46 protein-coding genes (1 of these 46 running past the window's edge) are annotated in these 57,671 nt (G+C 50.8%); 26 read left to right on the forward strand and 20 right to left on the reverse strand.

The genetic code is table 11. The features are described 5' to 3' along the window. Positions 1 to 114 precede the first annotated feature (114 nt). The 6 genes from ACFSUS_RS09525 to ACFSUS_RS09550 all read right to left on the reverse strand — a co-directional run bounded on the left by ACFSUS_RS09525 (position 115) and on the right by ACFSUS_RS09550 (position 10,589). On the reverse strand, positions 115 to 1,365 hold the full coding sequence (locus ACFSUS_RS09525) for a calcineurin-like phosphoesterase C-terminal domain-containing protein (protein ID WP_381521919.1): 1,251 nt from the start codon (positions 1,363 to 1,365) through the stop codon (positions 115 to 117). 4 nt (positions 1,366 to 1,369) lie between these two features. Further along, positions 1,370 to 2,803 carry a SusD/RagB family nutrient-binding outer membrane lipoprotein gene (locus ACFSUS_RS09530; RefSeq protein WP_381521921.1) on the reverse strand — a complete coding sequence of 478 codons (1,434 nt, stop codon included), beginning with the start codon at positions 2,801 to 2,803 and terminating at the stop codon, positions 1,370 to 1,372. A gap of 17 nt (positions 2,804 to 2,820) precedes the next feature. Then, positions 2,821 to 6,282: a SusC/RagA family TonB-linked outer membrane protein gene (locus ACFSUS_RS09535; RefSeq protein ID WP_381521924.1), complete on the reverse strand. Its 3,462-nt coding sequence runs from the start codon at positions 6,280 to 6,282 to the stop codon at positions 2,821 to 2,823. 161 nt (positions 6,283 to 6,443) lie between these two features. Continuing rightward, positions 6,444 to 7,502, reverse strand: coding sequence for a FecR domain-containing protein (locus tag ACFSUS_RS09540; protein WP_381521926.1), 1,059 nt, complete (start codon positions 7,500 to 7,502; stop codon positions 6,444 to 6,446). A 105-nt stretch (positions 7,503 to 7,607) separates the two neighbouring features. Then, positions 7,608 to 8,198: an RNA polymerase sigma-70 factor gene (locus ACFSUS_RS09545; RefSeq protein ID WP_381521928.1), complete on the reverse strand. Its 591-nt coding sequence runs from the start codon at positions 8,196 to 8,198 to the stop codon at positions 7,608 to 7,610. 153 nt (positions 8,199 to 8,351) lie between these two features. Continuing rightward, positions 8,352 to 10,589 carry a S9 family peptidase gene (locus ACFSUS_RS09550; RefSeq protein ID WP_381521932.1) on the reverse strand — a complete coding sequence of 746 codons (2,238 nt, stop codon included), beginning with the start codon at positions 10,587 to 10,589 and terminating at the stop codon, positions 8,352 to 8,354. Between the two features lie 266 nt (positions 10,590 to 10,855). Here ACFSUS_RS09550 and ACFSUS_RS09555 point away from each other — a divergent pair, with 266 nt between their 5' ends. Both ACFSUS_RS09555 and ACFSUS_RS09560 read left to right on the forward strand, forming a co-directional pair. Continuing rightward, entirely contained in the window at positions 10,856 to 14,005 is a 3,150-nt protein-coding gene (locus tag ACFSUS_RS09555) for a SusC/RagA family TonB-linked outer membrane protein (RefSeq protein WP_381522521.1), read from the forward strand. A 52-nt stretch (positions 14,006 to 14,057) separates the two neighbouring features. Next, complete coding sequence (locus ACFSUS_RS09560) at positions 14,058 to 15,389, forward strand: RagB/SusD family nutrient uptake outer membrane protein (RefSeq protein ID WP_381521934.1); 1,332 nt, start codon at positions 14,058 to 14,060, stop codon at positions 15,387 to 15,389. Between the two features lie 68 nt (positions 15,390 to 15,457). Here ACFSUS_RS09560 and ACFSUS_RS09565 read toward each other — a convergent pair whose 3' ends face one another. The 4 genes from ACFSUS_RS09565 to ACFSUS_RS09580 form a co-directional block, all read right to left on the reverse strand. Then, positions 15,458 to 16,537, reverse strand: coding sequence for a Gfo/Idh/MocA family protein (locus tag ACFSUS_RS09565; protein ID WP_381521936.1), 1,080 nt, complete (start codon positions 16,535 to 16,537; stop codon positions 15,458 to 15,460). A 585-nt stretch (positions 16,538 to 17,122) separates the two neighbouring features. Further along, positions 17,123 to 18,193: an acyloxyacyl hydrolase gene (locus ACFSUS_RS09570; protein WP_381521938.1), complete on the reverse strand. Its 1,071-nt coding sequence runs from the start codon at positions 18,191 to 18,193 to the stop codon at positions 17,123 to 17,125. A gap of 41 nt (positions 18,194 to 18,234) precedes the next feature. Then, positions 18,235 to 19,266 carry a galactitol-1-phosphate 5-dehydrogenase gene (locus tag ACFSUS_RS09575; protein ID WP_381521940.1) on the reverse strand — a complete coding sequence of 344 codons (1,032 nt, stop codon included), beginning with the start codon at positions 19,264 to 19,266 and terminating at the stop codon, positions 18,235 to 18,237. 78 nt (positions 19,267 to 19,344) lie between these two features. Beyond that, entirely contained in the window at positions 19,345 to 20,925 is a 1,581-nt protein-coding gene (locus ACFSUS_RS09580; protein WP_381521942.1) for an McrB family protein, read from the reverse strand. 103 nt (positions 20,926 to 21,028) lie between these two features. Between ACFSUS_RS09580 and ACFSUS_RS09585 the strand changes: the two genes are divergently transcribed. After that, on the forward strand, positions 21,029 to 21,907 hold the full coding sequence (locus ACFSUS_RS09585; RefSeq protein WP_381521944.1) for a hypothetical protein: 879 nt from the start codon (positions 21,029 to 21,031) through the stop codon (positions 21,905 to 21,907). Positions 21,908 to 22,112: 205 nt separating this feature from the next. On the opposite strand, the gene thrA is transcribed toward ACFSUS_RS09585, so the two are convergent. The 4 genes from thrA to ACFSUS_RS09605 form a co-directional block, all read right to left on the reverse strand. Beyond that, a complete protein-coding gene (thrA, locus tag ACFSUS_RS09590; RefSeq protein WP_381521947.1) occupies positions 22,113 to 24,629 on the reverse strand; it encodes a bifunctional aspartate kinase/homoserine dehydrogenase I in 2,517 nt (838 codons plus the stop codon). Between the two features lie 131 nt (positions 24,630 to 24,760). Then, entirely contained in the window at positions 24,761 to 26,029 is a 1,269-nt protein-coding gene (locus tag ACFSUS_RS09595) for an MFS transporter (protein WP_381521950.1), read from the reverse strand. 110 nt (positions 26,030 to 26,139) lie between these two features. Next, on the reverse strand, positions 26,140 to 26,628 hold the full coding sequence (locus tag ACFSUS_RS09600) for a DUF4126 family protein (protein ID WP_381521952.1): 489 nt from the start codon (positions 26,626 to 26,628) through the stop codon (positions 26,140 to 26,142). Positions 26,629 to 26,681: 53 nt separating this feature from the next. Then, entirely contained in the window at positions 26,682 to 28,616 is a 1,935-nt protein-coding gene (locus ACFSUS_RS09605; protein WP_381521954.1) for a glycoside hydrolase family 97 protein, read from the reverse strand. Between the two features lie 251 nt (positions 28,617 to 28,867). Here ACFSUS_RS09605 and ACFSUS_RS09610 point away from each other — a divergent pair, with 251 nt between their 5' ends. The 4 genes from ACFSUS_RS09610 to ACFSUS_RS09625 all read left to right on the forward strand — a co-directional run bounded on the left by ACFSUS_RS09610 (position 28,868) and on the right by ACFSUS_RS09625 (position 32,352). Next, the gene (locus ACFSUS_RS09610; RefSeq protein WP_381521956.1) at positions 28,868 to 29,590 is read left to right on the forward strand and encodes a ferritin-like domain-containing protein; all 723 of its coding nucleotides are present in this window, start codon (positions 28,868 to 28,870) and stop codon (positions 29,588 to 29,590) included. Between the two features lie 14 nt (positions 29,591 to 29,604). After that, a complete protein-coding gene (locus ACFSUS_RS09615) occupies positions 29,605 to 30,339 on the forward strand; it encodes a ferritin-like domain-containing protein (RefSeq protein ID WP_381521958.1) in 735 nt (244 codons plus the stop codon). Positions 30,340 to 30,583: 244 nt separating this feature from the next. Then, positions 30,584 to 31,945 carry a neutral/alkaline non-lysosomal ceramidase N-terminal domain-containing protein gene (locus tag ACFSUS_RS09620; protein WP_381521960.1) on the forward strand — a complete coding sequence of 454 codons (1,362 nt, stop codon included), beginning with the start codon at positions 30,584 to 30,586 and terminating at the stop codon, positions 31,943 to 31,945. Between the two features lie 5 nt (positions 31,946 to 31,950). Next, positions 31,951 to 32,352 carry a VOC family protein gene (locus ACFSUS_RS09625; RefSeq protein ID WP_381521962.1) on the forward strand — a complete coding sequence of 134 codons (402 nt, stop codon included), beginning with the start codon at positions 31,951 to 31,953 and terminating at the stop codon, positions 32,350 to 32,352. Between the two features lie 3 nt (positions 32,353 to 32,355). On the opposite strand, the gene ACFSUS_RS09630 is transcribed toward ACFSUS_RS09625, so the two are convergent. The 3 genes from ACFSUS_RS09630 to ACFSUS_RS09640 all read right to left on the reverse strand — a co-directional run bounded on the left by ACFSUS_RS09630 (position 32,356) and on the right by ACFSUS_RS09640 (position 36,219). Next, entirely contained in the window at positions 32,356 to 33,567 is a 1,212-nt protein-coding gene (locus ACFSUS_RS09630; protein ID WP_381521964.1) for an ATP-grasp domain-containing protein, read from the reverse strand. A 73-nt stretch (positions 33,568 to 33,640) separates the two neighbouring features. Further along, positions 33,641 to 35,104: a leucyl aminopeptidase family protein gene (locus ACFSUS_RS09635; protein ID WP_381521966.1), complete on the reverse strand. Its 1,464-nt coding sequence runs from the start codon at positions 35,102 to 35,104 to the stop codon at positions 33,641 to 33,643. Next, complete coding sequence (locus ACFSUS_RS09640; RefSeq protein ID WP_381521967.1) at positions 35,101 to 36,219, reverse strand: alpha/beta hydrolase; 1,119 nt, start codon at positions 36,217 to 36,219, stop codon at positions 35,101 to 35,103. Before ACFSUS_RS09640 ends, ACFSUS_RS09635 begins: the two co-directional genes overlap by 4 nt. Positions 36,220 to 36,439: 220 nt before the next feature. Here ACFSUS_RS09640 and ACFSUS_RS09645 point away from each other — a divergent pair, with 220 nt between their 5' ends. From ACFSUS_RS09645 to ACFSUS_RS09680, 8 genes are all read left to right on the forward strand, one after another. Then, positions 36,440 to 39,712, forward strand: a complete 3,273-nt coding sequence (locus ACFSUS_RS09645; protein ID WP_381521969.1) for a S41 family peptidase — start codon at positions 36,440 to 36,442, stop codon at positions 39,710 to 39,712. Between the two features lie 283 nt (positions 39,713 to 39,995). Continuing rightward, positions 39,996 to 40,481, forward strand: coding sequence for a hypothetical protein (locus ACFSUS_RS09650; protein WP_381521970.1), 486 nt, complete (start codon positions 39,996 to 39,998; stop codon positions 40,479 to 40,481). A 287-nt stretch (positions 40,482 to 40,768) separates the two neighbouring features. Beyond that, entirely contained in the window at positions 40,769 to 41,263 is a 495-nt protein-coding gene (locus tag ACFSUS_RS09655; protein ID WP_381521971.1) for a molybdopterin-binding protein, read from the forward strand. A 51-nt stretch (positions 41,264 to 41,314) separates the two neighbouring features. Next, a complete protein-coding gene (gene modA, locus ACFSUS_RS09660; protein ID WP_381521972.1) occupies positions 41,315 to 42,061 on the forward strand; it encodes a molybdate ABC transporter substrate-binding protein in 747 nt (248 codons plus the stop codon). 11 nt (positions 42,062 to 42,072) lie between these two features. After that, positions 42,073 to 42,738 (forward strand): molybdate ABC transporter permease subunit, encoded by a 666-nt coding sequence (gene modB, locus ACFSUS_RS09665; RefSeq protein WP_381521973.1) that lies wholly within the window; start codon positions 42,073 to 42,075, stop codon positions 42,736 to 42,738. Beyond that, the gene (locus tag ACFSUS_RS09670) at positions 42,735 to 43,559 is read left to right on the forward strand and encodes a sulfate/molybdate ABC transporter ATP-binding protein (protein WP_381521975.1); all 825 of its coding nucleotides are present in this window, start codon (positions 42,735 to 42,737) and stop codon (positions 43,557 to 43,559) included. The genes modB and ACFSUS_RS09670 overlap by 4 nt, the downstream gene beginning before the upstream one ends. Before the next feature lie 154 nt (positions 43,560 to 43,713). Continuing rightward, complete coding sequence (locus ACFSUS_RS09675; RefSeq protein ID WP_381521977.1) at positions 43,714 to 43,944, forward strand: hypothetical protein; 231 nt, start codon at positions 43,714 to 43,716, stop codon at positions 43,942 to 43,944. Then, complete coding sequence (locus ACFSUS_RS09680) at positions 43,941 to 44,363, forward strand: PIN domain-containing protein (protein ID WP_381521979.1); 423 nt, start codon at positions 43,941 to 43,943, stop codon at positions 44,361 to 44,363. The genes ACFSUS_RS09675 and ACFSUS_RS09680 overlap by 4 nt, the downstream gene beginning before the upstream one ends. 11 nt (positions 44,364 to 44,374) lie before the next feature. On the opposite strand, the gene ACFSUS_RS09685 is transcribed toward ACFSUS_RS09680, so the two are convergent. Together ACFSUS_RS09685 and ACFSUS_RS09690 are read right to left on the reverse strand one after the other, a co-directional pair. Then, a complete protein-coding gene (locus ACFSUS_RS09685) occupies positions 44,375 to 46,156 on the reverse strand; it encodes an ABC transporter ATP-binding protein (protein WP_381521981.1) in 1,782 nt (593 codons plus the stop codon). A gap of 120 nt (positions 46,157 to 46,276) precedes the next feature. Continuing rightward, on the reverse strand, positions 46,277 to 46,978 hold the full coding sequence (locus ACFSUS_RS09690; RefSeq protein WP_381521983.1) for a DUF4190 domain-containing protein: 702 nt from the start codon (positions 46,976 to 46,978) through the stop codon (positions 46,277 to 46,279). A 156-nt stretch (positions 46,979 to 47,134) separates the two neighbouring features. On the opposite strand from ACFSUS_RS09690, the gene nusB reads away from it, so the two are divergent. The 8 genes from nusB to ACFSUS_RS09730 all read left to right on the forward strand — a co-directional run bounded on the left by nusB (position 47,135) and on the right by ACFSUS_RS09730 (position 53,397). Continuing rightward, positions 47,135 to 48,271, forward strand: a complete 1,137-nt coding sequence (gene nusB, locus ACFSUS_RS09695) for a transcription antitermination factor NusB (RefSeq protein WP_381521985.1) — start codon at positions 47,135 to 47,137, stop codon at positions 48,269 to 48,271. A 98-nt stretch (positions 48,272 to 48,369) separates the two neighbouring features. Further along, entirely contained in the window at positions 48,370 to 48,672 is a 303-nt protein-coding gene (locus ACFSUS_RS09700) for a YtxH domain-containing protein (protein ID WP_381521987.1), read from the forward strand. Positions 48,673 to 48,761: 89 nt separating this feature from the next. Beyond that, positions 48,762 to 49,214: a DUF1573 domain-containing protein gene (locus ACFSUS_RS09705; protein WP_381521989.1), complete on the forward strand. Its 453-nt coding sequence runs from the start codon at positions 48,762 to 48,764 to the stop codon at positions 49,212 to 49,214. Positions 49,215 to 49,224: 10 nt separating this feature from the next. Then, positions 49,225 to 49,542, forward strand: a complete 318-nt coding sequence (gene yajC / locus ACFSUS_RS09710) for a preprotein translocase subunit YajC (RefSeq protein WP_381521991.1) — start codon at positions 49,225 to 49,227, stop codon at positions 49,540 to 49,542. Positions 49,543 to 49,641: 99 nt separating this feature from the next. Next, positions 49,642 to 50,400, forward strand: coding sequence for a YbbR-like domain-containing protein (locus tag ACFSUS_RS09715; RefSeq protein ID WP_381521993.1), 759 nt, complete (start codon positions 49,642 to 49,644; stop codon positions 50,398 to 50,400). Next, the gene (gene coaE / locus ACFSUS_RS09720) at positions 50,397 to 51,017 is read left to right on the forward strand and encodes a dephospho-CoA kinase (RefSeq protein ID WP_381521995.1); all 621 of its coding nucleotides are present in this window, start codon (positions 50,397 to 50,399) and stop codon (positions 51,015 to 51,017) included. Before ACFSUS_RS09715 ends, coaE begins: the two co-directional genes overlap by 4 nt. Beyond that, positions 51,014 to 52,687, forward strand: a complete 1,674-nt coding sequence (locus ACFSUS_RS09725) for an amidase (RefSeq protein WP_381521997.1) — start codon at positions 51,014 to 51,016, stop codon at positions 52,685 to 52,687. Before coaE ends, ACFSUS_RS09725 begins: the two co-directional genes overlap by 4 nt. A gap of 137 nt (positions 52,688 to 52,824) precedes the next feature. After that, the gene (locus ACFSUS_RS09730; protein WP_381521999.1) at positions 52,825 to 53,397 is read left to right on the forward strand and encodes a DUF4136 domain-containing protein; all 573 of its coding nucleotides are present in this window, start codon (positions 52,825 to 52,827) and stop codon (positions 53,395 to 53,397) included. 79 nt (positions 53,398 to 53,476) lie between these two features. On the opposite strand, the gene ACFSUS_RS09735 is transcribed toward ACFSUS_RS09730, so the two are convergent. Beyond that, positions 53,477 to 54,373 (reverse strand): nucleotidyltransferase family protein, encoded by an 897-nt coding sequence (locus ACFSUS_RS09735; RefSeq protein WP_381522001.1) that lies wholly within the window; start codon positions 54,371 to 54,373, stop codon positions 53,477 to 53,479. A 349-nt stretch (positions 54,374 to 54,722) separates the two neighbouring features. Here ACFSUS_RS09735 and ACFSUS_RS09740 point away from each other — a divergent pair, with 349 nt between their 5' ends. The 3 genes from ACFSUS_RS09740 to phhA form a co-directional block, all read left to right on the forward strand. Then, positions 54,723 to 55,910, forward strand: a complete 1,188-nt coding sequence (locus ACFSUS_RS09740) for a homogentisate 1,2-dioxygenase (RefSeq protein WP_381522003.1) — start codon at positions 54,723 to 54,725, stop codon at positions 55,908 to 55,910. 63 nt (positions 55,911 to 55,973) lie between these two features. Continuing rightward, a complete protein-coding gene (gene hppD, locus ACFSUS_RS09745; protein ID WP_381522005.1) occupies positions 55,974 to 57,110 on the forward strand; it encodes a 4-hydroxyphenylpyruvate dioxygenase in 1,137 nt (378 codons plus the stop codon). A 38-nt stretch (positions 57,111 to 57,148) separates the two neighbouring features. Next, positions 57,149 to 57,671: the 5' portion of a phenylalanine 4-monooxygenase gene (phhA, locus tag ACFSUS_RS09750; protein WP_381522523.1), read on the forward strand. 248 nt of this gene lie beyond the right edge of the window; only the first 523 of its 771 coding nucleotides appear in the window; the start codon lies at positions 57,149 to 57,151; its stop codon lies beyond the right edge, outside the window.

Raw genomic sequence — 57,671 nt, forward strand, 5'->3', positions numbered from 1 at the left:
GTTTGCCTCCAACCTAAATTCTTTAGTTCTACACAGCGTCGGCGTAGTACTTCATAATCAGCTTGTTTATATTTAGCCATTACCTAAGTAAAGCACAAACGTTTACGGACTTACTCACGGATCAATAGGGTCCCAGTTCCAAACATTCACGGCGATTTGATCCGGTGCATCTTTCAGGCGGCCTTTTTCATAAATCCGTAACTGATGTTCGCGCGGCTTGCCAGTTGATTTGTAATACCACCGAATATCGCTGCCGTCCACTTCATACACGCCGTAACCGTTGGGTGTACCGTCGCTGCAAATTGGCCCTGTCCACCAGGCCCCGCAGACCGTGCCGTGTACGTGCTCCATTACGTTGTCTTCCTCCCATTTCTCGTTCACGTGCGTGTGGCCGGACAGAATGTGAGCTTTATAAGGCTTTAATAGCTGATAAAGCTGCTTTCGGTTCGACACACTGCCGCCCAGTTCTTCCTCTTTGAGATTAGCCCGGCGTTTGTGGCCAGTTTGAGTCGGAATGTGCAGGCTAACGACAACGGTCGTACCGGGTTTCACCAAAGCCAAATCCTGCTCCAGCCAGTGTAGTTGATTTTCCGTTAGGTAACCAATATACTTCTTAGCGGTACCGATGAAGAACACATCATCCAGAACCACATAATGAATCTGACCACGGTTAAACGAGTAATACGTCGGCCCAAACTGCTGCTTGAAGGTTCTGGCCGAGTAGTCGTCAGTCTGGGCATCCAGGTCAATGTCGTGGTTACCAATGACGTTAAAGAACGGAACGCCGGTCATGCTCACTGCTTCTTTGTAATCATCAAACAATTCAAACCGGTCCCAGATTAAATCTCCGCAGCCGATTCCATGAAACAGCGCGTTCTTTGGATACGACGCCACTAGTGCCTGCAAATCCGGCGATGATTCGGTCTTAAGCAGCTCGGCGTCTTTCTCGGATCGAATCTGCGTATCGGCCCAGACAACAAAATGGTGTTTGTTGTCATCCATCGTCAGGCGTTCGAGATTAAAGTCAGCGTTAAACGAGCCATTTTTCGGCGTAATGGGTTGGAAGAATCGGGTTATTCCTCGCTCGTTGGGAAAAGCATAACCCGCTGGCAGACTGATATACACAAACTCAGCAGCGTTAGCCGCAGTCAGTTTATAGTTACCATTCTTATCGGTGGTTGCTACGGTAAAGCCATCCGTCACGGCCACCCCTGCAATGCCTTTGCCGTCGGTATGAACACGGCCGGTTAGGCTCGGAACAACAGAATCAGTGCTTTGTGGCGCGTTGGCAAAGGCTACCGGTGCTGCGGTTACAGCAGCGCTAGACCAGCCGATTTGTCTAAGAAAATCTCTTCGGTTAATCATGGTTTTACTTTGCCCACCACACTTTGGTGTTGATGTTATCGCCACCAATTCGGGTTGTGGCTTCGTCGTAGTTTTGTTTGTTCAGCGACTGCACCGATAGCGGATAAGCCAGTCGCGTGGGCATCTGCCCACCATTTTCTAATCCGGGACCTTTGGGCAATACCGGGAGGCCCGTGCGCCGGTATTCGGCCCATTGCTGCATTTCGGTGAAGAAAAGACTGATGTATTTCTGGGTCATGATCTGCTCCAGCGTACCGGCATACGCTACTCCTTTACGGGTCAGAAAATCAGCAGGCATGGTCGCGCCCCAGTACGTCATCGACGCCCGAATGCCTTTTTCGTAATGGTCTTTGGGCGAGTCGGCACTATAACCTTTCAGAGCCGCTTCGGCTAACAGGAATTCGGTTTCGGCACATTGCATAATTGTGCCGAGCAAGGGCGATGTTTTCAATGTTTTGTTCAACCGCGACGAAGCAATAGCACTTATTTTCGGGGCATCTCCCAACGAATAGCCACTTGGTACGCCCACGTATTTACCGCTAACGCTCGTGGTCCAAACCGCCAGCCGCGGGTCCTGCCAGGTGTTGAGCATGTTGATAAAAAATTCACCCATAGCATTGGCCCCGTTGAAATCATAATCGCGGTCATCGGCGAAGGGATTCAGCAGCGGGTTGACCGCCGTAAATTTCAACGACGCGCTTTGTTCAGGAGCCGTCATCAATGGATATTTAGCCGGATTAGCGAGCATGTCACGAATCTGTTGCTGGAAAGCCGGTGATTTGGCTTCTCCTCGCATCAGCAACCGGAGCCGGAGTGAGTTCGTAAACCGCTTCCAGTTCAATGTTCCGGCTGCGCTTTGGTCAGCTCCGTACAAGGCATCGATACCGGGAGCCATCGTTTTTGTAACGTCGTACAGCGCATTGGCCGAATCTAGCTGACTAACTAGGCCCGTGTAAATCTGTTCCTGCGAATCAAATTTCGGATTGATGACGTAATCTGGATATCCTTTCAGTGCCTGCGAATAGGGTATGTCGCCGTAAGCATCGGTCAGATTCTGGTATAACCAGGCCCGGATCGTCAGTGCGGCTGCCATGTGGTTTCGGTTGTTGGCCTGCCGGGCGCGTTCGTACATATCCTGCACATTGGTCAGCGTGAGGTAGTAGTTATTCCACAAATAATCCGACTCGCTGGGAATCAGTACGTAGCGGTGGAACTGGCCGTCGGTTAGGGATACCGTCACCTGCATCAGCTCGTTGTTCAGCCGGTGACTTCGGCTCAGGCCAATGTTCACCCCACTTAGTACGGCCGTGTTCAGGAAACTGCCCGAAGTGGCAGTCGTTACGGCTTCGGGGTCGTGTAGCAGCTCCTCCATGGAGGACGTGCAGCTAACCGCAACTAACATGGAGGCAACCAGGGCCGTTAGTTTTAAGATCTTCATGTTCGGTTGATAGATGATTAGAAAGAAACCGTGAGGTTCGCCCCCATCGTGCGCGTTGAAGGAAACTGAGCGATTTCTAAGCCTGGTGTAATGGTCGAATTGTCGAGGGTTGATGTTTCGGGATCGAAGGCAGGAAACTTGGTCCAGTTGTAGAGGTCACGGCCGTAGATGCCGATGCTGGCCCCCCGCAGAAACGTTTTACCAAGCAGCTTCGCCGGGAATGTATATGCCAACCGCACTTCCCGCAGCTTCGTAAACGTAGCGTCGAACACGTTGGCCTCTACGTTATCGCGACCATACAGCCGACTATAATAGGTCACAATGTTCGCGGCTTTAGTTGTGTTCGGTACGTAGCTCCCGTCGCTGGCCTGCATGACGCCCGGCCCTACCAAACCATCGTAACGGCCGGGTAACGTCGCCTTAATTTTTCCCTGCTCACCCAACACGGAGTTGGTCAGCGAGTACACTTTGCCGCCCTGCTGACGGTCGATTAACACAGACAGGCTCCAGCCCCGGAACCGGAGGTTATTGGCCAGGCCACCCCGCCATTGCGGATTCGCGTTGCCGAAGTTGACAAACTGGTCCGTTAGGAGTGGATAACCGTTTGCGTCATAGACGATCTGGCCATCCGGCGAGCGCTTGAACCCTAACCCGTAAATCTCACCGAGGGGACTCCCTTCGCGAGCTTCCACCGTCACGCGGCTTCCAACGTAGCGAGCCAGTACCACGTTACCCGTTCCGTTGTTTAGTTCCTGAACGCGGTTGCGGTTCATAGCCCAGTTGAGCGTTACGTCCCAGGTCAGGCCACGCGGACGTTTCACTGGGCTACCGGTTAACGTCACCTCAACACCCCGGTTAACTACCTTACCCATATTGATCAGGGATGAATTATAACCCGATGCGTACTCAACGGGAGCATACAGAATCTGGTCGATGGTGAGTTGACGGTACAGAGTTAAATCAAATGAAACCCGATTTTTCAGCAATCGCCACTCCGTTCCAGCCTCCCACGAGTTGTTACGCTGAGGGCGCAGGTTGGGGTTTGCAATGATGTTTGGGTTTTCGAGCTCGCCCGGAAACACCCCCGGTTCGTATACCTTTTCGAGGTTGTAAGTCCCTAATCGAGCATCGTAGCCCACACTGGCGTATGCGCCCCGGAACTTGGCGTAGCTAATCCATTTGGGCAGCGGCACCATGTCCGACACGATCAGGCTAAGCGTCGTCGAAGGGTAGAAGAACGAGTTGTTTTGCCGGGGCAAAGTGCTGCTCCAATCGTTCCGCCCGGTAATATCGAGGAAGGCTACGTTTTTATAGGCCAGGTTCACGAACCCGTATAAGCTGTTGATGCGCTTTTCGGCCTGATCGCTACGGGTTAAAGGCATCTGCTCGCTATTGGCGAGGTTGTATACGTTCGGAATGACAAGCCGGTCAGCCAGTTGGTTGGTAAAGCGTTGTGACTGAATCAGAATATTCCCTCCGGCGTTGGCCGTTACCTGAAAATTAGCCGTTGGCTGGAGTTTATAACGTAGCAGAAAATCGGTGTTCGACTCAACGTTAAACACGTTCTGCTGGCGATACATGCCCTCCTGAAACTTCTGCGTATTCTTGGGCCGCTGCTGCGAACGGAACTCGTAGCCCGCGTCCAGACCACCATGCAGCGTCAGGTCGAGGTCCTTCAGGATGTTATACGTAACTGAAACGTTACCAGTGATATTATGCCGATTCGACTTATTCAGCATCTCGTACGTAATGAGGTACGGGTTGTCGATGAGCGAGCTAAACGGGTGATTCTGCTCAATACCTTCGCGCCCGGGCAGCCAGTAGGGTTTGTACCAGTCCAGGTTGATATTAGCGTTCTGGAACGCCAGAAAGTACATGATCGACTGGTTGTTATAGCCGGTCGTAGGCAGGTTTTCGCTAAACTTGTTATAGTAATTAACCTTTGTATTAACCGACAACTTCTTCGACACCTGCGACTGGTTAGACAATCCAACGTTGATCCGCTGGTAGCCCGTATTCGGCACGATCCACTCGTTTTTGAGGTGCGAAACACTAAGCCGAGTTGTGCCCTTCTCGCCGTTGTTGCTGATTGATATGTTGTTGGACAGCGTTACGCCTTTCTGAAAAAAGTCTTTCCGGTTGTTTTCGTAAGGTACCCAGGGCGTGCGAGCCGTAAATTTTCCACTTTGGTCGCGTGGGGAATTGTATTGGTAAAACTGCTGGCCCTCGAAGCGAGGGCCCCAGCCTGAGCTGGTGTTATGCGTGCCGGCCCCATCGGCGGTGGTGCCGTACGAATAGTAAGCCTGTCCCGATGTGCCCTGGCCGTATTCATACTGGTAATCTGGCCAGCGGTTAATATCGTCGATGCTGACGTACGAATTAAGCGTTACGCCCACTCCCTTCTGGTCTCTGTTCCCACTTTTAGTCGTGATGATAATGGCCCCGTTACCCGCCCGTGAGCCATATAAAGCCGAAGCCGCTGGCCCTTTCAGGACGTTAATGGATTCGATGTTGTTGGGATCAATATCCGTCAGGGCACTACCGAAATCGACGGGCGAATCTCCCCCCAGGTAAGCGCCATGCCCTACGCCCTGAAAGCTCGTATTAATTGGTTCGCCGTCGACCACGATCAACGCGCCGGGCGAGTTGAGGTCCAGGATGCTTTCGCCCCGTAAAGTGACGCGGCTACTGCCCATTGGGCCATCCGTTTTGGTTAGGTTCAAGCCCGCTATTTTTCCCGAAAGCGCGTTCACAACACTATTGGCCGGAGCATCGGTCACGGCTGAGCCGTCTAACTTCTGGGTCGAGTAACCCAGCGCTTTTTCTTCTCGTTTAATACCCAGCGCTGTCACAACAACCTCGTTCAGACTTCGGGCATCAACATCGAGCCGCACGTTGACCACCGAGCGGTTGCCAACAGTGATGGTTTGCGACAGATAGCCTACGAATGAAAATGTCAGTTCAGCCTGCTCATTAGGCACACTAAGTGAGTATCGGCCGTTTATATCCGTGGTTGTCCCTTGTTTACTTCCCCGAACCAGTACGTTGACGCCCGGAATTCCTTCGCCGGTTTGCGCATCCAGTACCTGGCCGGTTATGGTCGCCTGCGATTGCCCCAGCTCCCGGCGAATGACAACCTGGTTTTTATTGAGAAGAGCGTACTGTAGTTTTCGAGGTTTAAGTAGTTGGTCGAGTACCTGGCTGAGCGGTTGATTTTGCGCCGATATCGTTACTCGATCGGTTTCGCTAATGGTAGTACCCGCGTAGACAAATTTTAGTTTGGATTGACTTTCGAGCTGGGTTAATACTTCACTCAGGGAAACGTTACGTACCGACAGCGTCACCCGGCTCTCGAGGGCTTCCTGCCCAAAACTAAGCTTAGCCTGAGCTAATGAAAGGGTGAAGATACTGAGGATGAAGACGGCACAGCACCGCCTTACTTTTCGCCATTGACCTGAATAGCGTAAGAAATTTTGCATAGGTTTGTGATCGGTAAAATGAGAAATGATCTTTCGGGCGAATCCACGCTGGGCGAATCCACGCCTGGCATCCTTTGCAGGATGCCTTATTTGAGAGATTGTTTTTGCCGGGTCAGGTGTGCTGGTACCACATCTGGCCTTTTCGTTTCAGGGCGATTTGCCTATGGGCATCCGTTTCCCCGAATCAATACCTCCTTTCTGTTTATTTGATAAGTAGCGCTAATGGAGCTGCACAGCACTTCTAGCACGTTATCGAGCGTAGCGTGGCTGAACTCACCGACCACCGTACAAGATTTTAATTGCGGGTTAGTCAACCTGATCCGTACTCCGTATTGACGCTGCAATTGCTGAACAATGTCGCTCATGGGCGTCCGGCGGAACGTCAGCGTACCGTCGCGCCAGGCTATGGCCTGAGTAGGGTCGGCTACCGTCGACGAGGTCAACGAGTCCAGATCGGGCTGATGCGTGACCCGTTGACCCGGACGTAATAGTTGATGTTTTCCGTGGCGGGTAACTACGTCTACTTTACCGGTCATAACCGTCACCTCCGCCACCGACTCACCGGGGTATGCGTTAACATCAAATGAGGTTCCTTTTACCGTTGTCATCAACGTGCTGGTTGTGACAATAAATGGCTGCTCGGGATTGGGCGTTACCTCAAAGAACCCCTCCCCTTCCAGGAAAACCTGCCGGGTAGGTCCGGTTAACGTCTTGGGGTAACGTAGTTTACTCTCGGCGTTGAGATAGATTTTTGTCCCGTCGGTCAGAGTCACCGTCAGCCGCTGGCCGGTCGGTACGTTTACCTCCTGATAAGCAACTGCCGACTCTGGACCATGAGTCGCCGTATCTACTCTCAACCCCGTTGTTCGCCAGAAAACGTAACCGGCTAGTAAGAGTAAGGCGACCGATGCAGCCAGCCCGTAGCGCGCAGCTGATCCAAACCAGGTGTTGCGAGGCTTCTGTTCAGGTTTGATTACAGCCTTGAAGGCCCCTGATTCTTTTTGTGGTGTTTGGGGTACATCAGTGATACCGATTCGCTGGCTGATCGCATCCCACATCTCATCCTCAAACCGTTTGATTTGAGCGGGGCTAAGCGAATCCATGAAGCGCTGATCCTGGAAGAGTCGGTCGGCCCATTGGTCGAAAAGAGCTTTTCCTTCCGGCGTTTGTTTTCCGTCTAAGTAGTCCTGAATATGACGTTCGCGCTCGTTCTGACTCATCCAATTGACACAGCCTTAGGTTTGGCCGATTTCTGATGAGTATTCGCATGAGCACCGATTTGGTACTATCCGATTTAAAACTTTTTTACAAAAAATTTTCGGGTACTATGATAAGAGACTAATTGACAGCGTAATAAGAGACACGGCGTATTCGTGAAGATTGGCCCGCAGTAGTTGCAGCGCCTTGGAGAGTTGATTTTTGACCGTTTGCGGAGACAATTGAAGCTGGTCGGCAATCTCTTCGACTGATTGGTTATCAAACCGGCTTAACTGAAAAATTAACCGACAGCGGTCCGGCAATAGATTCATGCCTTCCTGGAGATGTTCCGTGAAGTCGCTGGTCAGCACGGCCGACTCGGTTGTGTTATCGAGTCCGGTGGTTGTGGCGGCAATTAAGCGGGCATAATCCTGGCGAACCGTCTGTTTACGAATGCGGTCGAGGAGCTTGTGGCGAAGGGCTGCGTAGAGATACGCTGTCGAGAACGTTTCGGGCCGGATGGCGCTTCGATTCTGCCAAAGATCGGTGAACAGGTCCTGAATCAAATCCTTCGCATCGTCGGTATCGCGGACGGCCTGACTGGCAAAATTGAACAGCTGGCGCCAGTATTTGCGGTATATTGCCTGAAAAGCAGCTGTGTCGCCCGACTGGATGGCAACGATCAATTCGTAGTCTTCCGGTACTGATGACCCTTTCATAACGCAAGGCAATAGTCAATGCGCAAAGGTAGTCCCTCAACATAAAGCCAATTTTACTGGAATGTTACGGAATGATTAACGAAGCAATGCCCCAGGTTACGCGCTAAACATAACCTTAACAAAGAAGCCCCGCAACGTTGCGGGGCTTCTTTGTTATTCCTGACTTATGGGTGCACTCTTCAAATTATTTTCCAGATACGTACTGTACTGCTGATACAACAGCAGACTGCTAGTCTGGCTGTAAGCGACCCCGTGAGCCCCTGGCGGGTAGATACGTAGGTCGGCATCTTTTCCGGCATCTTCCAGCGCGTTCATTAACTGGAATGTATTCCGAACGTGTACGTTTTCATCCATCGTTGAGTGAGCGATGAACATCTTTCCAGCTAAGTTCTTGGCGTAAGGCGACACCGCGCTGACCTTGTACTTCTCTTCGTTTTCGGGAAGCAGCCCCATGTAGCGCTCGGTATAAATGCTGTCATAAAGCCGCCAGTCGGTGACGGGTGCCCCAACAATAGAAACCTTAAATACGCCAGGATGGGTCAGCATGGTATAGCTGCTCATGTAACCACCGTAGCTATGGCCCCGAATCGCCATCCGGTTGCCATCTACCCACGGTTGCTTGGCCAGATACGTAGCGGCCTCGGCAAAATCCTGGCTTTCGTACTTGCCTAGCTTCTCATACACCACTTTCTCAAAATCACGGCCGTATCCTCCGCTACCCCGGTTGTTAACACTCACGACGATGTAGCCGGTTTGGGCCAGCCACTGATGCCACCCCGTCGTGGCGAAGTCATTATAAACCGATTGCGCCCCTGGTCCGCCGTAAATGTCCATAACCAGCGGATACTTCTTGTTCGGGTCAAAGTCCAGCGGTTTAATGATGGAGATGTCAATGCGCTGACCATCTGACGTAGTGAAATTGGTCAGCTCTTTGGGTGCATAGTCATGACCGGCGACGTAGTCTTTCACTTTTTGGTTGGTCTCCAGGGCTTTAATGAGCTGCCCCTTTGTATCGCGTAACTCAACCTGCGTCGGTGTTTGCACGTTCGAGTAACGATCGATAAAGTACTGGCCATTGGGCGAGAAGTTGATGTTATGCCGACCGGCTACCGAGGTCAGGCGACGCTTATTTTTACCGTCGAGATCAGCCACAAACAGATGCCGCTCCAGGGGCGACACCTCTGTGGAGGTAAAGTAGACTTTCTTCCCTTTCGGGTCGATGTGGTGTACATACGTTACCTCCCATTTGCCAGTCGTCACCGGGTTGAGCAACTTACCCGAGTAATCGTAGCGGTAAAGGTGCGCAAAGCCGTCCCGATCTGATACCCAGTAGAATTCCTGTGTACCCGCCGGAAAATAGAGCAGGTGATTGATGCCGGCGAAGAAATCGAATATGTCGACCCAGGTGTTCGACTTTTCTTCCATGATCTGCTTAGCATCGCCAGTGCGGGCGTTGGTCATGAACAGCCGTAGGTGATTTTGCTTCCGGTTCAGGTGCACCAGTGCTAGCTGCCCTTCCTGCGACGTCCAGTAGATACGGGGAATGTAACCATCGCCGAGGTCGACTTTCATCCACTGCTTTGCTCTGTTGGCGATTTCGATTACGCCAATACGTACCGTTGGATTCTTGTCACCAACGCGGGGATACGGCAACGAGTCAAACTTTTCGTCGAAACCTTTGTAATCGGTCAGTTTGTAAATGGGAACCTGCCGCTCATCGGACTGCCAGAAGGCAATGAACTTACTATCGGGCGACCATTCCCAGGCCTGCGCCAGCCCAAACTCTTCTTCATAGGCCCAACCAAAGCGACCATTGTAGAAGGCGGGTTTAGCGTCGTCGGTCAGTTGCGTTTCTTTCTGCGTGGCAAAATCGAATATATATAAATTACCACCCCGTTCGTAACCTACTTTGCTGCCATCGGGTGACAGTTCAGCGGTTTGAGCATCCTTGGCCACGAGCTTCAGACTCTTGTCAGCTACCGAGTATACGTAGTAGTCTGAAACCCCTGACCGCCGATAGACAGGCCGGAAATTAGTTTGGAACAGAAGGTTCTTTGAATCCTTCGACCACTCGAATGAGCCATACGTAAAGACTTTCTCAGTACCGGGGAATTTCAACTGGCTCCCGTCAAAGACAACTTCCTCTTTCTGATCTTTAGGAGAGAGCGATTTAATAGTGCTTTGGCCGTCGATGAACGAGAATTTGGTTCCTCCTTCGATCCAGTTAACACTGCGTGGACCATTTGAGCCGTTAAGTTGGCTACCCGAAACCAGCGCCTGCTGAAGGCTTGCATAGCGTTGCTTCGACGGAGCGTTAGTCTGAGCTTCTCCGCGATACGTAGTCAGCAGAGCAACGCTAAAAAGAACGGTTGTTAGAATGCGATGAATCATGTAGTAGGGTGCTAAAACTCTCAAAAATAGCAAAAATTTCAGCTGCTCCGACAGAATAACCTTTAGGTGTATAGGCCATTAGCTGAAATAAAGAAGCGCAAGAAAGCATCAATTACCGAAGATAAACGTCCTTTTAGTACCATTTGCCTACCTATTTGTGCTTATCTTTCGTCTTCCGAAGGTCGGAAGTTTTATTTACCTCCCAATTTTACTAACCTATGATGAAAAGGTACGTACCTGTTAGTCGAGGTCTACATCGCTTGTGGATGTTCGGTCTAACCCTGTTGATTTGTACGAATGCCATCGCCCAAGGTACCCGTTACACCATCAAAGGCCGCGTTATTGATAGCGATAACCAAGCATTGCCCGGTGCCACTGTCCTGATCTCGGGTACAACGATTGGCACAGCCTCCGATGCAGATGGTAATTACACGATCACGGCAACGGTGAAACCCGGCCCAACTACCCTCGTCATCTCCGCTATCGGTTACGAAACCGTACGGCAGAATATAACGCTGGGCAATGCAGAACAGATCACGGCGAACGCAACCTTAACCGCTTCGGCTACCAACCTCGACGAGGTGGTCGTTACCGGGTCAACACTATCGGCCCCGAAACGTGAACTGGGTAACCAGATCAGCACAATTAGAGCTCAGGATCTACAAAATACGGGATCGGGTAACCTGATTAATTCGTTGCAGGGCAAAGTGCCGGGCGCACAGATCACCCAGAATTCTGGTGACCCGGCAGGCGGCATTACGATTCGCCTGCGCGGTATCAAGTCCCTGGCCGGTTCGTCGGACCCGCTCTACATTGTGGATGGCGTTATTGTTAGCAATGCCAGCACCAACGTTTCGCAGCTGGCCCTGGCGAACGACATTGGCAGTGCCAATCCCGGTCAGAACCGCTTAGCCGACATCAATCCCGACGATATTGCTAGTCTGAACGTGATTAATGGTGCAGCCGCAGCTGCGCAATACGGTTCGCGGGCGGCCAACGGCGTCGTTATCATCACAACCAAGCGCGGGCAAAGCGGCCGGCCGCAAGTAACGTTCTCCACGTCGTTTAACAGCAACGAACTGCGTAAATCCGTTCCAGTTAATACGTATGGTAAGCAGTTTGGCTTTCCCGGACTCCGGCTATACACGATCAGTGGCGTTACTCCCGCTCAAGTTGCGGCTAACCCTGGTACAACCCTTACCCCTGCACCGGGCATCTACCGCGATGGTACTTACACATTGCTGGCCACTAACCTTGTCGACGTAACGCGCTACAATTACTTCGACCAGATCTTTAGAACGGGTACAGGCACGGATAATAACCTGTCGATAACGGGCGGCAGCGACAACACCCAGTATTACGTATCGCTAGGCTTTCTGCAAAATCAAGGGATCATCAAAGGTACCGACTTTACGCGCTACAGCCTCCGCACCCGCGTTGACCAGCGCCTGACTAACTGGGCAAAGTTGACGGTTGGTCTGAGTTACGCCAATAGCCTCTCGAACGAAAAAGCGAACGGCAACGTATTTTACAGCCCGATCAACTCGGTTAATATCACTAACAACATCTACGACATCACCCAGCGCGACGCAGCCGGTAACCTGTTAGCCGTTGAACCATCGCGCGTTAACCCGCTGTCTACCATTGAAGACATGAAGTTTTCGCAGCAGGTGAGCCGCACGATTGGTAGTGTTCAGTTGAACCTGACACCCGCCAAAGGCTTGTCGGTCGACTACATTGCCGGGGTAGATACCTATTCGCAATTTGGTAAAAACTACATTCGCCCCTATCCCTACCAGGCGGTAGCCGGTTTACCAGCGGCCCGTTACCCGCAAGGCTTCGCAGCTAACGCAACGAATCAGGTAGTGCAGTTTAACAATGACCTGAACGTATCGTATCAGCGGCAGTTTGGCGAGAACTTTAAACTAAACGCAGTAGCCGGGTATAGCTACCAGTATTTCCAGTCCGATTATTCAACGGCTAGTGGGCAAAATCTGTCGCCATTCATTGAAACGGTTAGCGGAGCGAGTAACACGACGTATGGCTTGGGATACAGCTTGGATCGATTTGGGTTGGGTGGCGTGTTTGCGCAGGCAACAGTCGGTTACCGCAATCTGGCCTTTATAACGGGGGCCGTTCGGCGCGATCAGTCGACCAAATTCTCGCCATCGCAAACCAACCAGTACTACCCCAAAGTGAGCGGCTCGTTGATTGTGTCTGATCTGGATTTCTGGAAAGCCGCCACCTTCGGTCAGGCCTTTAACAGCCTGAAACTGCGGGCTAGCTATGGCGAAGCGGGTAACCTGGCTAACCTGCCCACCTACGGCCGATTCTACCAGTTCAACCCGGTTGGTTTCCTCGGCCGGAATACAGTTACGCCTGGTACGCAACTGGCTAATCCTGATGTGCAGCCCGAGCGTATGCGCGAACTGGAAGGCGGTATCGACATGGGCTTCCTGGGTGGCCGTGTTGGTCTGAGCGTAACGGGTTATCAGCAGAAAATTACGAACCTGTTGGTAAATCGGACGCTTGCCCCCACCACAGGCGGAACCAATATTTTCAATAATGTCGGCACCATGCAGAACACCGGCTTCGAGATTATGCTCGACGTCAACCCGATTAAAACAAAAGACTTCAACTGGGATTTCACGGCTATCTTCAACCAGAACCGCAATAAGGTTACCAGCCTCGGTGGTCTGTCGGTTATAGACGTAGGTGCCGAAGGTGTGTCCGGAGCCCCAGTACGTCTATTGCTCAACCAGCCTGTCGGCGTGTTCTTTGGTACTGGCTATGCCCGTGATTCGAAAGGTGATTTGTTACTATCGCCATCCGGCTTCCCCCAGTCCGAACGTGCTTCTCAGCAAGCAGCTGGCGCAGTCGATTTCGTACCGGCTCGCAATCCAGACGGCACTTTCGACGTAACAAAGCCACTGGCCAACCTCATTATTGGCAATCCGAATCCGAAGTGGACGGGCTCGTTTAGCACCAACCTGTCGTATAAGAAGCTGAGCCTGCACATCCTGCTCGATGCCGTTCAGGGCGTTGACGTGTTCAATGCAGACAAACGCACCCGGCAGGGCGTTGGCTTAGGCGATTTTGCCGAGAAGGAACTGCGGGGTGAACTGCCTCGTGGTTACATCTTCGGCATTTATAACACGCAGGAATTCCGGATTGACGATGGTTCGTACACGAAGCTGCGCGAGGTCTCGTTGAGCTATACTTTACCCCAGTTGGTGAAAGCCATCAGCCGACTGAACGTATCGCTGATCGGCCGTAACCTGTATTCGTGGGATAAGTACACTGGCTTTGATCCGGAAACAAATGCGGGTGGTAATAACGATTTGTTCCGGGGCGTTGACTTTGGTAACGTTCCGATTCCACGTACGTATCAGGTCAAACTGACAGCTACTTTCTAAAAAGTTTTTGGTTAGCTGAATCAGCTGACTACGAACGCAACAATTTACTTCTATGAAAAAAATCATCCTAACTACCCTTTTGGGTAGCCTGCTGCTGGGACAGTATGCCTGCCAGCGGGAATACATCAACCCTAGTAGCCTTAACCAAACACAGGCGGTAAGCTCAATTGAAAGCCTGCTGACGCTCTGCAATGGTCTGCAATACCGTTACACCACCGGCGGTGCCTTAAGTGTACTCTACAATGCAACAGCAGGTGCAGGACTCACTACCAACGAATTAAGGGTTCTGAACGTTGGGAATATTGAAGAGGCTAACCTGGCCGCTGGGGGTGGCAACGTAGGTAACGGTAACGCCGTTGTACGTAACCTCTGGACGCAGAGCAACCTGGTTCGGGCCAACGCTGAACTGATACTGGCCAACGCCGAGGTAGCCAGCTACGAACCGGGCACAAAGAGCGGCATTGTGGGCTACGCGTCTATTTTCCGGGCACTATCGCTGGGTACGTTAGCCCAGTTCTTCGAGCAGGCACCGGTTACGACGGGTACCAACGTACCATTTGTTTCCAAAGCGCAGGTGTTAGCAGAAGCTATCAAAACGCTCGAACAAGCCGCTACGCAAGTATCAGCTACACCTGTTTCGGCTAATTTCACCAGCCGCATTGTGCCGGGTATCGATATCCCGAACACCATTCAGGCCCTGATTGCTCGGTATGCCTTGTTTGCTGGTGATTACGACAAAGCGCTGGCAGCTGCCGGCCGTGTCAGCCTGACGTCCAGGTCGGTCTTCAACTTCGATGACAACACCCGCAATCCGTTGTTTGAAGCGGCTTTCCAGACGCTGAACGTGTACCAGCCTACGAATGCCAACCTAGGCCTTACCGGCGCACTGGCGCCTGATCCAGCTGACAAACGGCTTCCGTTTCTGACCAGGACAAGCAGCAATACAGCCGTTACACCTGTGGTGGCCACGGCTTTTTACACGGCTAACAACGCACCCATTCCGGTTTATGTACCTGGCGAAATACTGCTGATTCAAGCGGAAGCGTCGGCTCGCAAGGGTGATCTCACCAACGCTGTTACGTTTCTGAACTGGTTCAGAACAAGCACAGCCGCGGCTACTACGATAAATAATCTGCCGACAGCACTTCCGGGCGCTGGTCTGCCAGCCTATAGTGGACCGAGCACCGCCGATGCCATTCTGTTAGAAATTTATCGAAACAGGAACATTGAGCTTGCTTTCCAGGGCTTCCGGCTCGAAGACAGTCGGCGGTTTGGCCGACCTGGTCCAAGTGCTGCAGGTGCCGAACGCAACCGAAACTTCTTCCCGTACCCACGTACCGAACGCGAAAACAACACGAGTACACCACCGGACCCAACAATCTAAGCTCGTTGGGTTGTAACAAACGGGTGGTAGTATGTTCAGGACGTATTACCACCCGTTTGCTTTATGAGTTACCCCATCTTTACCGGTAATCCCGTTCGGGTTGATTCATAAATAGCCTGGAACAGTGCGACAACGTTTCGTCCGTCCTCGCCGGTCACTGACGGCGGGCGATTTTCACGAATTGCATCACAGAATTCGGCAATTTGTAGTCCAAAGTAATAAACGGTTGCGTCGATGGTGTTGAAAAAAGCGGTGTCTTCAGCCACAAACTCAGCCAACCGGTTTTCTTCGCCGGGCACTGTCCAAAGGTCGTTGACAGGCGGGTCAGTAATGCTCGACATACCGGCAATAAACAAGGCACCACCGTCCGTCTGAACACCTACTGATGCGCCGTTCTCTCCGTGAACGTGGACTTTCCCAAAGATACCCGGCTTCTGCGAATTACTGACGATGATATTTCCTAGCCCACCATTTTTAAACTTGGTGATGGCCAGGGCTGTGTCGTCTACTTCAATATATGGGTGGTTCAGGTTACGCCAGACGCCGTACACTTCGTCAATCTCGCCCATATACCACAACAACAGATCCAGCTGATGGGGCGATTGATTAACCAGTACGCCACCGCCTTCCTCAGCCCAAGTTCCTCGCCAGGCATCGCTTTGGTAATATTTTTCATCGCGCCAACCCAGCATCTGAACGGTCCCCAGCACGGGTTTACCAATCTTACCTTCGTCAATGGCCCGGCGAATTCGCTGGCTGGGTTCGTAGAAACGGCGTTGGCTAATGGTACCCAGATAGCGGCCATTACGGCGGGCCGCTTCAATCATGGCGTCGCAGTCCTCCAGCGTTGACGCCAGGGGTTTTTCGACTAACACGTGAGCTCCGGCATCGAGAGCGGCAACGGTGGGCTCGCGGTGGGCCGGGTGCGTGGTACAGACAAGACAGAGATCAACATTTTCGCGATGCACCATGTCGTACACATCGCTGTAGGCACTGATACCGTACTGGTTGGCGAAATCTTCGGCTTTCTGGTACGTCCGGCCATAAACAGCTACTAGTTCGGTATCAGGCGTTTGTAAAGCAGCTTTGGCGTGTAGGTGGGCCACTTTTCCAGGGCCAATAATGGCAATGCGAATGGGATTAGGCATAGCTTATTTTATACTGTATTCCAACGAAATGCGCAGCAGGCGGGTCATCTACTTATGATGGCCGAAATTACGAGAACTTATTTATTGTGTCTTCTCGTACTCAGTAGCTTGTTAGCCTGCCAGCCGGATGGTTCAGTCTTTTCATCTGCACCGGACGAATTGTATCGCACCTGGCTTATAACACAGGTTGTACGGGACGGGCAAGACTTGACAGGTCAGTACCGGAACTCAATTACTTTTCCACGGGATGGGCAATTTGTTAAGGGGCAATCACCTTCTAATTGCTGTGGTCCGGTATCTTTCAGCGCAACTACAAAAACTATTGTATTTCACTGGAATGCATCGGCCGCAAATTGTACGCTTGTGAATTGTGCAGTCTCACCTTTTGCGGGTGGAGTAACCTGGCAAATTTCGCAATTAACATCTGATACGTTAGTACTGACACACAACATTGACGTTTGAAGCAGTTCCTTGAAGAAATAATTTTTGGGCGATTGATCGGCTTCAAACCCCAACGGCTTAATCAAACCACAAATGCGATGTTGATTCAGGACGCATTGAATTTAGATTAGAATAAGCTCTGCGTTAAAATTCCATTCCCATTCGCACATCGAATCCTTCGGCCACATTTAGTTTTGATTTTAGGCCAACGCCTACCAGAAAGCGCTTTGGGAAGCTGTAAAGAAGTTGGTATCGCTGAAAAATACGCCCTTCCAGCAACTCGTTCGGCTGGTAAACATTCCAGCCAGCGTGTATCGTAAATATGTACCGGCCCAGCCAAAGCTCATAGCCACCCAACAGGGCCAGCTCACGATAATCGCTGGTAGAGTTTTCGCGACGAAGCTGCTCGCGCCGGTACCGGTCGTCTACAAACTCCAACCCACCCGTGAATGCGTGAAAGCGGCTCAGACGATAGCCAGCCGTCGCCGTCACACCCCACAGCCACTCGGCACGCTCCGGAAAATTATCGACCTCGGGTAGTGTCCGTATGGAGCCGAAGGCCATGAGCCGCTTTGTAAAGTGACGCTCTAACCGGGGTCTAGCCCAACGGCGGGGGTCAGGAAATGACATTGAACCAGGTGTATAGGTCAACCCAATCCCCGCCGTTGGAAAGTTCATACCTCGATTTGGCTGGCGCGTACCACCATTGGAAATATGATTGTAGTTAGCTGTAGCTGATAGATGAATGCGACTTGTTACACGGTAGTGTACACCCGCTGATAAGGCGAGCAATCCACTCAAGGGAGCACTATAAAATGTGTTTCTTGGGTTCGACTCAGCATCGTACACCCGAGTCAGATACGTTAAGCCGGCCGTTGCTCTGAGCGAAAAATAGAGTGGCTTACGGTAACGGATCAATGGCTCAAAGAAAGCGCCAGCGCCAATTGTCTGTCCTAGTTCAGCCGGGTTGTTAAAAGTAAAATAGTTAACGTAAGCCCCAACCCGCGCAAAGCAGTTACAGCGTTCATAAGCTGTCCGATGTAAGGAAGTCCGGCTATAAGTGAGTTCGATACCAACGGGCCTCGACTGCGAAACGGCCTGTAGATCGGGGGCGTGGGGAATAATAAAGCCAGCCTGCGTCTGCACACCAAATTGCCGACGAACCGAGTCTTCAGGCATTAAAAGCAGGTAGCTAAGCAGCAGAACAGCATTCATGACAGTAACGTCGCCTGAACAGATAATTCATTCCGACTAGATCAGGGTTTCAACACTACTTTAATAAGCCCTTTCTCTTTGTTGTACAGCCTTTTGAACCAATCTGCTCCTTCATGAAGGGGGACTTCGGCGCTTAAGATGGCTTCGACATTAATTCGGCCCGACGAGATCAGCGCCAGCGACGCTTCATACTCACCATTAATGGCACAAGAGCCTTGAAGTCGCAACTGCCGCGTAACAACCGCCTGCAGTGGAATCTCGACGGTTGGTGCCAGATTGCCTACTAGAGTTACTGTAGCACCTTTCCGAACACAATCAATAGCCGTTTTAACGGTTGGCCCCGCTCCCACCACTTCAAAGGACACATCGGCACCGCGGCCGTGCGTGAGAGCTTGTACCTGCTTTGGGACGCCCTCCGACCGGGCGTTAATCATGTGCGTAGCGCCGAGCTTCTGAGCTAGCGCCAACCGATCATCGTCCAGATCAATGGCGATGATCGTGCCGCAGCCGGCTAGCTTCAAGGCTTGAATGATAAACAGACCGATCATACCCGCGCCTACCACCGCGGCTGAGTCGTTTATTTGAATCGGCGTCAGGCTTACAGCGTGAAGGGCGACAGCAACCGGCTCAACCAGCGCAGCTTGTGTGAAGCTGACATTGTCAGGAATGGCGTATAAGATATGTTGTGGCACCGCTACATATTCGGCAAATGCCCCCTGGCGTTTAAAATCAGGTGTCGAAACGCCCACCACTTCACGGCCATCGCTCAGGTTATACATACCTCGTCGGGTATACCAATCGTCGAGTACGTAAACGGTCGAGTCGAACGTAACGCGATCACCAGTGGCCCAGCCATGCACGTCGGCCCCTACCTCGGCAATAATACCCGACGCTTCGTGCCCCATCACAATAGGCGGAATACGTCGGCCGCTACTGCCATCCATTCCATGCACGTCGGAGCCGCAGATACCAACGGCCTGCACCCGTACCAACACCTCATTCGGCTTAATGGTCGGCTTTGGCACATCTTGCAAATCAAAATGGTTGTATTCGGTGAGAACGAGGGCTTTCATGATCAGTAGTAGCCTGGACGGCCACGTCCGGGCGTTATAACGATTGTATTTTACCTCACCCGAACGTGGCCGTTCAGGCTACTTTTGGTAGACTTTGACAAACGCTTCAACGGGCACTTGTTCGTAGTCTTCTCGCTGCAAATACGGGTTGATCTCGTACGTAACAACTTCGTCGACAAAGTCGGGCGTTTCGCCAAACAACTTGCTGGCAGCGTTGGCGGTGTATTTTTTCTTAACCCAGACTAATCGATGATCCGGCTCTTTCCCCCAGGCAGGATTATCTCCTAAAACTAACTGAATTTTTGCCCAATCGTTAAAAAAGTACTCCTGCAACAAGGGGATAATTCGGTTGCGGAACGTGTCGCACAGATCGGCGTGCGTCTGAATGTTAGTCAGGTAGGCATGGCCAATCTGATGATCGCGGTCAAGCAAATACTCGATCCGTTCGTTCAACGTTCGGAGCAGCTGCGATAAGTCAACGCCTTCAACCACACTTAGTACCGATGGATCGGGCATCACTTCGCGAAACGAAAACCGCCGTCGCAACGCAATGTCCAGCAACGCAATGGATCGGTCGGTGGTGTTCATGGTACCAACGACGTAGAGGTTCATAGGTACGCCAAACCGTTCCTGCGAATACGGTAACGTCAACCACAACTCGTGTTCGGCACCCAGGCGTTTATCGGATTCAAGCAACGTAATCAAATCCCCGAACACACTAGCTACATTGGCGCGGTTAACCTCGTCAATAAGCAGATAATGCGCTGGAGCCTGTCGGAGCTTACGGTTTCGGTTCTCGGGGGAGTCGTTTAGGCAGTCGCCAAGCGTAGCATAACCCGCCTGATGAATGGCGGCCAAACAGGCCCTGTAAAAAATGCCTTTACGAATGCGATAGCTAATTTGGCCGCCCATTACCTCTGGCCGGATACCTTCCACGAACTCTTCATAGCTGTACGATGGGTGGAACGTAATCAGGCTTGATTCCTGCTCTTTCAGGTAAGGTTGTAACGCAAAGGTTTTGCCCGTTCCTGGAGGACCGAACAAGATCAGGTTTTGCGGCTGATTAATTGCGTCAACTGCGTATCCAACCTCTGGCTCTTCAACAGTATGTCCATTTAAAACACTATTGCCAAGGGTCGGGTCGTCGGCTAGCCGCATGAGGTCACTAAGTCGGGCTTCGTCTTCGGCAGCTTCGTAAATGTCAGGATTGTGCCGCGCTAGGTGCGGCCCCCGTTTGTTGCTTTCAACTAATTCGAGCAAGCAGTCTTCCCAGCAGGTTCGCAGGGTTGGTTGGTGCAGCAAATGCACATTCGACTGACCAATGACAACGGCTACGTAGTCTGACTTTTCGGTGATCGGTTCAAATACTAGCTCTTCAATAGCGGAGAGCCGGTCGCGGCAGGTTTTCTTAACCGTCAGGTGATATTCGACTTCACTTCGGCGGGGCTTCTGAATCCGTAATGCCTGAAAGAAGTTAATATCAGCTACAATGGTGGCTTTCTCGCGCCGAACCGAGAACGCCAAACGAGCGTCTCCATTGGGGAGGTTGACAATATCAATTAAGTCCTTCAGCAACCCAAAAAATCGCCGAACAGCTTCGGCATGACCAATGTCACGGATGCGTTCGATAAGCGCTTGCTGATGGGTTTCGGTAAGCACAATAGAATGAAATTATAATTTGCGAAACTACAAATTTACAACGTTATTATCGTAGGTTAACCTACACGTTCGCTATACATTTGCTTTCCTTTACTAAATGAAAATGAGAACTAAACCTATACGTATTCTATTCTTTCTACTTACGTTCTTACCAGGCTTGTTTGCCTGTAAACACGAGGCTGAGAAGCCGGCTACGGTTTGCCGACTGACGAGCGTAACGGATCAACTTGTAGAAAGCAGCGGTAAGCTAACGAACGAGCTGCAACGCACGTTTTTATACCTGAATGATACCCTGATCGGGATGAAAGAACTGTCGCCGAACCGAAATATCACATTTGGCACAGCGCAAACCAACGGCCGTATCGTTCAGGTTGCCGATGGCTCCGCAACCGTAATTGCCTTTGCGTATTCGGCCGGTGGTACTGCTCCGCCCACCAGCGCTACGTTCACACAAGGCGGCAAAGTACAGTCTGTGTTCACGATGCAATATACCACGGCGGGCCAATTGAGTCAGATCAACGAACGTCGGCAGATTTTACCCGCCAATTCATTAGTTATCGAAAGAACATACATGTTCACGTATGACAATACCGGAAATCTGACAAACGAACGGGTCAAATTTATCTTTCAGGGCGGAGGACCAGTATTTGAGCAGGTAACGGAATACACAACCGGAATGAATCCCTCTCCCTATACTCATTTTTCGGCACGAAGTATACTAACCGTCACGGCATTAAGTCAGGTAAGTGAAACGCACCCTAGTCGTTTCTGGCATCAAAACGCGCCTACGGCTTATAAAACGTATGACCTGAACACCGATGGCAGCCGCAGTACCTTGCGCGAATCGTCGACTTTTGCCCCTACCTACGACGCCGACAACAAACTGATGACACAGGACCAAACGGCGTTATTATATCAATCGAGCGTGCCTACCCCAATAACGAAGAACAACCGGCAAGCCTTTGTGTATGAGTGTAAGTGATTAGTTGCGTAACTAATCACTCCGCTGAATGTAGTTAATGTTCGTTGAGCATAGTCTCAGACTATGCTCAGGCGTTATCCGGTCTGTGACCGGAGTGGTTAACTGATACTATAGATTTGATATAAACCGGTCGGAGACCGGATAACGCAGTGGCGAAGTCTGGAGACTTCGCCAAACGTCGGGCTTCGTAGCGGCACTAACACATCTACGCCAAATAACTTCCGATACTGACTACATCGGCAAACACACCCGAAGCGGTTACTTCAGCTCCCGCGCCGGGTCCTTTTATAACCAGCGGCCGGTCTTTATACCGCTCGGTTGTAAACGAAACAATGTTGTCCGATCCCGACAACATATAAAACGGATGCTCCGCCCCCACCGACCGTAATTCGATAACCGCCTTATTATTTTCAAAAGCAGCTACAAAGCGAAGCTTCTCGCCTTTTGCTTCAGCTTCGGCCAGCAAGCTTTCGAAGTAAGCGTTGTTACGTTCGAGTTCGTCGAAGAAGGCCGGAATGGTCGGGGCTGCCAGGCAGGATTCGGGCAATAAATTATTGATCGTTACGTCCTCGGGCTCAAGGGCAAAACCGGCCTCGCGAGCCAGAATCAATATTTTTCGGGCCACGTCCTGACCGCTCAGATCGTCGCGCGGATCGGGTTCGGTATACCCTTTCTCTTTAGCTTCCCGAACAATGTCAGCAAAGGAAACCGGTTCTCCGTTGCTACCCGGTTTGAAATTGTTGAAGATATAGGACAAAGTACCTGACAGAATTGCTTCGATCTTCAAAAACTGGTCGCCGGCTGTCATCAGGCCCTGCACAGTGTTGATGATGGGTAGACCAGCCCCAACGTTGGTTTCATACAGAAACTTAACACCCCGGTTCAGGGCTGTCCGTTGAAGTCGCCGGTATTCGCTATACGGCCCCGAGTTGGCCACTTTATTGGGCGTCACGACTGAAATGTTAGCGTCCAGCAGCGACTCATAAAACTGCACAATCTCTTTGTCGGACGTACAGTCGATAAATACCGAGTTGGGTAAGTTGTAATCTTTTATTTTCTCAACGAAAGCGGGGAGCGAGGTCGTAACACCTTCGGTCAAAAGTCGCTCACGCCAATCATCGAGGGCGATGCCTCGTGGGTCAAGCAGCATCTTTTTTGTGTTCGACATACCCACGACGCACACCTTCAGCAATTTTTCGGTACGTAGGTATCGATTTTGATCGAACACCTGTTTCAGCAGCGTTTTTCCGATCAGTCCCGTTCCCACCAGATACAGGTTCAGCACCCGGGCTTCGGACTGGAAGAAGATGTTATGCAGCGCGTTCAGCGCCTTGGAGAGGTTGTTTTTGTTAATAACGACCGAAATATTAATCTCCGACGATCCCTGGGCGACGGCGACAATGTTCACCCCGTTTTTACCTAATACGGAAAAGAGCTTACCGGCAATACCCGAACTCTTTCTCATGCCTTCGCCGACGGTGGCAATGACTGACAACTCCCGCTCGATGGCGATGTTGTCGATGTGTCCCTGGGCAATCTCGGTAGCGAACTCAGCGTCTAGAATTGCCTTTACATTCTCCGCACCGCGCGGGTCGATAGCGAAACAGATGGAGTGCTCTGACGAGGCTTGTGAAATCAGAATCACGCTGATTTTATGCGCGGCCAGTACGCCGAATAGCTTCGCCGATACGCCCGCTACACCAATCATGCCCGAACCCTGCACGTTGACGAGTGCAATGTCGTCGATACTCGAAATGCCAGTAATTGTGTATTGACGTCGCTCGGCCGTGCGGCTCACAACGGTACCTTCGTGCGTCGGATTGAACGTATTCAGCACCCGAATTGGGATATTACGAGCAAAGGCGGGTTGCAAGCTGGGCGGATAAATCACCTTAGCGCCGAAGTGGCTCAGTTCCATTGCTTCGGCATAGGTGATCGTGGGAATATTGAACGCGTTAGGCACCTTCCGCGGGTCGGCCGTCATCATACCGTCTACGTCAGTCCAGATGTCGATCACTTCGGCGTTTAAAGCCGCGCCGATGATGCTGGCGGTATAGTCAGAACCACCACGCCCTAAGGTTGTGGTCTCGTTTTTCTCAGTCGAGCCAATGAAGCCCGTAATTAGCTGAATCGGAGCACCAGCCGCATCGGTTGTTTTGGCAAAATGATTTTGGATCAACTCATTAGTCAACGCGTAGTTGACTTCGGCCTGCCCAAACTGCGGACCCGTTTTGATGAGGGTACGTGCATCGCAGAACTGCGCCGGAATGCCCCGGCTTTTTACGCATTCGGTTATGACTGTAGTCGACAATCGTTCCCCAAAACTGGTAATGAGGTCGTGGGTTCGTGGCGACAGTTCGCGAATGAGCGAGACGCCCCGCAACAGATCTTCCAGTTCATTGATGATACCGCGAACATTGGCGAATACCTTACTTTGCTCCTTAACCGGAATGAGGGCTTTAACTACGTTGAAATGCCGGTCTTCAATGCGCCGAACCAGTTCCATGTAGTCGGTATTGCCGGTGGTAGCCATCCGACCAATTTCGATTAATTGGTTGGTAACGCCCCCCATCGCCGAAAAAACGACGGCTATCCGATCGCCGTTTTGCGGTCCCGCTCCGGCGTACCGGTCGCCACGGCGGTGGTTTTCTATTATTTGAAGAACTTGTTTAATGCTCTCAACTGAGCCAACCGACGTACCGCCGAACTTAAGAACCTGCATTAGTAATGAGCGAAAGAGTGAAAGGCGAAAGAGCGCCTGCTAGTGGCACTCTCTGCAAGATAATCAGGAAGCTGTTGATGAAGACAATTGTGTACAGCAAAGATAAGGCCTAAAGTTAAATGGCTTTGCTTTCAAGCCCCTGCTGGTTCAGGTTCTTCGGGCCCTTCTTGTCTGATCTGGGTATATTTTTTTGTCTCTTCGGGCAGGCGGGTTGTCCACCAGATGACGACGGCCGAACTAATCGCGCAAAATATAAACGGAGCCATCGTGCTAACCCCGGCCAATAGGCTATTGACCAAAGCGGTCACGAAGCTGGCTACGCCCCCCAATGCCTGAATGTTACCGAACATTTCGCCTACCCCACCTCCTTCTTTCGTAATCCTGGTTAGAATGCCTCCAATCAGGCCGCCAATGAGCGAAACGGTGATTGCGTCAACACCTGCCACGACGTACAAAAGCGTAACCGACGATTCGGAGAAGATGTACAGTATCTGTAAGACAATGCCAAGCGAGACAATGGCAATGATTGTTTTCTGCTTGTCGACATGATTGACGATGAACCGAAAGAACACTACGTTGGCCAGCAACGACAAAGCGCCGAAAAACACAAAAAACCGAGCTACACCTAATACATCCATATTAATATCGCTCTGCGTCAGAAAAGCAATAAAGAAATTGTAATAACCAAAGCTGAGCGTACCGAGCATGTTCAAAATGAATATTGCTTTAATACCCGGTAGTTGCTTATCCGATTCGCCAAGCTGCTGCCAAAGGGTGACAACTTTTAACGAATTAAGGGCTTTGTCCCTAAGCTCCTTAATATCGACCTTCTCTTTCTCTTTGTCGCTGGTTTCCTTGAATAAAAAGGCCAGAAGAATGTTCAAAGCTCCTAATGCAATCAGGAAAAGGACCGTTGGTCGAGCATCGATCCGTAAGTCAGGAAACGCCAGCAAAAACAATCCGGTCACCATCGGGCCCACAATAACCCCGGTGCCGATAATAAAGCTTAGAATACTGGAATACTTGATTAACTCGTCTTTATCAAGAATATCGGACGCTGCCGAGCGCATAACGGCATACAAACCGTTGGTGCTGCCCTTCGCTACTCGGTTCGTTAAATACCCCCACGTTTGAACCGGTAGCAGAAAGAGAGAAGTGAACAAAGAAGCAATTGTGGCCCCAATCACGACCGGCCGACGTCCAATCTTATCGGATAAAAGACCAACAGAAGGAGAAAATGCCAGCTGGATGCATAGCATTAGCGCTGTTCCGCCAGTAAGTAACAAGGGCTTGTTAGGTAACGCAACCACAAATTTGGTAGCCAGAGCACCAAGGCCATTTGCAGCAACAACGTCAATGATGGAAATGGCAAAAATCAAAACTAATCGGTAATCCTTCATGAAACCAGGTTGTATACTATCTTACCAACGCACAAACTCACCTGGTGTGCGAATTAATTAGCATACGTCGATTTGTCATAACCTGATTGTTTCATAAGCTAACCTGTATCCTACTGGGCATAGTCTTGAGCAACATCGGTAGCGGCTAAACCGATCCCGATAGCCAGGGCATCTTCCGCAAGGGCTACAACAAAATCGGGCAGCCCTTTTTCGACGGTTAACCAGCGACGTAGATAAAAGAAAGTGTACGATCCGACCAGGGCACCAACACTACCCGCCACGGCCCCAAGCGTAGCTTGTTTACCTTCGGCTTCGCTCAGAGACGCCCCGCATACTGCCCCTGACACCATCCGTGCCGACAATGGTTGTATGTCAATTCGATTGGGAGCGCTAGGCACTTTATCGCCGACTAACTCGCCCGCAGCTAATACGGTTAGAAGGATAGACGCTTTTGGTGAAGACATAACCGCAAGCCTAGAGCCAGCTAAACGATCAGGGCGTGTGTTAGTTAGTTTATAATTAACAAGAGCGGGGGCAGTAAACGTACGCATCCCAGCAACAAGGCCGATCTGAAAAGTATTAATGTAAGTTCGAATCATTGTTACGTCATGACGTATTCATCAACAACCCCAATTCGGTGGGTTTGTTACGCTTACTGCCTACGCAAGTGAATGGCATGTCCTCCACCCGATGCCAGTTTCACCGTCAGCACATCATTCCGGTTGACGGTTCGAGTTTGCTGCCTCAGGTGGTTGGGTTCCTGGTCCACATCAGGCGCGTCGGCGTATAATTCGGCGGTATAGTTGCCTTCGGGCAAGAAATCTAGCTTGATCGTTAGTTCACGTGCCGTCGAGTTGGTGATGCTGCCCACGAACCAATCGGTACCGCTCCGTCGGGTAATGGTAACGAACTGTCCAACTTCGGCGGCTGGCACCCGGGTTTCGTCCCAGGTAGTGGGTACCTGCGTCAGAAAGTCAAATCCCGGCTGACCTTTGTAAGCATCTGGATAATCGGCCAGAATTTGGAGGTAACTTTCCATAACAACGTACATGGCTAACTGGTGGCACCGCGTGCCGTGCATCAGCGGACGCGTGTACTGAATCCGGAATTTCTCTTTGGGCACCGCCCGAAAACCGCCCATATGCATATCGGTTGGCCCGGCCAGCATTCTCGTAAACGGAAATGATATATCGTGGTCAGGCGTATCGAGGCCACTCCATTTGTTGGTCTCGTAGTTGAGTGTACCCTCTCGGGTAAGCTCGTTCGGATACGTGCGGTGCCGACCGGTGGGTTTATACGCACCATGAAACTGAATGTGCAATTTATGCTCGGCTGCTTTCTGCAGTATCTCATTCTGAATGTTAACCATCTCCTGATCGTCGCGGTCCATGAAATCAACCATTAGTCCGCTCATACCCCATTTCTCGTATAGAGCAAAGGCCTCTTCCAGCTTAGGATACAGAGCACTCCAGTACACCCACGCCCGAATGCCTACTCCCCGTTGCCTCCCATAATCGCAAATCTGCTGCATGTTCAGGCCGGGCAGCGGTTTTGTCACATCGGCGTTGGGGCCCGGCACGTAATTAACACCATCGCTGACGTACCATTCGTGACCGCCATATTCAACCACCGAATGGTATTCAATGTGGTTATCCGCGCAAAAGTCAATGTAGTATTTCGCCGTTTCGAAATTATGCCCTGGCTGAAACGTAGTATCGGGCGTAATGTTGCCGTTCCACCAGGGGAAGGTTGTTTTACCCGGTTTAAGCCAGGATAGGTCAGTGAGTTTACAGGGTTCGTTTAGGCTAGTGATGATGTTTGACTCAATTAAGGCACCAGCCCGATCGCTGATCAACAGCACGCGCCAGGGCGTTTGGTGCGGCAGAACCGCTTTGACTTTCGTGCCGTTTTGGCCCGGTAAGGGAGAAAGCTGGCTGGTTAACAAACCTTTTTTCTTGGTTAGATACATGCCGGCATAATCGACCAACGCGGCTTCTGTAATTGCCAGATATACTTTACCAGGAAACTCAAACAAGGCTGGCACATCCATCAACGTGTCGTTCTTGATTGAGTCAAGCAAAATCGTTGTGTATTCACCTTCGTGAGAGCTGATGAAGTTGGGCAGAAACAGTGCCCGAGCAACCGGATGCTGGGTCAAGCGAAATGTCGTATTCTCCTCCATTAACGTATAGGATGTCCAGTTAGCCTGCTTCGGAAATTCGTACCGAAAGGCAACACCGTCATCAAACACGCGCACCGTCAGGTTGAGCTGCCGTTTACTTCCCTTCTTGTTTATCAGCGGAATAACAGCTTCCCGGCAGTGATTTCGGGCGGTTTTAACCTTCCCGACCACTAAATCATACGTCTCATCGACTGTTCGCAGCTTAGGTTTTCCTAACGTCAGGTTTGCCCCAAAGGCACTATCGTTACGAAATAATAGGCTAAGCGGAGAGTCATCGATCAGTGTCTGTTTGTCATACGTTACCCGGTACGTCGGCGCTGTTTTCGTCAGGTCAAAAGAGAAAACAATACGTCCGTTGGGCGAGGTGATACGAACATCTTCTTTAGCCCATACGGGTAGAGACATCAACCAGCAAAAGACCATGCAAAGGCCATTTAATTTCATCAGTACACAGTATTTATTAACGAAAAGCCTCGGCATAAAAACCGCAATAGCTACTGTTAGTCACAGTAGTTACCCGCGAAAGAGCCCGGTTATACCGTTTGGCACTTTACCGTTTACGAAATTTCACAAATCTAAGTTTATGAAACTTCCGTAAGTGTGTGCAAATGCCTGAGACAAGATAGGCCATTTCACGAACACTAATTTAATTAAGTATGAGCAAGCCACAGAATGAATCGGGACTAACAATGCTGCCGGGTCAGTTGGAGCCGGTCATGGTAGGGCGCCGGTTATTTCTGCGCTACGCAGGGGCTTTTGCCGCTGGTGGAGCACTTCTCGCATCCTGTAAAGATGAAGAGAATCCAAACGTTCCGCCCACGACAGCCATGGTAGACTTAGGTACTGGCGATGTTGGTATCCTAAATTACGCTTACGCCTTAGAGCAGTTGGAGGCTGCTTTTTACACACAGGTTATTGCTACTCCTTACACAGGTATGACGGATGCGGAACGTCAAATTTTAACAGACATTCGGGACCACGAAATCATTCACCGCGAATTCTTTAAAGCAGCGATTCCAGCCGCAAACCGGATTGCTGACCTGACACCAAATTTCAGTGCGATTAAGTTCAATGACCGGGCCAGCGTATTAGGTACTGCTAAAGCGTTCGAAGATTTAGGCGTATCGGCCTACAACGGTGCTGGTAACCTGATCACCAATCCCACCTATCTGTTGCTAGCCGGTAAGATTGTGTCAGTTGAAGCCCGCCATGCAGCTGCCATCCGCGATTTGCTCAACCCTAAGTCAGCTGACTTTGCGGGCGATGATGTCGTAGCGCCAACGACTGGCCTCGACAAAGCCGATAAACCATCAGTAGTCTTACCAACGGCTCAGATGTTTGTAACGACCACGATAACCGCGGCTAATCTTCCAAAGTAAACCTGACACACACGATGAATCTGTTAAACATAATTTCCGAAATAGAAAAGGTCGATCCCGAAGCGAACGAGCGGTACAAGTTTTATTCGCGCCGGAATCTGATCAAGTTTGGTACAAGCCTGGCCGCTGCGGCTGTTCCAGCTTTCGTTGCCACCACCGCCAACCAGGCGTTTGCGCAAGGTACTCCATCGGCAGCTGCAGTAGCTGTATTGCAGTACGCGTTGACACTTGAATACCTGGAAGACGATTTTTATGCGAAAGGTCTTGCCGCAGCAAATCTAATTCCTGCTTCTGATCGTACATTGATCAGTCAGATCAGTAAGCATGAAGCAGCTCACGTTACTTTGTTGAAAGGTGCTTTGGGTACAGCTGCGAGTGCAAAGCCGACATTTAAGTATCCGGCTACCACCTTTACCGACTATCCAACGTTTCTGCTTACGGCACAAACACTGGAAGACGTTGGCGTCCAGGCTTATAAAGGTCAGGCGACCGAGCTGATCAACGATAAGGATATTTTGCAAGTAGCTTTGCAAATTCATTCGGTTGAGGCCCGGCACGCGTCGGAAGTTCGTCGGTTAAGAGGCCAGAAAGGTTGGGTATCTAACCCGGCACAAACGACCTTCAACCAGGGCGGTGTTGATCTGAAAGCATTAAATCTAGGCAAATCGGATGATGCACTTCGCGAAGCATTCGACGAGCCGCTGACCAAAGCACAGGTGCTGGCATTGGCGGCCCCATTTCTTGGATAAATAGGCACTATAGGCATTGGCTGTAGTTACCGCACCAATGTTGAGAATATATTAATGGTTACCGACAGCTTTGGCCATTGGTACCGAACGACAAAAAGTAAAGGTTAGTTTGAGGAGCCGGGCAACCGGCAGATCATTGAAAGGCATCGGGGAGTTTCTCCGGTGCCTTTTTGTTTCAGCTTTCTGATCCGCCCTTTTTTTTGTTGCTTGCATCTAAATTCGCCCCTGTTTGTGGCCAAGTAGTATGAAGTTCCTCCGCATTTTGGCGAAAGTCCTATTGGGACTTATCTTGTTTCTCGTCCTGTTCGTGGCCGTTAGTATAGCCCCCGTAGACGACACGCCTTACCAAAAAATGCCTTATTACACCCAAACGAAACAACGACTAACTCAATTAACCCTGCCCCCACCTGCCAAAACTGCTCTGAAGGCTGGTTGGGGCAAAGTAAACATTACCCCGGCCTACACAACGCCAACCGGTGGCTATGGCGAACGACTTGGGAAACATTGGCGCATTCTGAGCGACTCCATTTTTGCACGGGCTATTGTGCTTGACAATGGCAGCACGAAAGTCGCGGTTGTCGGGCTTGATCTGGTTATTACGCCCCCTACCGTTACAGAGGCCCTCAAAAAGCGCCTGCCGGAGGTTGGTATGACGTGGGAGAACGTGTACATGGGCGCTATTCATTCGCACAACAGCATAGGTGGCTGGGCTCCTAAACTAGTCGGTCAGCTCATTGCCGGGAAATACGACGAGAAGATCGTAACCCTCATTACCGACGGTGTGTTAAACGCCATTCGCAAGGCCCAGGGCAACATGGCTCCGGTGCAGATTGGGGTTGGCCAGGCAGACGCCAGCGATCATATCTACAACCGAATTAGCTCTTCGGGGCCAACCGGACCGCTCGATGGGCAAATTCACTTACTGACGTTGAAAAAGAACACGGGTGAGTCGGCCCTGCTTTGCACATTTGCGGGCCACCCAACCCTGTTCGACGGCAATAATGGTGATTACCTCAGCCGCGACTATCCCGGCTCGCTGGTGGATCGGCTGGAAAAAAAGTCGGCCAGCTTCGCCCTGTTCCTGGCAGGGACGGTTGGCAGCACCGGACCGCAGTCGCGCGGCAAAACTGACTTTCAGGAAATCCGGAACTATGCCGGTGATTTGGCGCTCCGCATCGAACGGACCGTACCGCAAATCAAGACCAAGCCCGACAGTACGCTGGCCTTGTTAACCCTGCCCTTAGGCCTGCGCGAACCGCATCCCCGGGTTATTGGCAATTGGCGCGTACGGCCGTGGCTCTTTTACGCCATTTACGGCGACTATCCTTCCGATCTGAAAGCGTTACGCATCGGTCAAACGGTGATGCTGGGCACACCCTGCGATTTTTCGGGCGAGTTTGTGGCCGATTTCAAGCCGTTAGCGGCTAAGAAAAATATCAATCTGATGATTACCAGCTTCGACGGCGGCTACATTGGCTACGTAACGCCGGATAAGTACTACGACCGGCAAACCTACGAAACTCGTGATATGAACTGGTTCGGCCCTTATAACGGCGCCTATTTTGAAGAAATGATGATGGGACTGGTGGAGAAGCTGACAGAATAAAACACATGAACCAACGCCTGGTACAGCTGAGCCTCGTAGTCAACGACTATGACGAGGCCATCCGATATTACACCGAAAAGCTAAAGTTTGTGCTTCTGGAAGATACCATTCTCAGCCCCACTAAGCGCTGGGTACGTGTGGCTCCGTCCGGCGACGGAAGCTGTGCTCTCCTACTGGCAAAAGCCGATGGAGACGAGCAACGAAGCCGCATCGGTAATCAAACAGGGGGCCGAGTTTTTCTCTTTCTGCACACTGATGATTTCTGGCGTGATTATAATCGCATGACTGCGAACGAAATCCGTTTCATACGTCCGCCCGTCGAAGAACCTTACGGCACTATAGCCGTTTTTGAAGACTTGTATGGCAACAAGTGGGACCTTATCGAGCCCAAAGCTTTAGCAGATTAACCGTTAGTTTGTTGGTTTCTCGGGTACCGGAGCTGATGCATGAAACTCCTGGTAGATACGGCGCATGTAGTCGTCCAGCAGATATTGGATTCGCTCCCGGTCGTCGGAGCGGACAATCAGGCCAACATGGTGCTCTTTATTCATGCGCCAGTAGATTTCCGGCTCGGTAAACCCGCTTAAATCGGGCCACTGCTGCCGCGCCAGCGACACAATTAGCCCCGCATGAGAAGGCTGATCAACGGGTGGTACGTAATGTTCTTTTAAGGCCATGGCGGTTTCGAGCTTCGCCCATTCGCGCCACAGATTTACCCCCGATGCCGCTTCAACCATTTCGGCAATATGAGCGCCCCCCACGCGGGATGCCGTCTCCAGGAAATAGAGTTCGCCATCATGATCCCCTCGAATGTACTCCGAGTGTGAAGCGCTGTACCGCATTCCGAACGCTTCGAGTACCTGATCGTTCAGCTGCCGTAAAGCCGTTGTTTCGAGGCTATCAATGGGTAATGTACTCGTCCGGAAAACGCCCCCGCCGTGGGCAACTTCCATCGGTGTAGCCAGATACTGACTTACCCGCGAAAATACCGACCGGCCTTCCACCGATAAGCTGTCTACGTGATAGACCTTCCCCGGTTTAAACTGCTCGATGAGATACTGATGCCGACTATCTCCTAACGAATGAATCACCGACCAGGCTTCTTCCAGCGAATGAACCTTGCGGATACCGGTGGCCGAGGCTTCAGAGCGTGGCTTTATGAGCCAGGGAGCCTCCGTAGTTTGCAGAAACGTCGTGATGGTTTCGTCGTGAAACAACGGGCTAAAGGCGGGCACCCGAATACCGGCTGCGGCAGCCCGTGTTCGCATGGCCAGCTTATCGCGAAAGTAGCGAGACGTCGTTTGCCCCATGCCATCGATGCGGAACGTTTCACGAATTAAGGCTCCTTTCTCAACGTCAAAATCGTCCAGCGCCACAACCCGATCAATCCGCCGTGAGCGCATCGCGTGAGCCAGACCAACAATCATACGGTCCAGATCTTGCGGAGCATTACTCGGAGATGGCAGATAAAACATTTCGGCGATGGCTTCGTGTGGCCACTCCGCCTGTGCCAGTTTTTGATCGGTTAGCAAATAAACAGTGTTACCTAACTCTTTGCAGGTCCGCATGAATTCGTGGCCTTTGAAAAAGGTAGCAATGCACAAAAATGACAACTGGCTCATAATTGTAGTCGGTTAGGGACCTCCTTTACGGCTGCGTATCTGCCGTAAACACGTAATCTAAACTGCGGACAAGCTATTCTATGTTTTGCAGAAAGTCAATTAATAACCGAATGCCAAATCCCGTTGCGTTCTTCTGCGAACCAAATTCTGTGTCGGCGAAGGCGGTGCCTGCGATGTCCAGGTGCGCCCAGGCGGGGTGCCCGTCGGTGAAAAACTCAAGGAACTTGGCAGCTGCAATGGCTCCGTTGATGGGTTTGCCATGGAAATTTTTCACGTCCGCTACGTCCGACTTGATGTCTTCTTTATAAACGTCCCAGACCGGCAGGCGCCAGATTCGTTCGCCGGTACGATCGGCGGCTGTGGTTAACTGGGTAGCCAGTTTGTCGTTTGGCGTAAATAAGCCAGCCGCATGATACCCTAGTGTAGCAATAACGCTACCGGTTAGCGTAGCCAGATCAATCAACGTATCGGGCTGGAAATTCCGGATCATATACCCCAGGCCATCGGCCAGAATTACCCGACCTTCGGCATCGGTATCAATGACCTCGATGGTTTTTCCGCTGTATGACGTAACCACATCGCCAGGTTTGGTCGAACGTCCATCCGTCGAGTTTTCGGTAGATGGAACAATGCCAATCACATGAACCGGCAGCTTTAGTTTGGCCGCGAGCTCCACGGTGCCCAGCACAGCCGCAGCTCCACCCATGTCGCTTTTCATGAGGTGCATGTTCGCCGACGTTTTAATGGATACACCACCCGTATCGAACGTAACACCTTTGCCAACCAAACCAACATTCCGAGCTTGGGCTACTCCTTCGGGTTTATACTCCGCAATGATTAACACCGGTGGCACATCGCTCCCCTGGCTAACGCTCAGCAAAGCACCCAGGCCTTGCTTTTCGAGTTCGGCTTTGTCAAGTATCGTAACGGCATAGCCATGCTGTTGTCCGGATTTAATGGTCCAGTCGGCCAGCGTCTGTGGAGTCTTGTAGTTAGCCGGTGCGTTCATCAAGTCCATCATTTCGCGCTGCGTCTGAGCAATGGCTTCCCCCTGGCTCACGGCCTGATGCGCCGTTTGCTGCTGGTCAGGCCGTACAACAAGCGTCAGATGACCCGCATCCGAGAAAAAGACCGGCCCTTCGGCTTTATCGGTTTGATAGAGCCGAAGATCATAGCCACCGCCACGAACGCCCAGCACTACCGCTTCGACGACGGTTGCGTCAAACGCTGTCAGGTCAATAGCCACTTCAGCTGGCAGCTTATCGCGCTGATCGAAGAATAGTTTACGAAATGCCCGTAGCCAATTCATTGACTGAGGCTCTTTTCCTAACCCAAGCAGGTATGTTTTGCGACCTTCGGTACCGTAAAAGACTAGGTTTTCGCGGGCATCAGCCTTAAAATCGCGCTGCAACATCGACGCCGGTAAGCCAATTTGCCGGGCAAGTTCAGCCAACTGGTCAGCTAATGACTCGGTTTGAGCAAACGGAATGATTCGGTCGGTGTTGAGCGACGATTGGGTCTGTATATTGATAGTCATACAACATGTTCCCCGTAAAATAACCACTCGAGCGCTCGGGGAAATTCGCGACTCCAGTGGGCCTCCTCATGAGTACCCTCGGGATAGATTGACACATACACATCAATGGGGCTACCACCGTACTGCTGCTTCACCAGAGACTCTTTAAACCGTTCGAGGTTAGAGACCATATATTTCGATTCGGCTTGTCCGCCATAGGCAAACACCCGCATGGGTACAGGCGCTTTAAACCGAATTGCATCGAAATAAATCTTAGGCGATATCCAGAGCGAGGGCGAAAATACCATTAATCGTCCGAATACGTCAGGATGCATCAGGCCTCCATAGATACTGATGAGTCCTCCCAGCGAGCTACCGCCAATGCCTGTACACTCGGCTTCGGGCCGGGTTCGTATTTTAGCATCTATAACCGGTTTGAGCGTATCGCGGATGAACGTCAGGTATTCCCGGCCACGTGCCCGCCCAGCTAGCCGCGTTTTCTCAACGGTGTATTCCTGAATGCGCTGTTCTTCGCCGTGATCAATGGTGACCAAGATGACCTCGTGTCGTTTGCGGCTGGCCAGTATCGCCATCTTCTGTTCAACGTGCCAGCTACCATAGCCGGTGCCCTCACCGATCAGGTTCTGCCCGTCATTCAGGTACAGTACCGGATAGCGTTTATCAGGTTGTGTTTCGTAATCATGAGGCAGTAGTACGTTGACCCGACGATTGGTGTCTAATTGAGGTAAATGAAACTCTTCGTCGACAACTTTAGGCAGAAACTCCGTATTGAACGGCTGGCCAAACCAGCGCCAGTGCGGCACAATATCGGGTTCAGCATGTGCCTTCGAGGTGGTAACCCGATTAGACGTTCCCTCTCCTGACGAGCTTAGTTCAACATGGTCCCAGCCTCCTTTTGTGTATTTGTACTCAATGGAGTCAGGCAATGACAAATCCGATGGGAACGTAAACGTGTATTGCCCCGGTCCCGTAAACTGCATCTGGAACGCAGGAGCGTTGGGTTGCCAGTCGCAAAAATTACCCGACACGAACACCGGCCGATCGTCGATAACGGGCGTATATAGTTCTAAACGTAGTTGTGAGGCCATACGGCTAAAACTGTACAGCTCATTCATAGTTCAGATAAGTTCGGGAAAGTTGGCGCGAACCTGTCATGCGTAGCATCGTGCTAGTCGATCACTTTAGCCATTTAAAGTTGACTGTTGGCTACCAGTAGTTCCTTACAAGTAGGGCTTCGTTTAAAGTTTTGATACTGAAACCAACGGGTCAGCGGCAATGCCAATGGTATAAGACTTTTTCCTATCTTGAACAACTAACTTTCAACCTGTCATTGCAGTGAATCCTCTCTCTACATTACCGCTTGCAGTCGGTTTATCGCTGAGCGCCCTAAGCGCTTTAGCACAACTCCAAACTTCTGACGAAACCTTACTCCTCCGTACGCCAACATTAAGCGCTGATCATCTCGCGTTCGCTTATGCAGGCGACATATATCTCGCGGACCGAAATGGTCAGAATCCGCAACGTCTGACTGTCCATCCCGAAGCAGAAACCGATCCAATGTTTTCGCCCGATGGCCAGTGGATTGCCTTTTCGGGCAATTACAATGGTAATAACGACGTCTATGTCGTATCGGTCAACGGAGGCATCCCTCGTCGGATTACCTTTCACCCGAATGCAGACATCGTACGCGGCTGGACGCCCGATAGCAAGCGCATCCTGTTTGCCTCGAACAGACAAGCGAATTCAGCCCGCTATAATCAACTATTTACCGTATCACTCAATGGCGGTTTACCAGAGTTGTTGCCAATGCCAATGGCTGAACATGGTCAGTATTCGCCCGATGGCAGTACAATTGCTTACACGCCAATCAAAGATCCGTTTGGCACCTGGAAACGATATCGGGGTGGGCAAACAACACCTGTTTGGTTATATGATCTAAAGACGCGTGAGACCCTCGCCCTTCCGCACGAAAACGCATCAGATACCCGCCCGATCTGGGTTGGCAAAACGGTCTGTTTCTTGTCGGATCGGAACCGGATGATGAACATCTTTGCGTACGAAACGGGTACAAAGCAGGTCCGGCAGTTAACCAATCACACTGACTTCGATGTCAAATCATTAACGGCCAGCGGCAATGAGCTAGTTTACGAACAGGCCGGACGACTTCACAAGTTCGATCTGACAACGGGTAAAACGCAACCGTTACGCATCCGAATCGCACCCGATCTCCTGGCGCTTCGCCCACAGTTTAAGTCAGCTACCAAGTTCATCCACGGCAGCGATATCTCTCCGGCTGGCATCCGGGCGGTGTTTGAGGCTCGTGGGGAAATCATGACCGTTCCCCTTGAAAAAGGCGATATTCGTAACCTTACTCAGACACCGGGCGTTCACGAGCGTTCGCCAGCCTGGTCACCAGATGGTCGGCGGGTTGCCTATTTTTCGGACGCGAGTGGAGAGTATAACCTCGTGATTGCTGACCAACTAGACGGGTCAAAAAAAACCGTTATAGACTGGAACGACCCTTCATTCTATTATGAACCGCGCTGGTCGCCCGACAGCAAAAAGATAGTGTTCACCGATAAACGGCTGCGGGCGTATTACGTCGACGTGGCCACGCAAAAACGAACGCTTATTGACGAAGACACCTACGACAACCCTGAACGGTCGCTAAATCCGGTCTGGTCACCCGACAGCCGTTGGATCGCCTACACTAAACGGCTTGATAGTCAATTGCGAGCGGTGTTCTTATATAGTCTCACTACGGGCAAGAGCACGCAGATTACGGACGGTATGAGCGATGCCGTTTCAGCCTGTTTTAGCCGCAATGGGAAGCACCTTTACTTTGCTGCCAGTACAAACTTTGGCTATAATTCGGGTTGGCTGGACATGACCTCTATTGAACGCCCGGTGAAGCGAAGCTTGTACGTAATTGTCTTAAAGAAAGGCGATCCGTCGCCGTTGGCTCCGCAGAGCGATGAAGAAAAACCACGCGACGAACTTCCCGCCGATAGTACACAAAAAGCCGTAAAAGCAATTAAGGTAGCGATGGCCAGCAAGCCTGTCAGCGCTACGTTCGCCATAGATCTCGATCAGATCGACCAGCGGATTTTGGCTTTACCCGCTCCCGAACGCGACTATTCAGATCTGCAAACGGCCGCTGACGAGAAGTTGTTTTTCCTCGAAAAAGCCGCTGATGGAAGTGGTGATATTCTTAGCTCATTCGACTGGAAGAGCCGAAAAGTTGAAGAGTTCGTGAAAAAAGTAACGGATTACGCCATCTGCGCCGACGGCAGCAAATTACTTTACGCACAACCGGGCGACAAATGGGCTATTGTCGATACGAAAACTAAGCCGACGGCTGAAGCCGGAAAGCTAGACTTGAGTAAAATGGAGACCTACGTAGACCCCAAAGCCGAATGGACACAAATTTTCAACGAAGCCTGGCGCATTGAACGTGACTTTTTCTACGTCAAGAACATGCACGGTGCCGATTGGCCTGCTATACGAAAAAAATATGAGCCGTTTCTGGCACACGTTGGCCACCGCGCCGACCTGAATTACTTATTGGCTGAAATGATTGGCGAGATGGTCGTAGGACACAATAACATACGTGGGGGAGACATAGCTACTGCTGATGCTACGCCCATTGGTCTGCTGGGTGCTGATTATAGCATTGAGAACGGCCGATACCGCTTTGTCAATATTTACAGTGGACTGAACTGGAACCCCGACCTGCGAGCTCCTCTTACTGAACCAGGCGTTGTAGTAAATAAAGGTGATTATTTATTAGCTGTAAACGGCAAACCATTGACCAGCGGTGACGATGTATATAGTTTCTTCGAGAATACCGCCGACCGCCAAACACTCCTAACCGTTAACAGCAAGCCCACAACGGATGGGGCACGAACAGTGACAGTTGTTCCTATTAAAAATGAAAATGCACTTCGTAACCGGGCTTGGGTCGAAAACAACCGCAAGTGGGTAGATAAGCAAACCAACGGACAGGTTGCTTACGTGTATCTACCTAACACCGGTGAAGGGGGCTACACGTACTTCAATCGTTATTATTTCTCCCAACTGGATAAGAAAGCAGTCATTTTAGATGAACGATTTAACGGCGGTGGCTCCGTGGCTGATTATATCTTGGACAACATCAACCGACCAGTGATGAGCTATTGGGCTACCCGTGAAGGGAAGATGTTTACCTCACCAGCCGCGGCTATCTTCGGACCGAGCGTCATGATTACCAACGAATATGCAGGCTCAGGGGGTGACGCATTACCGCAGTTTTATCGCCGTCGGAACCTCGGTAAGATCGTCGGCAAACGTACCTGGGGCGGATTAGTTGGCATCTACGACTACCCCGTGCTGATGGATGGCGGTCAGATCACGGCCCCACGGTTGGGTGTTGTTAGCCCAGATGGTAAGTGGGAAGTTGAAAACGAAGGTGTGGCTCCAGATATCGAAATAGAAATGACACCTAAAACCACCGAGGTCGGAGCCGACCCGCAATTGGCTAAAGCTACAGAGGTGGTATTGCAAGCGTTGAAGAACGCAACGGCCAAACCAATTGTCAGCCGCCCCGCCGATCCAAATCGGGTGAACTGATGGCTTAGTAAACCAGGTTACTCACCATGACCCATTGCCTCTATATCTAACTAGTGCTTTTCCAATTTAATTTGTAGCCAATAAAATGCGTCTTGTCTGGGCCAAGCTGGAGCTTGGCCTGGGTAACGAACTTAATCAATTATTCACGGGCCAAGCTCCAGCTTGGCCCAGACAATTTCAATTGTATCCTTCTTCTAGGTTTTAGTTTGGAGAACTACTAGGTAAAGCTTCTCTTTTTTACAAGAACCTCTATTTTATCTTCGCTTGAGCTATGTTGAGAGTTATGTTCGATGACCAGGGAAGTGGCCTCAATGATTTATTTGTTATAATCGATGGGGCTATAAGCCACACCTACGTTGTCGATTCATCAGGACTAGGCGACTTCTTTGACACGGCTAATGAGCCCTTACTTACCGAAGAGGCATTAATAAAAAGTAAGAAAGCGGATGTTGCCTATTTGATTCTCCTGTGGGAAGAAATGCTACTTAATGCCCAACCTATCTGTTATCTACCTTTCGATTTATCAGACCAATACGTTGGAGCTTTAAAAATTGTGAAGGGAAGAAAATTACACACAATCACCCAGGTATGCTCACCCGTTATCACTAGTGGAGTACAAAAAGATTACTTTTTACAAGTACAAAAAGAAATCGACTGGCAGAAAAGCGCTGACTTCAAGTGGTCGATATCTCCTTCTGCCATGCTAACAGGACTACGCTGGAGCTTAGCTAAGCTAGAACAGCCAGTAATTCCTCTACGTTACGAATAGGAATTATTGGCTAGCCCAAGCTAAATTGAAAGAGTAGACACAGCTTTCTGTAATGACTACTCTGTTATCATTATTTCGTAATTAATTACCAATTACCGACTGGTTTCTATGAGGCATAACACTTCTTCAGCCAAGTCGTTATATTTGTTCAGAAATAGCGCTTAAGTAAGCGGAGGTCCGTTCAAGCAAAACTGTCTGTAAAAGTGATGCTGATGGCTAGCTTAGTGTACATCTACTTCGCCCCTATCCAATAGTCAGAACCTATCCAGTCTTGTGTAGTCTTACCTATGATTAATTTGATACTGAACCGCCCCGCATTACTCCTCACCGGCCTGCTTTTACTGCTCAGTCAATCTTATGCCCAAACCCTGACAGTTTCCGGCGAGGTAACAAAGCCACTAACGCTACAAGCCGCTGATCTGAAAGCCATGCCGCATACCGACGTAACCGGCAGAGACCACGATGGCAAAGAGCACCGCTACTCGGGCGTTCCGCTGATCGAGTTCCTAAAGCAGGCGGGGACCAGCGTAGGCAGCGAGCTAAGAGGTAAAAATTTGATCAAATACGCGATCATCAAGGCCAATGATGATTACGAAGTGATCTTTGCCTTACCCGAACTTGATCCGGAGTTTGCTACCCGCATAATCATTTTGGCTGATAGCGTCGATGGGGCCGCGTTACCAGCAGGTACAGGGCCGTATCGGGTGGTTGTTCCCGGCGAAAAAAAGCTTGCCCGTTGGATTCGAGAAGTGAAAAGTATTGAAATAAGGTCAGCAAAATAAAATACCCTGCGCTTTCGGTAACAAGTTACACACAGTAGCTCCCTGATCTGTATGCTAAAAAAATTGCTTTGTCTGCTTTTAGTTTGGTCAACCAGCATACATGCTCAATCGCTTCGCGTAGCCGTTGCGGCTAATGCTCAATTTGTGATGGAATCATTGAGCGACGCCTTTCAGAAACAAACTGGCGTCACGATCGAACCGATCGTTAGCTCGTCGGGCAAACTTACTACGCAGATTCAGCAGGGTGCTCCTTTCGACGTATTCCTGTCAGCGGACATGGACTATCCGAACGCATTACATAAACAAGGCCTAACCACAACAGCGCCCACGGTGTATGCTTACGGCTCGTTGGTTCTGTGGACTCTCGGCAACTTACCCATTTCGGCGGATTTGAAGGTGCTGCAAAATTCGGCGGTTCGCCATATTGCCATTGCCAACCCGGCCCTGGCCCCTTATGGCCAAGCGGCTATGTCACTCCTAAAATATCGTAACCTTGTGGAGACGACTAAAGCTAAACTGGTGTACGGTGAAAGCATATCGCAGGTAAACCAGTACATTTTATCCGGTGCCGCTGAGGTAGGCATCACGGCCAAATCGGTTGTGCTCGATCCAAGCTTAAAGCAACGGGGCCGCTGGGTCGATCTGCCTCCGCCAGGTTACTCGCCAATTGCCCAGGGCGTCGTTGTCTTGAAACGGTCGAGCCAGGCCAAAACGGCCCAGCAGTTCGTACAGTTTTTGCGTAGTTCAACCGCCCGACGTATCATTCAACAGTATGGGTATCGTTTCCCAACGTCTTAACGTTTTTATCCATGCCCATTGATTGGGAACCCCTCTGGCTAACGCTACGGCTGGCCAGCATCACCACTGTTTTTCTGCTCATTCTTGGGATTCCGTTAGCGAGTTGGCTAGCCCTCAGCCAATTTCGGCTTAAACCCATCATCGAAGCGCTGGTTAGTCTACCGCTGGTTCTCCCTCCTTCGGTAGTAGGATTTTATCTATTATTGACATTCAGTCCAACGAGCCGCTTAGGAGCGTGGCTTCTGCGTACGTTTGATCTGCAACTCGTCTTTTCCTTTGAAGGACTGGTTGTTGCTTCATTACTATATAGCTTGCCGTTCATGGTTCACCCGATTCAGGCTGGACTCGAAAATTTACCGGTGTCCTGGCGCGAAGCGGCCTACACGTTAGGTCAATCTCCAGCCCGAACCCTTTGGCGGGTTCTATTGCCAAACTGTAAACCAGCCTTGTTGACGGGTATTGTCCTGTCGTTTGCGCACACAATTGGCGAATTTGGCTTAGTGTTAATGATCGGTGGTAACCTACCGGGACAGACCAGAGTAGCATCCATTGCGATTTATGACGAGGTCGAATTGCTGCATTTCGAAACGGCCCATGCCTACGCTGCGCTGTTGCTGGGGGTATCGTTCGTTATCCTGTTGCTGGTCTACAGTATCAACAAACGCGTCACTGTATGATCTCTGCCGACCTGACATTGGCTCGTTTATTTGCCGAAGGCGCCGGTGAGTTACGCGTACAGTTTGAACTAGCAGCAGGCAGCCTCACCGCCTTGGTCGGCCCGTCTGGCTCAGGCAAAACAACGCTATTACGGCTACTGGCGGGATTAGAAACACCAAGTCAGGGTAAGATTACTGTAGACGTGGCTGTATGGCTGGATACAACGCGAGGCATCAACCAACAACCGCAGCAACGTTCGGTTGGCTACATCTTTCAGGATGCCGCCTTGTTCCCGAATTTAACAGTACGCGATAATATCTTGTTTGTCACCCCCAAAGGTCAGCAGGCACTAGCCGACAAACTCATTAAGGCTACAGGCCTAAGCTCTTTTGCCAATCAAAAGCCCAACACATTATCGGGTGGGCAACAGCAGCGGGTGGCGCTAGCGCGGGCGCTGGTTCGTCGGCCCAGCTTACTGCTACTCGACGAGCCGTTTGCGGGCTTAGACGATGAAGCGGCCAATCAACTACGGCAGGTGGTGCTGGAGTTGCATCAGGAATGGGGCACAACCACAGTTTTAGTAAGTCATTATGAGGCTGATGTACAGGCGCTGGCCGACCGAATTATTCGGCTTGAACAGGGGCATATTACAGCCGATACTCCTCGCCGGGAGCTATCCGTTCCTGCGTTAGAAAGAGAACGTATCAAACGAATTTATTTCGACGAGACCCAGCAACAATGGGTAATTGAAACGGCCAGTAGCCAATATCGTTCTACAGATCCTGCCTGGGCATTGTGGCGTGTGAACGATCTTGTACAGCTTACCCGGCTGCCAGGTTAAGGCAAAAGTTGTTAAATATGCTTTTTTTACATTAAGGCACTAATCAAAACCAGCCTTCAATTTAGTAATTTGAGTTACTTTACATATATACAAATTGGCACGAATTCGACGATTGTCTGTGTTAAGAAGACAATCACTTAATTACAAATATACTATGCAAGTGACAATTGAAGTGGAAGATAGCCTGATTGAAGCGCTGGGCTACGAGCGAGTCAAAGACCTGTTAAGCGATTCAGCGGCTCACCTGGAAATGAAAGTAGCCGCTCAAGAAATCCTTAAAGAATTCAGCGAAGAAGACCCTATGCATGATCCTGCCTGGCAAACGGCTCGTCAACAGGCCTGGGAACAGGAAAAACATAAATACTTATTCAAGACTGACGGATGATTTATGTTATTGACGCCAACGTATTGATGAGTGCACTGATCAGCGGCAAAGCGTTTTACAAAACGGTATTTAACACGTTTGATCTCATCACGCCAGATTTTGCCCTGATTGAAATTGAGAAGTACAAGCAAACGGTTGCAACAAAATCAAAGTTAAACGATGAGCAGATGCGACGTTTCACGTTTGACCTTTTCAGACGTCTCACAATTTTACCTAACTACTTTTTAACAACCGCTTCATTAACTGAAGCCGGAAGCCTGATCGGCGAGGCTGCCCCCAACGACATAAGCTATCTTGCTCTGGCCTTGCAAACAGATTCAGTTCTGCTAACCCGCGACCGGCCCATCTACGTTGCAGCTCGGCAAAAAGGATTCCGCAAAATCGTGATGTTTGACGACTTCCTTCGGGCGTACAACTGAATTAGTAAACCTTACACTTCCTCTGTTTGCAACTGCTTCTCGTACAGCTCACGGTACGCGCCATTCTTGGCGAACAGCTCCTCATGGGTGCCCTCCTCCACAATCTCGCCTTCATCCAGCATGATGATGTAATCCGCCAGCTTGGCCGACGAAACACGGTGCGAAATCACAACCGACGTCCGATCGGCCATGATGCGCCGGAGGTTATTCAGGATGATATTTTCGGTGTTGGTGTCTACCGCTGACAGACAATCGTCGAGAATCAGAATTTTCGGGTCACGGGCAATGGCTCGAGCAATGCTGAGCCGCTGCTTTTGTCCGCCCGACAACGTAACGCCCCGCTCGCCAACGCGTGTGTCGAATTGCTCCGGAAAGCCAACAACATTTTGGTAGAGATCGGCGTCACGAATCGCCTGTTCAACGCGTTCCTGTGGTAGTTCAGGCTTACCAAAGCGGACGTTGTTGCTAATTGTGTCGGAGAACAGAAAAACGTCCTGCGGCACGTAGCCCATTTGTTCGCGTAGCGAGGTCAGGTTGTAATCCTTAATGGGAATGCCGTCTACGCGAATTTCTCCAGACGTAACGTCGTACATCCGGGTCAGCAGGTTAGCCAGCGTGCTTTTGCCCGAGCCGGTCGTACCCAGAATGGCTACCGTTTCGCCCGCCCGAACGTGCATCGAGAAGTCTTTGATGGCAATGATACCCGAATCCGGATAAACGAACCGGACATTCTTAAATTCAATCTCGCCTTTAACTGTATGCTGTACGTTTTTCTGGGATACGATGTCGGTTTTGATGTTCAGAAACTCGTTAATCCGCTCCTGTGAGGCAGCCGCCCGTTGGGTTTGGCTCGTTGTCCAGCCCAGTGCCATCACTGGCCAGGTAAGCATGTTAACGTACAAAATGAATTCAGTGATGTTACCCGGCGTCAGTCGTCCGGCCAGAATTTCCTGGCCACCGACAAACACAACCAGCACATTGCTGAGCCCAACTAGAATAGCCACGATAGGAAAAAACAAGGAGTCGACCCGGGTCAGACTAAGCGATTTGTTGCGGTATTCGTCGCTTTCGACTTCAAACTTGGCCGCCGAATTGTTTTCCTGCACGAACGCTTTCAGCACTCGAATACCCGAGAAAGCCTCCTGCACATAAGTTGAAAGGCGAGATAAGCTCCGCTGAATTTCTTCGGACCGGCGAATGATGATGTTATTGACAATGTAAATCGCCACTGACAAAATCGGCAGGGGCAGCAACACGTACAGCGATAAGCGAGCGTTGATGCTTACCATGTACGTAATGACCAGAATGAATAGCACAATCAGGTTCAGGCCATACATAATGCTAGGCCCGATATACATTCTGACCTTACTAACATCTTCTGAAATTCGGGCCATCAGATCTCCCGTGTTATGTTGCCGGTAAAAGCTTAGCGGAAGGGTCTGGTAGTGATCGTAGATTTCATTCTTCAGATCATACTCAACGTGCCGGGACATCACAATGAGCGCTTGCCGAACCAGGAACAAGAAGAACCCTTTCAGCAGCGCCATCACCAGGGTGAGCACCCCAAACAGCAAGATACTGAACGCAAAGACGTCGTAGAGCGCCGACTGCAACGGCGACTTATCGTATAGGTAATAGATGTCGAGCGTTTCGCGGACCAGATCCAGGGCGTAACGGACCAACTGAGCCGGAAAAATGCCAAACAGATTGGAAATGACGGTAAAAACCGTCCCCCAAATCAGGTACCATTTATATTTAAGAAGGTATTTATTGAGGTAGGAAAGTGCTTTCACGGGCGGCCGAACAGCTTTTTATTGCTAACCGTACGCGTTGGCGAAAAGTTGCAGCTTCTCTTTTGCTGAACCAGGGAAGCCGTTACCATTTGCCGACCTCCCTTAGTCTGCAACCATTCATTATTTCTCCCACACCAGATTTGACAGCGAAAGAGCGGCTATGGCCACTAACGCCAGCCCCAATACGCCCGTGCCGAGCACAATGGCAGCCATCGCCCAGCCTTTGCCGCGGTAGCGATCCTTGTTACGCTTAATGGTTGTCACACTTGCAACGCCCAGTAAAATGGCTGCTAGTGGCAACGTAACGCTTAATACCCACATGGCCGTTCCCGTAGCCGCTAAGAGTAAGGGCGCATACGCCAGAACCGATAACCCCAGGGCAACTAATGCTAACGGGTGGGTTTTTCGGTTCGTGCTGTTCCGGTCGATGGTGTGCGTTCGGGGCGCTACGTGCGCTACCGGAATTTTGCTAAACCAGGTGTTGATACGTCGGGTCGGGTAGCTATCCGGATTACTATGCCGGGTTGAGTGCGTTGATGCCTGACTGGCCACCGCAGACATTTGCCTCACTGGAGCAGCCGGTTCAGCAACTTCTTTTAGCGCTGTGGGTTTATCCGTACGTAACGAAATTGGGCTGGCTTGATCGGGTAGCGTGTCGGCCGAAGCAGTAAGGTCGGCCAGAGCCGGTGCCTGATGGTGAGGAGCGTTTCGTTGTGGCTGGAAGTAAGCGTAGCGCGATGGGCCACAGCCCGATAGCAGAGCAAGCACGGAGGAGAGGGCAATGGCCAATGAACGGCCAAATTGCCAGCGAGCAAGGAACATAAAAGAGGAAGTACAGGTTAAGTCATACGGTTTCGATTGGGAAAAATACGCGGTATTCCGTACTTTTGCAACCAGTTCAGACAGTTCTTTTCTTTATCGGTAGATTTACTAGTTTTAGGCGGGATGCTCAATAGGCGACTACTCCGAATAAAGGTCATGCAGGCGTTATACGCGCTTCGGCAGGCCGAATTTTCCAACCAGCAATTAGCCCTCGATGGCATTGCAGATCTCTTCCAACCCGACCTTAACTCGATGTTGCCGCAAGACAAACGGCAGCTCGAAGGCTACCGAAAACTTGCCGGTCTTTTGTTTGAGGAGGCCATTAAAAACAATCAGCCCGCTCAGGACGAAGATGCTCCAACCAAGGTGTTGAAAGCCGCTAATGACGGGTACCTCTTTTATCAGATTCGCACGAAGAAAGACCGTCAGCACCTCGCTCAGATGCTCATCAAGCAGGTGAACAGCATTTACGATGATTATCTGCGGGTGTTGCTGCTAATGGTTGAGCTTGGTCATGCCGCTCGCATTGACCGGGAACGTCGGTACCGAGACGTCGACGAAACTCCGTTCCCATTCGAGTCTGATTTGAACGATAACAGCGTGGTTAAAGCACTGGCCGACCACCAGCCTCTTCGTAACGAAGCGGTTCGGCACGGCATCTCCTGGACTGAAGATCTTGGCTTTGTTCGTAAGGCCCTGCGTGAAGTGCTGAAAACGGACGAGACGTATCGGGCTTACTGCGAACAGAAAACGCATACGGCCGACGAAGATCAGGCCCTGGCACAATACGTGCTACGAACCTTGATATTCAAACACGAGATTATTCGGGGACACCTGGCCGAAATCGACCTGAGCTGGACCGAAAACAGTGAAGTAGTGCGTGGTTTGGCTATCCGAACCTTTAAATCGGCGCAGAGTGCTGCTGGTTTGCAACTCGAACCGTTGACCGACGACTGGGAAGAAGATGAGTTGTTTTTGAATACGTTATTTGAAAAATCGGTTGAGAATAATGTCGATTACGAACAGTTACTGGCTGACCAGCTTAAAAACTGGGATGTTGAACGCGTTGCAATACTCGACAAGATTATTTTGAAACTGGCTGTTTGCGAGCTGCTTAATTTCCCAAACATTCCAGTTAAAGTGACGATTAACGAATATATCGAACTCGCTAAAGCCTACAGTACGCCCAAAAGCGGTAAGTTTGTCAACGGAATACTAGACAACCTATCCGAAAAATTGCAAACATCGGGGCGTCTGCGCAAAAGCGGACGTGGTTTACTGGATAATAAATAAGAGTTATAAAGTCATCAAGTTGTAAGGTTGTAAAGCTGGATTAGCTACCCTTAGAACTCTCCTACTCTATAACTCTACAACTTTAGAACTTTAAAAAAATGAGCAGAATTGGCCGTGATTTAACCTTTTTGCTAGCCGGACTCGTTGCCGGTACTGTTGTTGGTTTGTTATATGCTCCCGACAAGGGAGAAATCACCCGCGACCGTTTGTCGTTTCGGTTATCGAAATACCGTGAGCAAATTCAGCAATTATTGACGGACCTAATCAATTCGTCGGAGTTGCCCGAAAACTTATCGAAAAATGAAGGGCAGCGAGTTGTTAATGACGCCCGCGAGAAGGCGGAACGACTCCTGGAAGATGTAGACCGCCTGATGGCACAGATTAAACAGCAAAACGCCTAATTTTCGTCGACACGTTTTTAATTAGCACGTTCCAAAAAAATAAGCAAGCGAACAGGAACGTGTTAATTAAAAACTGATATGCAAGAACAATGCGATTCAGAAATTGGCTTTTAGTTGTGGCCGCAACGGCCATGAGCTTTGCACAAATTAGCTGCGACAACCGGCAGCAGGGTGAAGCCTCGAAAGAAGTAGCTTCTGAAAAAATGCCTAAGATTACGTTCTCCGAAAAAGGCATTTATGATTTTGGCACGCTTACCGAAGGCGATACGGTCGAGCACGTGTTCGAGTTCACAAACACGGGACAGTTTCCGCTGATTATTAACAACATTACAGCTTCGTGCGGGTGCACCACGCCAGAATGGCCCCGCGAACCAGTTGCACCCGGAGCTAAATCGTCGGTTCGGGTGCGGTTCAACAGTCGAGGCAAAAGCGGAGAGCAAAACAAAACGATCACCATTTTCGCTAATACCGACCCGGCCATGACCGATCTGCAATTTAAGGCCCTGGTGCAACCCAAAGCTGATTCACCCAAAACGTCATAACCACTAACTCATGTATTCTATCCTGTTACAAGCCGCGACTGGCACACCCATGCTTTACAACGTGTTGCTATGGGTAGCCATCATAGGCGTCTTTTATTTTTTCATGATTCGGCCGCAACAGAAGAAGCAGAAGGATCAGAAAAATTTTGTCGACAACCTGAAAAAGGGCGACAACGTTGTGACCATCGGAGGTCTGCACGGCCGTGTGGCATCAGTAGAAGGCACCACCGTTACACTCGAAGTGGATCGGGGGGTTAAGATGACATTTGAGAAAACATCGATCTCCCGCGAAGCAACGGTTAAACCGGTTGAAGCTGAGAATAAGTAATTCGTGACCTGAGTAAAGTGCGTGTATTGGGTGAAGTCTATTGTACTTCCTACCCTCAATACACGCATTCCACGCTCTCCAACTACTCCACCCACTATTGTGATTTCCCCGCAAAACAGTCAGTCATTTCAGCCAACTAAAGCGCTGCTGTGTTTAGGTGCAGCAGCGCTTTTCTGGTTTCTGAACGCCCTGAACAAAACTGGTTATACGCTTAATGTTGAGTACCCAGTGCGGTTTGTGTATAACGACTCGCTCTTCATACCAACTTCGCCCCTTCCCCGCACAGTAACGGTCAACGTATCGAGCGATGGCTGGGGCTTGTTACGTCATTCATGGCTGCCATTTCGGGTTGAGCCGGTTGATTACGTTGTAAAGAATCCAATGCAGGCGTCGGTCATTAACACGTCGTCTCTGACGGCTGCGCTGGCTGAGCATGTCAAGAAACTACAGGTTAACTACGTTGTGGCCGATACGCTCGAAATGGATTTCGACCGTCGGATGACGAAGACGGTTCGCCTAATACCCGACAGCTTACATATTAATCTGGCTCCCCGTTTTGTTGTCTCCAGCATCATCAACCTTACGCCACGTACCATTCAGGTTGAAGGCCCGGCGCGACTTGTACGAGGGGTTCCGGATACGTTGGTGGTGAAAATTCCTCGTAAACGTATTGTCGATAACTATGACGAAGAGATTCCGTTAAATCACCTCCGTCATCCGCTACTTCGCACCAGCGCTGATCGCGTAGCTGTAAGCTTTGAAGTAGGGGAGTTATTATCTCCTCTGCCAGCGGCCTCCCAGCCTGAATCAACAACCTCCGCTAAATCAAACAAATCAGCCGCCCGCACCCGCCGATGAGTCAGCTCCCCACCAAAAGACCATTTCAGGTAGGCGTCACGGGCGGCATTGGTTCGGGCAAAAGCATAGTGTGCCGTATTTTCCAGGCCTTCGGCATTCCGGTTTACGTAGCCGATGAGCGCGCTAAGTGGCTCACCGAACACGACCCTATCCTGAAAGCAGACATCATTCGGGTACTAGGTCCGCAGGCGTATGATGCCGCTGGACATTATAACCGCGGTTGGGTAGCCTCGCAGGTGTTTACCGATCCGGCTTTGTTGAGCCAGCTCAATGGCGTCATTCATCCGCGGGTGATGGCCGACACCGCAGCCTGGGTAAACGAGAACGCGAATCAGCCGTATCTCATAAAAGAAGCGGCCATTATGAAAGCCGCCGGAGACAGTAACTCCCTTAACTGGGTGATCACCGTTCAGGCCCCCATCGACCTTCGTATCCGTCGCATCCGGCAGCGCGACCCTCACCGATCAGAAGCTGAGATCAAGAACATCATTGAGCGGCAGGTCAGCGATGCCGACCGAGTGGCGATTGCCGACTTCGTAGTTGAGAATAACGAAAGCCAGCTCCTATTACCCCAGGTAGTAGCATTACACGAGGCTTTTGTTAATTTTAACGTATGAAAAAAACTGTACTTACTCTTCTTACAGCCTGCACTGGAAGTTTTTTGCTGGGTGCTTTTATCAGCGCCCCCGATGATCCTAAAAAGCCGCTAACTGCGGATATGGCCGATGTAGCCGCCCGGCTGTTTGGCCTCGAGTTTTCCCCCGCCGAGCGAGATTCTATGCTCGACAACCTCAACGATTTTCGCACGGATTACGATGCTCTGCGCAAGATCGACTTGCCGAACGAGGTTTCCCCAGCCCTGTATTTTAATCCACTGCCAGCCGGGTTTAAGCTAGCGACGGGGCCCTCATCGTTTAAAGCATCGGTTGCGGCCAAAGTTACCTTGCCCACCAATCGCGACGAGCTGGCTTTTTATACCGTAGCGCAATTAGGCGAGCTCATCCGAACCCGGCAGATTTCATCCGTTGAGCTAACGCAGTTCTTCTTGAATCGGCTTAAAACATACAATCCAAAGCTACTGTGCGTGATTACACTCACAGAAGAGTTGGCCTTACAGCAGGCCAAGCAGGCTGATGCCGAGATAAAGGCCGGTAAGTACAGAGGCCCACTTCATGGAATTCCGTACGGTGCTAAAGATCTGTTGGCCAAGAAAGGCTACAAAACAACCTGGGGATCGGTGCCTTATAAAGACCAGACAATCAACTCTGACGCTACGGTCATTCAAAAGCTGGAAACAGCTGGTGCCGTCCTGTGCGCCAAAACGTCGGTGGGTGAGCTGGCCTGGGGCGATGTTTGGTTTGGCGGTATGACCCGCAACCCCTGGAAACCCGAAACTGGCTCCAGCGGCTCGTCGGCCGGGACCGCTTCGGCCGTATCAGCCGGTTTGTTACCCTTTGGTATAGGCACCGAAACACTCGGCTCTATTGTGTCGCCTTCAACCATTTGTGGCACTACAGGTTTACGTCCCACGTTTGGCCGTGTAAGCCGACATGGCGCCATGGCCTTAAGCTGGAGCATGGACAAGATTGGTCCCATTACGCGCTCGGTTGAAGATTGCGCCCTGGTGTTCAACGCCATCTATGGTCCTGATGGGAACGACTTAACCGTTATGGCTGCGCCGTTCCGGTATGCACCCATGGCATCGCTCAAAGGCATGCGGATCGGATACGTTAAGAAAGCATTCGACAGTAACTACCCGACCAAAGCAAACGACTCCCTGACTTTACAAACCCTTCGTAAGCTGGGGGCCGAACTCGTACCGTTTGATTTACCAACGGGCGTTCCGGCTAACCGAATTTCGTTTGTGCTAGGTGTTGAAGCCGCTGCCTCGTTCGACGAACTGACCCGCTCAGGTCGCGATGATCAAATGGTTCGGCAGATCAAGAATGCATGGCCGAATGAATTCCGCTCATCGCGTTTTGTCCCGGCCGTAGAGTACGTACAAGCCAATCGTGCCCGCACCAAACTGATTAACGAGATGAACAAGCAGCTTAAAGACGCCAAGATTGACGTTTACGTAAGCCCAACTTACGCCGGAGGTAATTTGACGCTGACGAACCTGACGGGTAATCCCTGCGTAGTGTTGCCCAATGGATTTAACAAGCAGAACACGCCGAGCAGCATTACATTTATGGGTCAATTGTTCGAAGAAGGCAAAGTGCTGGCGGTTGCTAAAGCCTATCAGGACGCTACCGAATGGCACAAAAAACACCCAAATCTTAAGTAAGTAAATTCAAGAACATCAGGCCAAACGGCTCCCCAATGTGCTTTTCAACATAGCGTATCGGAGAGCCGTTACCCGTTTTTAGACAAACTTTCTTTATGAGTTAGGGTTAAATAAATGGATGTAAACAACAAAACGTTATGAAACAAGTATTGATGATAGTCGGATTACTATCCGTAATTTATGGTTGTGCCCCCCGTGTTACCGTTGATAGTAACAGCAATATTGATTTCAATAAATACAAGACGTTTGCCTGGATGGACTCCGACGTGAAGGCTGGGCAAAATCCGTTGTACTATAATCAGCTGGCAACCGAGAGCGTTGAAAACACCATGGGTAGGGTGTTAAGCGAAAAGGGATTGAAAGAAGTGAAGTCGAAGCCGGACCTCATTGTAGGCTACCACTTCTTTGTAGAAGACAAAACCCGAACGGTAGCGACGCCCAACTCAGCGTTCTACGGGCCATACGCAGGCTGGGGACGGTGGGGCTACGGTGGCTGGGGACCTGGCTGGTGGGGCTGGGGTGGCCAGCAATACACGCAGGAACAGTATCAGGCCGGTACGCTTGTAGTAGACATGGTCGATGCCCGTACCCGCAAATTGGTATGGCGAGGTTCGGTTCAGAACGCCGTTGCTGATCCTGCCCGGATTGCAGCTCAGTTAACCAAAGAAGCGGAACGTATCGCCGAGAAATTTCCGGAACGAAAGAGTTAATTAGCAGTTATGTCTTAACGCAAAGAGCCCCAATGTAACCTAGGTTACATTGGGGCTCTTTGCGTTAAGACCTTGATCATTACCACAACTTCTCCGGGTAAGCACCTTCATCGTGGAGCTTTTTCAACGCTGCCTGCACCGTTGGCTTATCCTCCGGGTACGTTACGCCAAACCAGGCCGACCGGCTCCGGAACACCTTGCAATGCCCGGTATCGGTCTGGATCAGATTTGTCATTACAGTAGGGATATAAAACTCGGCTTTCGGCGAATCGATGTTGGCAATGGCGTAGCTTTCAAACTGATGCTGCACCAACGGGAACACGCTGGGTTTGAACCCCCAAAAGTTCATCGACACGGGTGTATCCGGCGACAAAGGCGTAACGCCCTCGGCTTCTTCGTACACGATTCGGCCTTCCTTCTCGTAGATTTTAGTTCGCTCGATCACCGATGCCAGATTTCCGTTTTCACCGACGGCACACACGCCCCGCGACACCGAACCGTTCTCTGACAACGTATTTTTTACTTCATAACCAACCATGGCATGAAGTTGGTCATCCGTATCGGTTTTCAAGAAGTTGCCAATTAGTTGGAAGGCTTCCAGGCCATAGAAATCATCGGCGTTGATCACGGCAAAAGGCGTTTCTACATGGTCTTTCGCGCAGAGCATAGCATGACCCGTTCCCCAGGGTTTGGTACGTTTTACCTCGCCTAACTCAGCCGGAACATACGAATCAAGGGCCTGGATAGCATAGTCCACCTCGATCTTACCGGCTAATTTTTCGGTAAAGATCTCTTCAAAGTCCTTGCGCAATTCATCACGAATGATGAAAACGACTTTACCAAAACCGGCCCGGACAGCGTCGAATAAGGAATAATCCATGATGGTTTCCCCATGAGGCCCAAATTGATCGAGCTGTTTGATACCACCGTAGCGGCTGCCCATGCCGGCGGCCAGAATCAAAAGAGTTGGTTGCATTTCAGTTAAGAATAATCAGGTAATTAGTTATCAACTTTAAGTTGGGGCAGATGTTGCCTGACAAGCAAACGTTTTCAGTAATAATTGCCGGGCAACGCTTGCCCGGCAAACGTTGCCCGGTCAAAATTAGGGAAAAGGATTTCGGCGACCTATCCGAATACTCATTAAGCGTATGCACCCCGGCTAATCAGTTTTAATGAAAATTAATTCTCCAAAACATACTATTTATCTTTGTTGTTAGTATAATTGTATGTTAAACAATAGTTGTTCTAGCAATTATCCTTCATCAATCAAACGTTACTCGTGCCAGAGCTGTATGTTTTGGCACGAGTGGTAAATCTGACCGGGTATGCCATTCTATCACACATTGGGGCAAATACCACCTAAACGACACACACAGTTCGAGAAACCGTCGGGCGGCCGTGGCGACCGCAACAACGGACCGGGACCGTTCTACTACGAGCAGTTGTTCGGTACAATCGGTTTCGATGGCATGTCGTCGCTGCTGTACCACGTTCATCGCCCAACGATGGTGCGTGAGGTGCTGGACAGCGTAGATATGACGCCTAAGCTGGCCGTTGAAAAAAACATGTTGGCTCGGAAGCTGATCGGCTTTAACGTTGAACCCGCTGATGATTACGTAGAAAGCCGCGTACCACTGTTGGTTAATAGTGATCTGACTTTTGGATTAGCCGCTCCCCGCCAATCGCTGACCGACTACTTCTATAAAAATGCGGATGCCGACGAGCTGTTGTTTGTGCATCGGGGATCGGGACGGTTACGGACGTTGTTCGGTACCATTCCATTCGAGTACGGGGATTATCTGGTTATTCCACGCGGGATGATTTACCAGATTGAGTTTGATACTCCCGACAATCGATTGCTCTACGTCGAATCGCATTCGCCGATTTATACGCCCAAACGCTATCGGAACCATTTTGGGCAGATGCTCGAACATGCGCCTTTCTGCGAACGCGACATAAAGCGCCCACAGGACCTCGAAACGCATGACGAAACCGGCGACTTCCTGATGAAGATTAAGAAGCAGGGAGCACTTCACTCACTGGTGTATGCCAGCCATCCGTTCGATGTCGTTGGTTGGGACGGCTATAATTATCCGTACGGTTTTTCCATTTTCAACTTCGAACCGATAACAGGCCGTGTGCACCAGCCGCCACCCGTACACCAAACGTTTCAGACCGATACGTTTGTGGTTTGCTCGTTTGTTCCCCGGCTCTACGATTACCACCCGAAGGCCATACCGGCTCCGTATAACCACTCGAACATCGACTCCGATGAAGTAATCTATTACGTGGATGGCGACTTCATGAGCCGCAACGACATTGCCCAGGGGCACATTACCCTGCACCCCGGCGGCATCCCTCATGGCCCGGCACCAGGGGCAATGGAACGCAGTATCGGCAAGAAAGAAACGCAGGAGTACGCCGTCATGGTCGATACGTTTCGGCCGCTCATGGTAACCGAACAAGCCCTGAAATTAGACGACGGGAAGTATTATAAATCGTGGTTAGAGTAGAGCGGGTTTCCGCCCGCAGATTATTAATGTAGCGGGTTCCACCCGCTCTACACATCAACAAACATGGAAGCTTTAGACATTCTTGAACCACAGACCGGAGCCACGGAGCACACCGACTTTCTGCCCCTCAATGGCACCGATTATTTGGAGCTTTACGTTGGTAATGCCCGCCAGGCCGCCCATTATTTCCAGACGGCGTTTGGCTTTCAGCCAGTAGCCCACGCGGGACTGTCGACGGGCGTAAAAGACCGGGAATCGTACGTTGTTCAGCAGGGGAAGATTCGCCTTGTGTTAACCTCACCTTTGCACGGTGATTCCGCCATTGGCCGGCACATTGACCTGCACGGCGATGGCGTTCGGGTGGTGGCCTTATGGGTAGATGACGCCACTAAGGCCTTCGAGGAAACCATTAGCCGGGGCGCGAAGGCGTTCATGCAGCCTACTCGCGAAGAAGACGAACACGGCTACGTAGTTCGGTCGGGCATCCATACCTACGGCGATACGGTTCACGTATTTGTAGAACGCAACGAGTATACTGGCGTTTTTCTACCTAATTATCAGCCCTGGACGCCAACCTATCGCCCAGCCGATGCCGGTTTGAAATACGTAGATCACATGGTGGGCAATGTCGGCTGGAATGAGATGAACACCTGGATGCAATTTTATGCCGACGTGATGGGCTTCCAGCAGCTCGTTTCCTTTGACGACAAAGACATTTCAACGGATTACACGGCCTTGATGAGTAAGGTCATGAGCAATGGCAACGGTCGGGTTAAGTTTCCGATCAATGAACCAGCCGAGGGCAAGAAGAAATCGCAGATTGAAGAGTATCTGGATTTTTACGGCGGACCGGGCGTTCAGCACATCGCCGTCGCTACGGATAACATCGTTGAAACAGTGTTGACACTGCGTGATCGGGGCGTTGAATTTCTGAGCGTACCCGATACGTATTACGATGACCTGGCCGAACGCGTGGGTAAAATAGACGAAGAGATTGCAACGCTACGGCCGCTGGGCATTCTGGTCGACCGGGACGACGAGGGGTATCTGCTTCAGATTTTTACGAAGCCAATTTGCCCCCGGCCAACCCTGTTTTTCGAGATTATCCAGCGCAAAGGCGCCCGTTCGTTCGGGAAAGGCAATTTTAAAGCGCTGTTTGAGGCCATCGAACGCGAACAGGAGTTAAGAGGAACGTTGTAATTAATGAGTGCAAGAGCGAAAGAGTGAGCGAATCCCTACTGCCCAGTCACCCTTTCTCTCTTGCACTCTTTCGCTCTTTACTTATGACTCAGGATTATTCTAAATACACACCTGACGACCAGGCCGTTTGGAAGCTCTTGTTCGAGCGGCAGATGGAACGTCTGCCCGGCCGGGCCAGCCAGGCATACATGGATGGCATTGTGGCAACGGGTTTTCCAAACAGCAACATCCCGGATTTTGACCGGGATTTGAACCCACGACTCGTTCCACTCACGGGATGGCGGGTTGTGGCCGTGCCTGGCTTGATTGGTAACCGCGAATTTTTTGAACTGATGGCCGATCGGCAGTTTCCGGCAACGACCTGGCTCCGCCAACGCGACCAGCTTGATTACCTGCCCGAACCCGACATGTTTCATGATACGTTCGGGCATGTGCCGGTGCTGACCAATCAATCCTTTTGTGATTTTCTGGCCGCGTTAAGCCGGATCGCCCTCAAATTCATTGATCACGAGGAAGCTATCGACATGATTGCCCGTCTGTATTGGTACACCGTTGAGTTCG

It is taken from the genome of Spirosoma soli (genome assembly GCF_042684525.1).
Classification (GTDB): Bacteria; Bacteroidota; Bacteroidia; order Cytophagales; family Spirosomataceae; genus Spirosoma; species Spirosoma soli.

Excerpts from the sequence above, each read along its gene's own strand:
- ACFSUS_RS09525 (WP_381521919.1), bottom strand. The coding sequence starts at position 1,365 with ATGATTAACCGAAGAGATTTTCTTAGACAAATCGGCTGGTCTAGCGCT.
- ACFSUS_RS09530 (WP_381521921.1), bottom strand. The coding sequence starts at position 2,803 with ATGAAGATCTTAAAACTAACGGCCCTGGTTGCCTCCATGTTAGTTGCG.
- ACFSUS_RS09535 (WP_381521924.1), bottom strand. The coding sequence starts at position 6,282 with ATGCAAAATTTCTTACGCTATTCAGGTCAATGGCGAAAAGTAAGGCGG.
- ACFSUS_RS09540 (WP_381521926.1), bottom strand. The coding sequence starts at position 7,502 with ATGAGTCAGAACGAGCGCGAACGTCATATTCAGGACTACTTAGACGGA.
- ACFSUS_RS09545 (WP_381521928.1), bottom strand. The coding sequence starts at position 8,198 with ATGAAAGGGTCATCAGTACCGGAAGACTACGAATTGATCGTTGCCATC.
- ACFSUS_RS09550 (WP_381521932.1), bottom strand. The coding sequence starts at position 10,589 with ATGATTCATCGCATTCTAACAACCGTTCTTTTTAGCGTTGCTCTGCTG.
- ACFSUS_RS09555 (WP_381522521.1), top strand. The coding sequence starts at position 10,856 with ATGTTCGGTCTAACCCTGTTGATTTGTACGAATGCCATCGCCCAAGGT.
- ACFSUS_RS09560 (WP_381521934.1), top strand. The coding sequence starts at position 14,058 with ATGAAAAAAATCATCCTAACTACCCTTTTGGGTAGCCTGCTGCTGGGA.
- ACFSUS_RS09565 (WP_381521936.1), bottom strand. The coding sequence starts at position 16,537 with ATGCCTAATCCCATTCGCATTGCCATTATTGGCCCTGGAAAAGTGGCC.
- ACFSUS_RS09570 (WP_381521938.1), bottom strand. The coding sequence starts at position 18,193 with ATGAATGCTGTTCTGCTGCTTAGCTACCTGCTTTTAATGCCTGAAGAC.
- ACFSUS_RS09575 (WP_381521940.1), bottom strand. The coding sequence starts at position 19,266 with ATGAAAGCCCTCGTTCTCACCGAATACAACCATTTTGATTTGCAAGAT.
- ACFSUS_RS09585 (WP_381521944.1), top strand. The coding sequence starts at position 21,029 with ATGAGAACTAAACCTATACGTATTCTATTCTTTCTACTTACGTTCTTA.
- thrA (WP_381521947.1), bottom strand. The coding sequence starts at position 24,629 with ATGCAGGTTCTTAAGTTCGGCGGTACGTCGGTTGGCTCAGTTGAGAGC.
- ACFSUS_RS09595 (WP_381521950.1), bottom strand. The coding sequence starts at position 26,029 with ATGAAGGATTACCGATTAGTTTTGATTTTTGCCATTTCCATCATTGAC.
- ACFSUS_RS09600 (WP_381521952.1), bottom strand. The coding sequence starts at position 26,628 with ATGATTCGAACTTACATTAATACTTTTCAGATCGGCCTTGTTGCTGGG.
- ACFSUS_RS09605 (WP_381521954.1), bottom strand. The coding sequence starts at position 28,616 with ATGTCTCTACCCGTATGGGCTAAAGAAGATGTTCGTATCACCTCGCCC.
- ACFSUS_RS09610 (WP_381521956.1), top strand. The coding sequence starts at position 28,868 with ATGAGCAAGCCACAGAATGAATCGGGACTAACAATGCTGCCGGGTCAG.
- ACFSUS_RS09615 (WP_381521958.1), top strand. The coding sequence starts at position 29,605 with ATGAATCTGTTAAACATAATTTCCGAAATAGAAAAGGTCGATCCCGAA.
- ACFSUS_RS09620 (WP_381521960.1), top strand. The coding sequence starts at position 30,584 with ATGAAGTTCCTCCGCATTTTGGCGAAAGTCCTATTGGGACTTATCTTG.
- ACFSUS_RS09625 (WP_381521962.1), top strand. The coding sequence starts at position 31,951 with ATGAACCAACGCCTGGTACAGCTGAGCCTCGTAGTCAACGACTATGAC.
- ACFSUS_RS09630 (WP_381521964.1), bottom strand. The coding sequence starts at position 33,567 with ATGAGCCAGTTGTCATTTTTGTGCATTGCTACCTTTTTCAAAGGCCAC.
- ACFSUS_RS09635 (WP_381521966.1), bottom strand. The coding sequence starts at position 35,104 with ATGACTATCAATATACAGACCCAATCGTCGCTCAACACCGACCGAATC.
- ACFSUS_RS09640 (WP_381521967.1), bottom strand. The coding sequence starts at position 36,219 with ATGAATGAGCTGTACAGTTTTAGCCGTATGGCCTCACAACTACGTTTA.
- ACFSUS_RS09650 (WP_381521970.1), top strand. The coding sequence starts at position 39,996 with ATGTTCGATGACCAGGGAAGTGGCCTCAATGATTTATTTGTTATAATC.
- ACFSUS_RS09655 (WP_381521971.1), top strand. The coding sequence starts at position 40,769 with ATGATTAATTTGATACTGAACCGCCCCGCATTACTCCTCACCGGCCTG.
- modA (WP_381521972.1), top strand. The coding sequence starts at position 41,315 with ATGCTAAAAAAATTGCTTTGTCTGCTTTTAGTTTGGTCAACCAGCATA.
- modB (WP_381521973.1), top strand. The coding sequence starts at position 42,073 with ATGCCCATTGATTGGGAACCCCTCTGGCTAACGCTACGGCTGGCCAGC.
- ACFSUS_RS09670 (WP_381521975.1), top strand. The coding sequence starts at position 42,735 with ATGATCTCTGCCGACCTGACATTGGCTCGTTTATTTGCCGAAGGCGCC.
- ACFSUS_RS09675 (WP_381521977.1), top strand. The coding sequence starts at position 43,714 with ATGCAAGTGACAATTGAAGTGGAAGATAGCCTGATTGAAGCGCTGGGC.
- ACFSUS_RS09680 (WP_381521979.1), top strand. The coding sequence starts at position 43,941 with ATGATTTATGTTATTGACGCCAACGTATTGATGAGTGCACTGATCAGC.
- ACFSUS_RS09690 (WP_381521983.1), bottom strand. The coding sequence starts at position 46,978 with ATGTTCCTTGCTCGCTGGCAATTTGGCCGTTCATTGGCCATTGCCCTC.
- nusB (WP_381521985.1), top strand. The coding sequence starts at position 47,135 with ATGCAGGCGTTATACGCGCTTCGGCAGGCCGAATTTTCCAACCAGCAA.
- ACFSUS_RS09700 (WP_381521987.1), top strand. The coding sequence starts at position 48,370 with ATGAGCAGAATTGGCCGTGATTTAACCTTTTTGCTAGCCGGACTCGTT.
- ACFSUS_RS09705 (WP_381521989.1), top strand. The coding sequence starts at position 48,762 with ATGCGATTCAGAAATTGGCTTTTAGTTGTGGCCGCAACGGCCATGAGC.
- yajC (WP_381521991.1), top strand. The coding sequence starts at position 49,225 with ATGTATTCTATCCTGTTACAAGCCGCGACTGGCACACCCATGCTTTAC.
- coaE (WP_381521995.1), top strand. The coding sequence starts at position 50,397 with ATGAGTCAGCTCCCCACCAAAAGACCATTTCAGGTAGGCGTCACGGGC.
- ACFSUS_RS09725 (WP_381521997.1), top strand. The coding sequence starts at position 51,014 with ATGAAAAAAACTGTACTTACTCTTCTTACAGCCTGCACTGGAAGTTTT.
- ACFSUS_RS09730 (WP_381521999.1), top strand. The coding sequence starts at position 52,825 with ATGAAACAAGTATTGATGATAGTCGGATTACTATCCGTAATTTATGGT.
- ACFSUS_RS09735 (WP_381522001.1), bottom strand. The coding sequence starts at position 54,373 with ATGCAACCAACTCTTTTGATTCTGGCCGCCGGCATGGGCAGCCGCTAC.
- ACFSUS_RS09740 (WP_381522003.1), top strand. The coding sequence starts at position 54,723 with ATGCCATTCTATCACACATTGGGGCAAATACCACCTAAACGACACACA.
- hppD (WP_381522005.1), top strand. The coding sequence starts at position 55,974 with ATGGAAGCTTTAGACATTCTTGAACCACAGACCGGAGCCACGGAGCAC.